The following is a 55837-nucleotide window of genomic DNA, read 5'->3' as shown; positions in this document are numbered from 1 at the left end:
AGGGATTGAGCGTGCGCACGATGCTGACCTTGCTGATCGTGGCGGCTATCGCGCTGGTCGTCGGCGACCGGGTGGCGCTCGCGTTGGCACAGAACGCGATCGGACGCCAGATCGCCGCCGAATACCAGCTCACGCGCCAGCCCGATGTCGACATCCCTGGTTTCCCGTTCCTCACCCAGGCGCTCGACGGCCGGTACCCGATCATCGACATCGCGGTAGGCGACTGGACGGGCAACGACATCACCGTGCGCGACCTCGATGTCACCCTGCGTGATGTGTCCGCACCGCTGGGTGATGTGCTCGGCAACCGGACCTCGAACCTGGTGGCGTCCACGGCGACGGCGACGGCTGTCGTTCCCTACGACGTCGTGCGAGGGTTCGCTCCCGACGATGTGGACTCCATCGAATTCGGATCGGACGGTTTGAGCGCGGCGGGCCGGTTCCCGGTGGCCGGGATCATGGTGCCCGCCACGGTCATCGTCACCGTCGCACCGACCACCGACGGCATCGAGGTGACGCCCGTGTCCGTGCGCCACGCGGCCGGGGGTCCGACGATTTCCCTAGGGCTGATCCAGCGGAGCCTGACCTTCGTCGTTCCCTTGCACAGCCTGCCGCTCGGGGCACGTATCACTGCGATCACCCCGGCCGCCGACGGTCTGCACGTCACCGCGGCGGCCGAGAATGTGCGTCTCGCCGACGGCTAGGTCAGGATCTCGACATAGCCGTCGGCGCCGTTCACCCGGATGCGCTGCCCGTCGCGGATCAGGTCGGTCGCGTGTTCCACACCGACGACGGCGGGCAGCCCGTACTCGCGGGCGATGACCGCGCCGTGGGTCATCAGGCCGCCCACTTCGGTGACCAGACCGGCGATGCCGACGAACAGCGGTGTCCAGCTGGGGTCGGTGTAGGCGGTGACGAGAATGTCGCCCGCTTCCAGATCGGCCTGACCGATGTCGAGGACCACCCGGGCCCGACCTTCGATCGTTCCCGCCGAGACCGCCATGCCCGGCAGGGCACCCTCGGGCAGGTCCTCGCGTCGATAGGCACCGGTCACCGCCTCACCGTCGGACGTGAGAACCCTTGGCGCACTGAGTGTCCGGAAGGTATCGAACGCGTCTCTGCGCTGGGCGACGAGGTCCTGGTCCGTATGGTGGACGCGCACCACCTCGCGCAATTCGTCGAACCGCAGGAAGTAGATGTCGTCGGGTGCCTGGAGTACGCCGGCCGCCACGAGTCGCTCGGCCTCACGCAGCAGGGCCTGCTTGTAGACGAAATAGCGGCTGACCATGCCGTACTTCGGGTACTCCCGGTAACCGGCGAAGGTGCGGACCCGGTCGATCATCCGCTCGGTTTCGGCGGCCTTGCTCTCCCCGTCCGGCAGCGCACGCAACTCCCGCAGAATCCGTGCCCGCTGCGCTTCGGCGTCACGCAACCCGTCCTCGAAACGCTCTGTGCCCGCGCCGGTTCCGAAGTTGCGGACATTGCCGAGGATGGTCGGCACGAGAGTGGTCGGGTCCTCGCTCCACCGTGTCCGGGTGATGTCGATTTCACCGACGCACCGCATGCCGTATCTGTCGAGGAATGCGGTGATCGCGACCCGCGCCGCCGGGCCACCCGAACGCTGCTCGAGTTCACCGAGGAAATCGTTCGTGCCGTTCTCCTCGACCGCCCGCAGATACTCGATCACCTGCGGGTGCGGGCGGATGGCATCGGCGACATCGAGCAACGCCAACCCCATTTCCGAGGTCACATTGCCCGGCACCGATTGAGTGAGCGCATCGGCGGCGTTCTTCTCGCCGAGCCATTCGCTCAGGCGGTCGTTGAGCCATTCGGTCGCCTCCATGGCGGCCGTGATGATCTGCAACCCACGCGGGGAGAACAACACTCGCCGCAATTCCGCGATGTCGGCGTGGATGAAATCGAGCAGGGCCGACCCGGACAGGGGAGCGATCTCGCGTTTCAGCACAGCGAGCGAGGCCTCGCAGTCGGCGACCAGTTCGTCGACCATCGCCGGGTCGGTGTCGATCGGGGCGGGTGCGGGCGGCATCGCCGCCGAATCAGTCTGCGGCACAACCGGAACGAAGCCGCGCTCGAGGACAGTGCGCAGTGCGTCGCCCATCAGCGGATCGGACTTCCCGAGCGCCTCGGCCAGCGCGGGACCGCCCGTCGGCGAGGCCAATCGCTCGGTGACATCGACGAACAATCGCCCGCCCGCGTCCCGCATCGCCGCGTGACTGGTGAGCTGCCACAGTGAAATCCCGAGTGGTTTCATGGCGTCGGTCATCATCTGCTGATGACCCACCGACACATACACGCGGTGGGCGTCGTCGGCCGCCTCGGGAATCGGGAACAGGGTGGTGATCGGCCTGCTCTGCACGAGCCGGATCTCGTCGTCGAGACACCACTCGATGTCCTGCGGCGAGCCGAAATGCGCCTCGATGCGCCGGCCCAATTCGGCCAGTCGCAGCACCTCGGAATCCGAGAGGACGGGTTCGTTGCGGCGATCCTCGTCGATGTCGCGCACCTCGGTGCCGCCCGAGCCCACCGGTTCGACGGCGATCTTCTTGGTGGCGATGGTCTTGCTGATCTCCCCGTCGCGCACCTTGTACACGTCGGCGTTCACCAGACCGGACACCAGTGCTTCACCGAGACCGAAACCGGCGTCGATGGAGACAACGGTCCGATCCGACGTCACCGGGTCGGCCGTCATCAGAATGCCCGACGCACGCGGAAAGACCATCCGCTGCACCACGACCGCCATTCGGATCATGCTGCTGTCGAACCCGTTTCGCAGGCGGTAGGTCACCGCCCGGTCGGTGAACAGCGACGCCCAGCACCGGCGCACATGATCGAGCATCTCCGCCGCGCCGATCACATTCAGATATGTGTCCTGCTGGCCGGCGAACGACGCGGTCGGCAGATCCTCGGCCGTGGCGCTGGAACGCACCGCGTACGCGGCGTCGGTGCCGAGCCGGGCATGCGCGGCGACGATCTCGGCCGCCACGTCCTCGGGCACCGGCAATTCCTCGATATCCCCGCGGATCGCCGCACTCGCCGCGGCGATCCCCGCCCGGTCGTCCGGGGAAAGGGCCGCCAGTTCGCCGATCCGTTCCCGGACTGCCGACGCGCCTGCCAGCGCCCGATCGAATGCCTCGGTCGTCACACAGAACCCGTCGGGCACCCGCACCCCCTCGATGCGCGCCAGCTCACCCAGGTTCGCACCCTTGCCCCCGACGATTCCCACCTGTGACCGGTCGATCTGCCCGAACTCGAGAACAACACCCATAAACCCACTCCTCACCTGCGATTTCAGCAGTACGCGAGCGATTATGGACTACTTTCCGATGTCTCATGAGCGGCCGCGATCGTGTATACAGTGAGAAGGGGAAGGGAAACACAGCGAACCGCCGCCGAGCCGGGCTCGACGACGGCGGACGCTGATTCAGGCGGCGACTGCGCGGCGACGAGGTTCGAGCGCGGCCGCGACCAGATAACTGCCACCACCGGCCAGCGCCAGCACCCAGTACGGGCTCGCACCCGTCAGGAACAGCGCCGCCGAGGACGTCAACGCCAGCCACGCACCGAGCGCGTACTGCAGCACGTCACGGTAAGCGGCACCACCGGCGAGGTACAGCAGGCCGACCACCAGACCAGACCCCGTGGGCCACAACAGCATTCGCAAGTTCTCGTCGGCCAGAGCCGAACTCAGTGCCGTGATGACGAAGAACAGTGCTCCGAAACCCACCAGCCACGACGCGGTCAGCAGATTGCCGACCACCGCCTCGGCCCCGGTGGCGCCGCGCTTGGCGCGCATCGTGACCACACTGGTCACCACCATCGCGATCAGCAGGCCACCGACCAGCAGTGCGCCCGGCACAACGGCGGGCAGTCGAACGAGCGGCGAATCACCGTGAGACACGGCGTAAGCGCCGTGCCCGAGCAGCCACGCGGCACCGAAACTGAGGTAGGACGGACGGTTGTCGAGCAGAACACGCAGAGCGGACATCGCGATTTCTCCAGGATCGGTTGGGGGATTCAGGATTCGGTGTCGGCGACCAGGACGACTTTGCCGACGACGGTGCGAGATTCGGCGAGCCGCATCGCTCGCCCCGCCTCCGACAGCGGCACGCGTGCACCGACCTGTGCGCGCAGCACACCGCGCGCGGCGAGATCGAAAACGGCCGTCAGATCCTCGGCGATGCGGGCACGGAAACGTGGCAGATCGCGCTTACCCGCCCACAGATTGAAGAAGTGCGCATTGCGCTTGTTGGGCAGCGCGTTCCACACCAGCAACCGGACCAGCAACCGCAGAACCGGAAGCCGCGAATTGCCCTCCTCGTCCTTGGTCGACGCGGTGCCATAGGACACCAGGGTGCCCCCGGGCGCGAGCAGCGCGAACGAATCCGCGATCCCCGGGCCGCCGATGTGGTCGAACACCGCGTCCACGCCGCCGGGTGCCAGCGTCCGGACCTGCTGACCCACATCGCCGCGATAGTCCACCCAGGTGGCGCCGAGCGCACGAACCGCCTCGGCATGACGCGCCGAAGACGTGCCGATGACCTGAATGCCCTCGGCGCGGGCCAGCTGCACCAGCGTCGAGCCGACGCCCCCGTTGGCGCCGTGCACCAGCACAGTCTGTCCGGTGTGCGCCTTCGCGATGCGGAACAACATCTGCCAGGCCGTGATGCCGTTGACGACAAAGGTTTCCGCCGCCTCGGCAGCGAGCCCGTCGGGCACCGCGACGAGATCGGCGGCGTCGAGCAGGGCGTGACTGCTCCACCCGCCGATCTTGGTCAGCGCGGCCACGCGCTTGCCGACCATGTCCGCGTCGACGCCGGCACCGACCGCGAGGACGGTACCGACCAGGTCGTAGCCGGGAACGAAGGGGAAGGGCGGCTGGTCGTAGTACTTGCCGCGCCGCATCTGCTGCTCGGCGAACGAGACACCGCTCGCCGCGACGGCGACCACGGCCTGGCCGGGACCGGGGGCGGGCAACGGACGCCGGGTCACGAGCAGTCCTTCGGGCTCCACCCGGTCGGGCAGGACGATTTCGGTGGCGATGACAGACATGATTCTCCTAGTGTGTGACTGGTCAATCACTCGATGGGTCGAAAAAATGCCCCACAAGGGGGCATCGGTTGGTCAGCCGGCGTCCGGGTGCCGGATGCCCGCGGTGACGATCCTCGCCCACGGGCTGTCGTCGCCGTCGAGGCCGAGAGTGGTGATGAGGTGGCAGAGCTGGCCGAAGGCGATGAATCGCTGGACGTGTTCGTCCGCGGCGCCGGAGCGGTGTTTGGCGAGTTCGGTGATCCGGGCGAGCCCGGCGCGCATCGCCGCGCCGATCTCGGGCACCTCGGCCACCGATTGGGCGTGGACCTGCAGCATGAGCAGGCTCCGGTCGCTGATCAGCTGCGCATACGCGCCGCCCATGTCGTAGAGGATCTGCTCGGGGCTGTCGCCGGCGGACTGTGCCGCACCGGTCGACATGGCCGCCGCGATCCGGTCGAAGCACCGCTCGAGCGCGGCGACGAACAGGGCGACCTTGCCGGGGAACAGCTTGAATACATAGGCCGGTGAGATCTGTGCCGTCGCCGCGACCGTGCTGATCGGGGTGCCGTGGTAGCCGGTGCGGGCGAACTCGACGATCGCGGCATCGACCACGGCATCGCGGCGGATGTCGGATCGGGAGAGTGTTGCTCCGCTCTTGCTCATGTGAGTGACTGTACACTCACTCTTTCGGGAGCGTCAAACTCGAAGAAATGTCGAGTTCTGGCCCGGCGCAGGGATTCCCGCGCCGGGCCGACTTGTCAGCTGCAGCAACTCGCGCCCGACGCCACCGCCTTCTGCTTGGCCTCGGTGCCGCAGCAGGCGCCTTCCGCCTCGGCCTCCGCTGCGGTGCCGCAGCATGCGTCGCCCTGCTCCACTTCGACGAGTTGCGGTGCGCTGCTGAAGTTTTCGCTGTCGGCCAGCACGGTGTAGACCTCCCACCGCTCGGCGTCGGGCGCGCTCACCCACACCTTGTCCTGGGTGGCGAAGCAACAGGTCGTCGCGATCTGCTCCTCGGTGAACAACCCCGCCTGCGACAGGCGCGCGATCTCGCCGTGGACCTGCTCGGACGACTCGACCTCCACGCCGAGGTGGTTGAGGCTGCCACCCTTGCCCGCGTTCTCGATCAGCACCAGCTTGAGCGGCGGGTCGGTGACGGCGAAATTGGCGTAGCCGGGCTTGCGCTTGGCCGGCTCGGTGGCGAACAGGGTCGAGTAGAAACGCACGGCCTGGTCGAGATCGTCGACATTGAGGGCCAGCTGAATTCGGGACATGATCGAACCTCCACTTGTGAGACATATGTCGAAGAACTTGCGAGCTCGAGTGTGCTCACCTTTTCGACATATGTCAATACCGAGCGTAGAGTCGTCGACATGCCCAAGGCGCTACCCGTGATCGATATGTCCGCTCCCGTCTGCTGCGCACCCGTGGCGGCGGCACCGGTCGACGATGCCGCCGCGCTGGAGGTGGCGTTGCGGCTCAAAGCCATCGCCGACCCGGTCCGGGTGAAACTGCTGTCCTTGCTGCTCACCACTCCGGCAGGGGAGAGCAATGGTGGTGACCTGGCCGCTGCCGTCGAGCTCAGTGAGTCGACCGTCTCGCATCACCTCGGGCAGTTGCGCAAGGCAGGCCTCGTCGAATCCGAGCGGCGCGGGATGAACACCTTCCATCGGGCGCGCCGCGAGGCGCTGTCGGCGCTGTGCACGGTGCTCGACCCCAACTGCTGCAGCTGAACCGGCGGCCCTGGGAATCGGTGGGCGAACGGCGGCTCGATCGTCGCGTTCGGTGTGAACCGTGCCAAAAGCGCGTGCCGTGCACCGATCGGCCCCGGTCTACCCGCATACGCTCTCGGCCATCGACGACCGATGCGAAGGACGAACCGTGATCGAAATCCGCGCCCGCGTGGGCCTGGCACTTTCCGCCGCCGTACTGGCGGGCACCGTCACCGGCGTGGCCGCGCCCGCCGCCGCCCAGGCGGCGGGCTGTGTCGACGTCCACGTCGTCGCAGCCCGCGGAACCAACGAACCCGGTGGGGTGTGGAGCCGGTACAAACTGGGCACCGTGGTCGGCAACCCGGTGTACGCGGCCATCGACGACGCCCTGGCGCGATCGACGAACGCCTATCGGGTGCAGTACCCGGCGAGCCACGAACAGCCCGCGTCCGTGCAGGCGGGCAACCGCGACCTGGTCGATCATGTGGTCGAACGGGGGGCGGCCTGCCCGGATCAGAAGTTCGTGCTCGTCGGCTACTCCCAGGGCGCCAACGTGGTGGACAACTCGATCGGGATCAGCAGCGAGGGCGCCCGGGTCGGCGGGCCGATCGTGGCCACGCTGCCCGCCGAACTGGCGCCGAGGATCGCGGCGATCCTGTTGTTCGGCAACCCTATTCGCGGGGTGGGCCGTGCGGTCACCGGCGTGTACGCCGACCGCACCTACGACGTGTGCAACGACAACGACCCGGTGTGCGACCCACAGGGCACGGACTGGAACGTCCACCTGCAGTACAAGCGGTACGCCGGCGAGGCCGCAGCCTTCGTCGCCGCCCGGGTCTGACCCATCGATCGACGGCAGGCCTGCGGGCCCGCGCCACCCCTGGAGGTCTTGTTCATGTCGTCCCGCTTGGGCACGGTCGTGCTCACCACCGCGCTCGCGCTGAGTCCCGCGGTGATCCAGCCACCGGCCGCGCACGCGCAGACCCGGTGCGTCGAGGCCGCGCCCGGTGCCGCACCCGAACGGCGCGCGGCCGCCGAGGTCGGCATGGACGACGCCGCGCTGGCCGCCGCGATCGATTTCGGCATCGGTGCGAAAGCCCACGCCATCCAGGTCTACCGGCACGGCTGCCTGGTGGCCGACCACGCGCCGACCGGTGACCTGCCGATGCCGCTGTTCAGTGCGAGCAAAGGGGTCACCGCCGTCGCGGTCGGCCGGGCGGTGACCCTCGGTCACTTCGGGCTCGACGACCCCATCGGCCGGTTCTTCCCGACGGCCGACCCCGCGCACGCGCGGATCACGGTGCGCCAGGTCCTCACCCAGACCACCGGCCTGCACTTCTCCTGGCCCGCCGACGTCGCATCGATCGCCACCAGCACCGTCGACCGAATCCTGGCCGCCCCGATCGACTACGAACCGGGCACCACCTTCCAGTACGCGCAGGCGGTGCTCGGCCTGCTCCCCCGCATCATCGAGATCACCACCGGCCTGGACTATCAGGACTTCGTGCAGCGAGAACTGATGGGCCCGTTGGGCATTCCCCGCGATCACTGGGTGTGGCTGCGTGATCGCGACGCCACGACCGCCGTCGCCGGTGGTCTGGCCATGCGCCCCGCCGACCTGGCCCGAATCGCCCGGCTCGTTCTGCAACAGGGTGAATGGGCGGGCAACCGGCTGATCGACGCCGACTACCTGCGCCAGGCAGCCACGCCGACCGAGGCCAACGGCGGGTACGGCTTCCTGCTGTGGCTGAACGCGGGGGAGACCTTCCGCGGGGTGAACGTGCCGGTGCCCGCCCACTACAACCACCGCCTGTTCCCCGGTCTCCCGCACGACGCGATCGCCTTCTCCGGTGCCCTCGGCCAGTTGGCCGTGGTGATTCCCAGTCGTGACCTGGTGATCGTCCGGCTCGGCGTGCCCGCGACCATCGACCCGAACAATCTCACCGGATTCCTCACCGGCACAAGCAATCCCGACAACCGAATGCTGTTCCACCGGATCGTCGCCGCCGTCGAGAACCAGCCGGAACCCCTCGACGACCCGAACATCGCGCCCGACCCGATCCAGCGGACCGGCGCGACACCGGAGGAACGCGCGCTGCTGCTCGACGCGCAGAACCTGTCGGCGATCCTGCTCGGCACCGGCGCCTACGCCGGCTGCGATATCGCCGTCTGCCACGGCCGAACCCTGCCCGCCGACATCTTCGGGCTGGCACTGGACGCGGCCGATCAGCTCGCCGACGCGATACCCGGAGCGCGCTGACCCTGCCGGTCCGCCGCGACGATGACCGCGCGCTGTACAGCATCGCGGGAGCCGGTCAGCCGTGCCAGCGGCGGTAGACCTCGGCGGCGCCAGGATGTAGGGGGACGGTGCCGGTGCCGATGAGGAAACGGCCGTCGAGGAATTGGGTGCCCGCGGCCTCGGCGGGGACCAGGGCATCGGCGTGCCAGAGGAGGAGTTCGACGATGGCGGCGGCTGTTTCGTCGGGCAGGGTGGCGGTGGCGAGGAGCAGGTTGGTGACACCGATCGTGTGGACGGCGGGGCTGCCCGGGTAGGCGTCGGCGGGGATGGCGACGTGGTCGTAGACGGGGCCGTACTCCGCGCGCATCGGTGCGACCAGTGCGCCGAGATCGAGCAGCCGCATCGGATCGGGCACGGTGAGGGCGGCGGTCGGTACGCCGCCTGCCCACAGCAAGGCGTCGATGTCACCGTCGGTCAATGCCCGGACGGCCTCACGCAGCGGACGATGTTCAGTCACCACATCGACGGTCGGGTCGAGGCCTGCCGTGGCCAGGAGGCGTGCACCGGTCAGTGCGGCACCCGAACCGGCCGCGCCGAGGTTGACTCGTCGGCCACGCAGGTCGGCCACCTGCTCGATTCCGCTGTCGGCGTGGACCGTCAACTGCAGGTAGTTCTCGTACACGCGGCCCAGTGCCAGTACCCGTCCGGCGAAGTCGCCCACCGAATCCGCCAGCGCCAGCGCGGTTTCGACCTCGCCATCGGCGATCATCCGCAGATTCTGTTGGGAGCCGGCGGTTTCCACCGGCTCGATCCGGACGTGGTCGGTTTCGTTCGCGGCCGTGGTGGCCAGCAGCCGGGCGAAGGCGAAATAGAAGCCGCCGTCCTCGCCGGAGGCCAAGCGCACTGTCGACCGGTCGCCCGTGCCGCAGCCGAAGAGCGCCGCCGAGGCGAGCGCGGTCAGCGCGAGCATCCGACGACGCGCCATCGGTACCGCGCCGCTCATCGGGTCACCGCCTGCATCGGACAGTGCCTGCTCAGCACGGCGCCGCTCATCGAAGCACCGCCGGTAGCCGGATTGCCACGGCGAGTCCGTGCGGCTGTACCGCCTCCACAGCCAGTTCGCCACCGTGTGCTCTGGCCAATGCCTGCGCGATCGAGAGTCCGAGTCCGGTGCCGCCCGGGACAGCTGTGGTGCCGCGAAAGAAGCGGGTGGTGAGTTTGGCGAGTTCCTCCGGTGCGACACCGATCCCGTCATCAGCGACCCGGACCGTCACCCAGCCCGGCTCGGCCTCGATGGTGACGTGGGTGTGCGCTCCGGCACCCGCGTATCGGCAGGAATTGCTCAGCGCTACATCGAGAATCTGCGCCAGCGCCGCCGAACTGATCGCCGCGGTCACCTCCCCGCCGTCAGGCGCTGAAACCCGAGCCGCGGTCGGGTTCAGCGTGCCGCTGTCGTCAGGCGGTGGAACGTGCGCTGCGGTCGAGTTGATCGCGCCGCTGTCGTCAGGCGGTGGAACGTGCGCCGCGGCCGAGCTGCTCGCGCCGCTGCCTTCCGACGACGAAGCGCGAGCAACGGCCACGTTGGTCCCACCGGACGCAGCACTCGAATCCGACGGTTGGACGGCCGACGTCCGCGGGAGGGCGGCCAATTGAATGCCCGCCTCCTGGAACGCCGACACCCAGGCATCTATGCGGTCGGCGACAACCTGTGCCGGATCGCACTGTTCTTCCTCGGACGCCGCGGTCCCGAACGACGCAGGTGTTTCCGCGACGGCGAGCTCGAGCAGGTCGTCCAGCAGCGCGGTCAACCGTTCCACTTCCGCGGTAGCACCACGAAAGGTTGCCGACGCGGTCGCGGGCACGGCGTACTCGAGTGAATCGAGCCGAATCATCAAGGCGGCCAGCGGGTTACGCATGGCATGCGCGGTGTCGGCGACGAGTTGACGTTGCGCGTCGGCGGAGTCACCGACCGCGGTGGCCATGGCGTCGACCGACTCGGCCAGCGCGCGGACCTCGGGCGGACCGCCGTAGTTCCTTGTAATCGGGGCGCGCCCACGCGGCTTGGGCAGAGTGGCGGTGAGCTCGGCGACGGCGCCCGACATCGCGGCCAGCGGTCGCAGCACCCATCGGCTGAGGACCAGCGCCAGCAGCATGAACCCGATCATCGCAGCCAACCCGCCGACCGCGATGACAGCCCAGGTCCTGGCGATCGCGGTACGCGCCGCGGCGGTCGACGCCTCGATCACGACGGCCCCGTTCACCTGGACACCGGTGCCGACGGGACGCGCGACGAGCAAGACGGGCGCGCTCCACGGCGTGAGCCGATCCTGGTGCTGGGGCCGCTGGTTGCGTCGCGCCGCCGCCAGCGCCGCGCTGATGCGCGAATCGGTCACCACCACACCGGCATTGACGATCGGCGCGCCCCGGGCGTCGACGACCAGCACGTTCTCGCCGTACAGCTCGTGGTAGCGGTTCACCTCGTCGGCGAGCGCGCGCACCCCGTCGGGAGAACCGGCTCCGTCGGCGAGGGTGGCGAAACGGTCGGCGTCGCCGGAACGGCCGAGCACCAACTGCTGGGTGCGGCTGGTGGCGGCGGTGAGTGACAGCGGCACCGCGAAGGACAGCACCGCCAGCGCGGCGAATACGGTGAGGACGATCAGCAGCCGGCGGCGCACGCGCATCCTCCGGTGATCACTGCCCCCACCGATACCCGTAGCCGCGAATGGTGGTGATCAGTCCCGGCCGGTTCAGTTTGGCGCGCAACCCGGTCATGTGGACATCGAGCGAGCGGGACACCGCGACGAACGCGTCGCCCCAGATGCGGTCCATCAGCTGCTGCCTGCTCACCGCCGCACCCGGTCGTTCCACGAGTGCCTCGACCAGCTCGAATTCCTTCTGGGTGAGCGAGACCGGCGATCCACCGACCTCGACCGTGCGGGCGCGCAGGTCGACGCGCACATCCCCGGTGACGACCTCGGTTCTGCTCTGGTTGGCGACGGCGGCTGCCCGGCGCAGCACCGTCTCGAGCCGCGCCATCAGCTCCGCGATCCGTGGTGGTTTCACCACGTAGTCGTCGGCGCCGCCGCGCAGTCCCCGCACGATGGACCGCTCGTCGCTGCGGGCGGTCAGGATCAGCACCGGCACGGCGCTCACCTCGCGCAGTTGCCGCAGCACCTGCAGTCCGTCCGCGTCCGGCAGGCCGAGGTCGAGGAGTACGGCGTCGTAGTCGCGGTGGGCGATGAGCAGGTCGGCGCCGCGGCGCATGCGCTCGGCGCGGTAGCCGCGTGCGGTGAGCGCCTCCACCAGGGCGTCGCCCACTCCGTCGTCGTCTTCGACCACCGCAAGTCGCACGCGCCGATCCTCCCACAGGGCCTGGATCGGCGCGTGTACCGCACGGTCAGCCACGCACGGCGGCCATCGCCCGTTCCGGCTCCACCGGGTCGGCGTTGACCTCGCGTTCGGCTTCGATGGTCGACTCGGCCGAGGTCTCCCGCATGAAGTAGTACGTGACCAGCGAGATCCCGATACATCCGGCGACGTAGAAGAAGTACAGCGACTCGAGGTCCGCCTTCTTCAGCGCCAACGCGATCATCTCGGCGGTGCCACCGAAGATGGCGACGGTCAGCGCGTACGGCAGGCCGACGCCGAGCGCGCGGATCTTGGTCGGGAACAGTTCGGCCTTCACGATCGAGTTGATCGAGGTGTAGCCGGTGACGATCACCAACGCGAGCATCATCAGGCCGAAGGCGGCCAGCGGGTTGGCGGTGTGGGCGAGGGCGGTCATGATCGGCACCGTCAGCAGGGTGCCCGCGACGCCGAAGAAGATGAGCAGCTTGCGGCGCCCGATGCGGTCGGACAGTCCGCCCGCGATCGGCTGCAGGACCACGAAGACCAGCAGCGCGACGAAGTTGATCCAGGCGACGGTGTCCTTGGAGATGCCCGAGGTGTTGATCATGAACTTCTGCATGTAGGTCGTGTAGGTGTAGAACGCCACGGTGCCACCCATGGTCAGGCCGACGACCAGCAGGCATTCGCGCGGGTATTGCAGCAGCACCCGCAGCGAACCGCGCGAGCTGCTCGGGGTCGCGGCGGCGGTTTTCGTCGCGGCCTCGAACGATTCGGACTCGTCCATGCCGCGGCGCAACAGCATCACCACGATGGCGCCACCCGCGCCGATCAGGAACGGAATGCGCCAGCCCCAGCTGTACATCTGCTCGGCGGAGAGCACCTGCTGCAGCACGATCTGCACACCGAGGGCGGTGAGCTGGCCCGCGACCAGGGTCACGTACTGGAAGCTGGAGTAGAAACCGCGCCGCCCCGGCGAGGCCACCTCCGACAGATACGTGGCGCTGGTGGCGTATTCGCCGCCGACGGAGAGTCCTTGCAGCAGCCGCGCCAGCAGCAGCAGTACGGGCGCCGCGATGCCGATGGTCGCGAAGCCGGGGGTCACCGCGATCATCAGCGACCCGGCGGCCATCACGGTGACCGACAGGGTCAGCGCGGCGCGTCGACCGAACCGGTCGGCGTAGCGGCCAAGCGCCCACCCGCCGATCGGGCGCATGATGAACCCGACCGCGAAAACCGCCGCCGTCGAGAGCAACTGGGCCGTCGGGTCGCCGTCGGGAAAGAACGCCTTCGCGAAGTACACGCTGAACGCGGCGTAGACGTACCAGTCGTACCACTCGACCAGATTGCCGATCGACCCGCGCAACACATTCGCGACGACCCGCTTCTCACCACCGACCTGTGTCGTTGTCACCTTGGACCTCCTCTTTCGGCGCGGCAGTGCGCCGTCGCAGACCACTGTGTCGGCTGTCACAGCCCCCACGGAAGCCACGACGGAGGTTCCTAACGTTCCCTTAGGACGATGCCGGCCGTCGGTTCAGGCGAACCGTCGCATCAGGCGCTTCCACGGTCCCCGAGTCGCCGGCTCGGCATCCGTTCCGGTTCGGGGAGGCTCGACGGGATTCCTCGGCCAGACGACGATGGCCGCTCGCCGATACCAGCGGTCCGCGGTATTCCCTTCGTTGCCGAGGAATCCCGCGCTCTCGAAGGCGTAGGCGTCGTTTCCCGGTGCGGCGAAGGCGTCGCACAGTTCGGTCTCGTCGACGTGGAAGGCCGTCTGCGCGGCGGTGGGAGGTACCTCGCCCGACCACCAGGTCAGGGTGACGTCCGTGTCGGTGGGATCTGATTGTGCGATCCGGTCGGGGTGGTCGACCGGCGTTGTCGTGAAGTCGGGATTGTCACGAAATTCCCGCGCGATGGTGTCGAGGTCCGGTTCTTCGTGTGGTTCCCAGCTTTCATCGACCACGATCCACTCGTCTCGCCGACGTTCCCAGCGCCTGCTTCGCCCGTACATCCACTCCGAGTCTTCGAATCGGCCTTCGAACGTTTCGCAGATCTCGACGAGTACCAGTGCGGTTCCACAGTCGGTGACCTCCGCCGCACTGCGCAGTACCGATACGCGTGCGGCATCAGCTCCTTTGAGCTGGTCGAAGGTCAACCCGCGCTGCGTGTACTGGTGATCCAACAGGTAGACCAACCGGCTCGGGGCGTGCACGGGCCGGCCGTTGCTCTGAAGCTCCGCCTGCGCTGGATCGGTGAAGTGCTGCCGAAGCTGGTGCGTCAACGCGTCCGGGGGAGCCGGGAGCGCGGCGGCGGATGTGTTCGTGATCAGGTTGTAAGTCAACGTGATTCGGTGCCCCGTCGTCACTGGTAACACCTCGTGTTCGCAGTCGGCGTAGAACGCGGTGAGCACGAGTTCATCCGGGGAGCCCTGTTCGGTAAAGCTCTCGCCACGATGCTCGACGACTAGCTCGCCGCCGACGTACGTGCCGGGGAGCGTGACGACCAGGGTGGCGATCATGCCATCGGCCTTCTCCGAGTCCCGGTGCCGCCGGAAGAACTGCCCCGGCTCGTAGAGCAGCATGGAGTGGAGTTCCGCTGTCAGCGGGGAGTGTGCGGGCAACCCCAGTTCGGTGCGGAGCTCATCGAGAATCGGCGTCAGGGCGCTGTTCCAGCGCTCTTCCTCGACCGTGACGAGGGCTGCGGGAATCTCCCAAGTATCGCGGACCGTCGGGTCGAGCAAGGTGAGCTCGCCCAACCCGTATCGCGCGGGCCGCGCCAACGTCCGGATCTTGGCCGCCCGCTCTGGGGTAACCGGCCATTCGAGCCCGCCGAGTCCGTGGATCGAGAGACGGAGGTGTTCTGCCGGAATGGTGCGGCGGGCGACAAAGGACTCGTTCGGTCGTGCGGATTCGACCAGTTCCGCTATCGCCCGCAAGGTCTGTTCTGACACGTTCGAGACCCTAACCGCCTTGACCGACAAGTTGTTTCGGCGCTGCTGTACAGCACGAAACGCCCCGGACCGAAGGGTTCGAGGCGTTTCGCGGGGTGTCAGGTGTCAGTGGCGGAAGGCGTCCTTGACCTTCTCGCCCGCGTCCTTGATGTTGGCCTTGGTCTGATCGGTCTTGCCCTCGTGCTCGAGGTAGCGGTCGTCGGTCGACTTGCCCGCCGCTTCCTTGGCCTTGCCGACGAGCTCTTCGGCCTTGTTCTTCGCCTTGTCCGCGAGACTCACAGTTGTTCCTTCCAGACAGATCGCTCGGTCAGCGTCGGTGACCGTGGGCCGTCCGTTGGACCCGATGGGCGCATACCCCGGTTTCGGAAAGGCAATCAGGCGCAGCCGTTTTCATTTCGTGGGGCTGGTCACTCCGTGATCGCGGGCACCTCTTCGCCGGGATGCGGTGGGGGTGGTGGGGTGCCGTCACCGAAGGGGCGTCCGCCGAGTTCCTCGCGATGATGCGCGGTGAGCCAGTTGGACAGGTCGGGGCCCTTCGGGACGACGCCGGTCGGGTTGATGTCGCGGTGCACCACGTAGTAGTGCTCCTTGATCTGGCCGAAGTCGATGGTGTCGCCGAAGCCGGGTGTCTGGAACAGGTCGCGGGCGTAGGCCCACAGCACCGGCATCTCGCTGAGCTTGGCGCGGTTGCACTTGAAGTGCCCGTGATAGACCGGATCGAAGCGGGCCAGGGTGGTGAACAGCCGCACGTCGGCTTCGGTGATGGTGTCGCCGACGAGGTAGCGCTGGGTGCGCAACCGCTCGCTCACCCGGTCGAGCGCGGCGAAGAGCCGGTCGTAGGCCGCGTCGTAGGCGTCCTGTGCGCCGGCGAAACCACAGCGGTAGACGCCGTTGTTGATCTCGGTGAACACTTCCCGGTTGATCGCGTCGATCTCCTCGCGCAGCGGTTCGGGATACAGCTGCGGCGCGCCCGGCCGGTGATAGGCGCTCCACTCGGTGGAGAAATCGAGGGTGATCTGGGCGTAGTCGTTGGTGACCACCTGCCCGGTCGCGATCTCGACCATCGCGGGCACGGTGATCCCGCGCGGATAGTCCGGGAACCGGGCCAGGTAGGCGTCACGCAGGCGATGGATGCCGAGCACCGGATCGACGCCGCCGGGGTCGAGGTCGAAGGTCCAGCTGAGTTTGTCGTGGGTGGGCCCGCACAGGCCGAGTGACAGCACCGGCTCGAGCCCGAGCAGGCGACGCACGATCAGGGTGCGGTTGGCCCACGGGCAGGCCCGGGCCGCGACCAAGCGGTAGCGGCCGGGTTCGACGGGGTAGCCGTCGCGGCCGTCGGCGGTGACGCGTGTGGTGATGTAGTTGGTGTCGCGGCGGAACTCGCCCTTCTCGACGTAGCTGCCCGCACCGGCGTCGGCATCGCTCATCGGGTCAGTGTCGCATATCGGACCGGCGAAACCGGTCACCTGCGGGCGGTGGTGGCTACCCTGGAAATCGAACCTGTTGTGGCGCACTGACGCTCGCCGGCTTGTGTGGGAAAGGGGTCGGGGACATGATGTCCTAGCGAAAATCGTTGTCAACAAACGTGGCTCGGATGGGGGCAGTGTGGAACCGGACCTGGTCTTGACGCCGCGAATCGGTGGGTCGCTTCGCGCGGTGCTCGACACGCCCGGCAAGCTCGCGGAGCTGGCCGCCGCGCTCGGATCACCACTGAATGTGGTTGTGCCACAACAACTCGAGGAGAACGCGGCGAGCTACCGCGCCGTGTACCGCGCGCACCGGCTGAGTGGGAACATCTTCTTCGCGCACAAGGCGAACCGGTCGAGCGCAATCGTGCGGGCGCTGGCGGCGGGGGCGTGCGGAATCGACGTGGCCTCGCTCGGGGAGCTGCGGCACGCGCTCGAGTGCGGATTCACCGGTGATCGCATCATGGCGACCGGCCCCAAGGACCGGGAATTCCTGTGGCTCGCCGCACGGGTCGGTGCGGTCGTCAACGCCGACTCCCGCGAGGAGCTCGCCGAGCTGGCCCGGCTGGTCACCGATTCGGGGTTGCCGCGTACGCGGGTGATGATCCGGCTGTCGGCGTTCGACTCGCCCGGGGTGACCATTGCCAGCAGACGCAGCCGTTTCGGGCTGCACATCCGCGAACTGCCCTCGACCCTCGACCTGCTCGACCGGCACCGCGACGCCCTCGACCTGCGTGGGATGGCCTACCACCTCGACACCACAGGCCTCGACGAGAAGGCCCTGGCCCTCGAAGGGTGCCTGCTGGCCATGCGGGAAGCCCAGATCAGGGGATTCACCCCTACCGCGATCGATATCGGCGGCGGTTTCGGCGTGAGCTACCTGCGTGACCGTGCCGAATGGCACCGCTACACCACCGAACTCGGCAACGCGGTGCTCGGCACACGCCCACCCATGACCTGGCACAGCCACGGTTACGGCCTGCGCGCACAGGCAGGCACCTTGCGCGGCACCCTCGGCCTCTATCCCGCCCATCGCGAACTCGCCGGTGCGGACTACCTGGACGAACTGCTGAGCCGCGAGTCGCCTTCGCTGGGCCGAACATTGGCCACCCTGCTCCTGGAAAACCTCTACGACCTGCACATCGAACCGGGTCGTTCGCTGACCGACCAATGCGGCCTCACCCTGGCCCTGGTCTCGGAGGTGCGTACCACCGAGGAGGGCGAAATCCTGGTCCGGGTGGCCGCGAATTCCCGTGACATCAGCGCCGAACACCATGCGGTGCTGATGGATCCGGTGTTGCTGCCCGAACGTCCCGGTGACCCGGTGGGGGTGTATCTCACGGGCAATCTCTGTCTCGAAGACGACTTCATCACCCGCCGCAAGGTCACCCTGGCGCGCACTCCGGTGCCGGGGGATCTGCTCGCGTTCGTGAACACGGCGGGCTACTTCATGGATTTCGCGGCCGATTCCGCGCTGATGCAACCGGTCGCCCGCACGATCGCGGTCCGCCCCGGCGAGGGCGGGTGGACGTGGTGCCTGGATGAACAGTATTGGCCCGTGGAAGGGAACCGCGCATGAAGTACGACAGCATTCTCGACGTCATCGGGGACACGCCGCTGGTCCGGATCGACCCGGCCGTGCACGGGCTCACCAATATCGACCTCTACGCGAAGATGGAGATGCTCAATCCGTTCGGTTCGGTGAAGGACCGTCCGGCCTGGAACATGGTGCGTGACGGCCTGTCCCGAGCCGTGGAACAGGGTGACGCCGTGGTCGAGTTGTCCAGCGGCAACACCGCCAAGGCGCTGGCGGTGATCGCGGCGATGCACGGACTGCCGTTCAAGAGCGTCACCAACCGCATGAAGGTGCCCGAGATCAAGGAGCTGCTGCTGTTGCTCGGCGCCCGCATCGAGGAACTGCCCGGCCAGACCGAATGCCTTGACCCGACCGACACCGAAGACCCGCTCAGCCGCATGTACCGGATGCTGTCCGAGGACGGCGGCGGCTACCTGCACACCGATCAGTACTTCAACACCCGCAACCTCGACGCGCACCGCACCGGGACCGCGCCGGAGATCATCAAGGACCTCGACGGCGCGGGCCCCGACATCTTCGTCGCCTGTATCGGCACCGCGGGATCCTCGACGGGCGTGGCAGGTGTGCTGCGTGAACACAATCCGGCGGTGTCGGTGATCGGGTTGGTCGCCGACAAGTCCGATTTCATCCCCGGCATCCGCAATATCGACGAGATCAACGAAGTCGGACTGTTCGACCCGGACAACTACGACACGATCGACGCGGTGACCTCGCAGGAGGCGATCGAGGGCATGCTCACCCTCAATCGCCGCTGCGGGATCCTCGGCGGGCCGACCGCAGGTGCCGCCTACTTCGGGGCGCTGCGTCATCTGCGGGCCGTCGACGCGGAGCTCACCGAGCGGCGCACCGCTGTGTTCATCGTGTGCGATCGGGTGGAGAGCTATCTCAGTTATGTGCGCAAGCGCAGGCCCGATCTGCTCGAGCAACCGGTGCGCCCGAATTCGGTGAGCACGGTGACCGACGCCGAGATCGCCGCCGTGGCAGCGGTCGACGTGGACCAGGCGCGTGCGTGGATCGCCCGGGACCGGCCGGTGGTCGTCGACCTGCGCGGTTCCTTCGCCTACGGCGCGGTCCACATCGAGGGCTCGATCAATATCGTCGACGAGCTGTTCGACGAACTCGTCCACGGTGGGCTGCCGTTCGGTGCGGGCACACCGGTATTGCTCGTGTGCCCGGTCGGTGAGAAGTCCGCGCGCTACGCGGCCCTGCTCACCCGGATGGGGCACCGGGACGCACGGAGTCTGCGCGGTGGTGTGGTGGCCTGGCGCGACGCGGGCGCACCGTTGGTCAGGGACTGAGCCATGACCGACGACGTTCTCGACCGGTTGGCCGACTGGCAGGCCGGACTACGCGCCCAGTTCCCGATTCTCACGCGCAATCCCGACGTGGCCTATCTCGACAGCGCGGCCACGACCCAGAAGCCGGCCGCGGTGCTCGACGCGGTCACCGATTTCCTCACCACCGGCAATGCCAATGTCGGGCGCGGCTCCTATCCGTGGGCGACCGCGACCACCAGCCGCATCGAGCGTGCCCGCGAGCGGATCCGAATTGCCTTGGGCGACAACACGACCGGCTCCTCGGTGGAGTTCGTGGGTGGCACGAGTCACGGATTGCGGGCGGTGGCGCAGGATTGGCTGGCCGATCAGCTCCTCGACGGCGACGAGATCATCGTCCCGTTCGGTGACCACGAAGCCAATCTGCGTCCCTGGCTCGATATGCGAGACGATTTGGCGCGCGGGGGTATTCGCGTGCGCATCGTCGCGATGCCGGTCGACCCGGCCTCCGGTGACTACGACCATCGGGCCCTGCCGTCGGTGGTCACCGACCGCACCCGCTTCGTCGCCGTCACCCACGTGCATCACGTCTTCGGTGTCGATATGAACGTGCACCGGGTGCGCCAGGCGGTGGGGCCCGAGGTGCCGATCTGTCTCGACGCCGCGCAGAGCGTGGGGCACCGGCCGGTGTCGGTCGCCGACCTCGATGTGGATTTCGTGGTGTTCTCCGGGCACAAGATGCTGGCCCTGCCCGGCATCGGGGCGGTGTGGGCGCGCAATCGGCGTGGCCCGCGCTTCGCGCTACGCGGGTGGGAGGGGACGCCGAACACGGCGGGCATCGTCAGCATGGCCGCCGCCTTCGACTGGCTCGATGCCGCCGGAACAGCCGAGATCGGCGCCTGGACAAGCGCTTTGACCCTACGACTCACCGACGGGTTGGCCCGGCTGCCCGGAGTACAGGTGCTCGGCTGTCAGGACAGTCTCACCGCCGAATCGACCGTGCAGCGGCGCGAGGCGCTGGTGACCTTCCGGCATCGCGCGGTGCGCTCCGACGACCTGGGCTTCGTGCTCGCCGACGAGGGAATCATGGTGCGCGCCGACGGGCACTGCCAGGCGGGTCGTGATTCCGATGACCACGCCGTACGGGTGAGCGTGCACGTCTACAACACTCCCGACGAGATCGACCGGGTGCTCGAGGTGGTGCGTCGGTGCGAGGGAATGAGCAGCTGAGCGATCTCAGGTCACGGGTGCGGCCCGGAAGTGGTACGAGGAGTGAGCAGTTGAGCGGGGTCGGACGGGTTGCGGTCGCGAAAGCAGTGGGGGAGTGAGTAGTCGAGCGGTCGGGCGGCATGCGGCCCGAAATGCGCTGCAGGGTTGACCGGGTCAGGCGGGGGTGCGGCCGCGGAAAGCGGTGCGCGCGCTGAGGAGGGCGAGGTCGTCGCGGGTGCCTAGCCAGTGCTCGTCGTGCGGGTCGAGGAGTCGCTGCCAGACCGCGGTGTCGGCGTCGTCGAGGTACGGTGCCGCCCGGCGCACCCGCGCGGCGAATTCGTCGAGTACGACCCGGCGGACGTCGGTGGGCAGGGGAGCGGGCAGGTCGACCAGTGCCGTCGAAGCGGTGACGTCGACGAGACCGGCGTCGGCGAGGATCGCCGTCCACGCGCGGCGCGGTCGCACCGCTGCCGGGCGGTCGAAGAACCAGCGCGTGAACTGCTGATCGTGCGCCTCGTCGAGCCGAATCTCCAGGCCGGGCCTGCCGATGCCGATGTCCCACGGCAGGCAGCGGGTGGGCAGACCACCCTCGGCGATGGCGAGGACGCCGCCGGGGCGGAGCAGCCGGGTGAGGGACCGCACGGCCGTGTCCCAGTCGTGCGCGTGGTGCACACACCAGGACGACCAGACCACGTCGGCCGGTTCGGGTAGTGGTGGTGCGCCGTCCTCGAGATCGTGCAGGACCGCGCGGACCCGGTCGCCGACCCCGGCCGCACGCGCGGCCTCGATGGTCAGCTCGAGCATCGCCGGATCGAGGTCTACCGCATATACACGCCCCGCCTCACCGACAGTGCGTGCCAACGCGACGGTCGACGATCCGGCTCCCGGCCCCACATCGACGACAACCTGTCCAGGCGCGACCGCCAAGGGCTCGAGCAACGCCAGCGTCGCGTCGAGGAATACAGCCTCGGCCGCAGCCGGTTCCCCGGTCGAGGTTCCGGTCCCCGCACGCCCCCCGCGGCGCTCATGAATGATCGTCATAACGCACATGCTACTGAACATCATTTTCAATTCGAACTCGGACACGCCGATCCGTAACCGGTGGTGGCAAAGACTCGCGGGTGGCGCCGGATCATCAACCCCCGCAACGGCTTACACCGAACAATTGTCGGTACCCCGCCCTACTGTGCTCGGTATGGATCTCCTGCCCGACACCCGCTTGGCCGACCTGCTCGCGCGGCTGCGCGCCGCCGATTTCCGAGACTGCACGCGCACCGACATCGAACGGGCCTGTCGTGCGATGGGCGGCACACTCGCGAGCGACGGCTCGGTCGACGTTCCCGACATGCCCGCAGGCACCCACACCTTCGGTGACGACGATCCCTACGACGAGAGCAAGCCGTGCCGACTGTTCTCGGTTCCCGTAGCGAAGATCGAGCCCGAACAGTTTCGCACCTACCTAGATCGCGCGGTGGCGGCGTGGGGTGAGCCCAGCTGGTACAGCGGCCTCTCGGAGGATCTCGACGTCGGCTGGGTCGACGGGCCGACGCTGTACACCCTCGAACTGGCGGCCGACGGAGACCTCGAGCTGGGTATCCGGTCGGTCGAGGTCGACGGGAACCGGCGATGGCGGAACTGGAAAACGCAATACCACTACCCGGAATTCCTCGACGAGGACGACTGGATTCCCGCCGACGAGCACGACCTGGAGTACACCAGCGCAGATGACTACGAGGTCGACTACACGTGGTCCGCGGGATCGTCCGGTCGCGGGGCCGAAGTGTGGAGTGTGTACACCCTCGCGCACCTGCGTGGCCTGCTCACCGATCTCGTGACCAGCCTCCATCTCGCGATGCGCGCCCTCGGCTCGGGCCCGCAGCCCCTGGTGCTCGACTTCTACGACCTCGAGCAGACCCCAGACCGTCAGGTGCGATTCACCGTGTCTCCCAACGAGATCCGCGTGTCCGCTGCGGTCACCGATGCCACGCGCCACCACCTGGCAGCCCTCGGCTTCACCGATCGCCCCGATGGCACCGCGCTGCGCTGCTGGTCCGATGTGTCCACCGATGCCCGCGCCGCCGCGACCGTCACCACGGTCCTGTTGCACCGGCTCGGCCTCGGCACCGAGTACCTCACCATGCACGAATCGGGCGACCCGCTGCCGATTCCGGGCTTCTCGGTCGATCTGGATGTGGACCTGGCCGACCCCGACGAGGACGAGGACGACGAAGAAGAGGACGACGACTCCTAGGTCACCACGGTTTTGCCTGTGCGGGTCACAGGAGTCGGCGCACTGCCTCCATGACGGCACGGCGGCGGTCGTCGATGGTCTCGGCTTCGGAAGCAGGCACACCGGCGGCATTGCCCGGATTCCAGGCGAGCGCGATGCTCAGGACCAGCGTCAGCAGTGTGCCGGGTGAGAAGCCGGAGCCGATGTTGTTCGTCTTCTGCACGGCGGCAAGCGCTTCCAGCTTCACCTCGCGCGCCGGCGTCGCGCCTGCGGGGTTCTGATCGCCGCGCTCGAGGCGGTGCCAGGTGGCGAGCCGGATGACCTCGGGATGGGCTCGGCAGTAGTCGAAGAGCCGCCCGGCGTACTCGGGGAGGTCGTCCGGGGTGAAGGGGACCGACTCGAGGCCGTGGGTGACGTGGGCATCGAAGACGGCGTCGAAGAGTTGATCTTTGCTGCAGAAATAGATGTAGATGAGGTTCTTGTTGGCTGCCGCGGCCTTGGCGATCCGGTCCACCCGTGCTCCGGCGATGCCGTATGCCGCGAACTCCTCGGTGGCCGCCTGGAGGATGCGTGCCTTGGTGGCCTCGGCGCGGGACATGGGGTCATCGTAGTTCTGTGGGTTGTCGGCGGTGTCATGCGATTCCGAAGTAGACCAGGACCGCATCCGAGGCGACCAGCAGCACGGTGCACCACACGGTGACTCCGGCCATCAACCAGCAGATGAGCCGCAGGCGAGGTATTCCCAGCGCGGCGCCGAGCAGGGCCGAGCCCCAGGTGCCGAAAAGGGCAGGCCCCAGTATTCCGAAGCCCGGGACGCCGAACCGGGCCAGGACGCGCCGTGCCCGTTGCCCTGCGGCGCCGGACAGCCGGCCCTTCGCCGCGTGATCTCGCACGTCGAGCGCGCCGATCGAAGCTGCTCCGTCGGTGCCCGCTGTCGAAATCCCCTGGAGCGCAGCTGATTTCCGGCGGGCACGCCAAGACTGCAAGATCAGCCTGGCACGCTCCACGGCGACGACCGCGAAGACGACGCAGCACCCCGCGCCCAGTAGCACCGCGAACAGGGCGATCGGACCGGACAGGGACAGCGAAAGGCCGACGGGGATCGCGGGGGTGCCCAAGGCGAACCCCGCGAGAAAGGTCCAAACGAATCGCATCACGTGGATTCCCTCCCTGTTGCCGCTCCTCGAGCGGCTCGACACCACTAAACTAACTAACTGGTTAGTATCTTGGCATGGAACACATCGACACGATGCTCGACGACCTGTCGACCGGTAAATATCTGCTGCTCACCACATTTCGCCGGGACGGCAGGCCCGTCCCCACCCCGGTCTTGGTGATGCGCGACGGAGAGACGCTGGCGGTGTGGAGCGCGGCGGACACCGGAAAGGTGAAGCGAATCCGCAACAGCGGACGGGTGACGGTCTGCTCCTGCGACTGGCGCGGCAAGCCACGCGGCGCCTCGGTGCCCGGCTTCGCCGAGGTGCTGTCTCCCGGCGCGAGTGCGCACTTCACCGGTCTGATGAAGCGCAAGTACGGGCTGGTCGCCCGGATCGGGCTGGCGGGCAGTGCGCTGCGCGGAGGCTCCGAGCGCATGGCGGGCATCCGGATCCGGCTAGCGGGGTGATCGGTGTGGATTCCGCGTATCGGCGGCCGCGACGAGGAGTTCTAGACTCGTCCCCATGTCAGGCGACACCGACCCCACGGACTCCTTCGACGCGGTGATCTCGGCGGCGGACGCGCCCGTCTGGATCGTCACCACCAGTGCGCACGGCCATCGCGCGGGCTGCCTCGTCGGGTTCGCCACGCAGGTGAGTATCGAGCCGCGCCGGTTCCTCGTCGGGTTGTCCAAGAGCAACCACACCTTCGAAACAGCGGCCACGGCAACACATCTCGCCGTACATCTGATCGGGGCGCAGCATTTCGAGGTAGCCAGGCTGTTCGCCACCACGACCGGGGACGACACCGACAAATTCGCCAGATGTGACTGGGAGACCGGCCCGCACGAGCTGCCGATCCTCACCAGCGCGGCCGGCTGGTTCGCGGGGGAGATCCTCGAACGCATCGACGTCGGCGACCACCTCGGCGTGCTGCTCGCACCCGTCGCGGCCGAAGCGCCGTCCACCGGCCACGCGATCCTGCACCTGAGCGCGGTCGCCGACCTGAAGCCGGGCCACCCCGCCTGAACACGGCGACGGCCCGGAACCATGATGGTTCCGGGCCGTCGCCGGGGATCAGCGCAGGTCGAACCGGTCGTTGTCGACCACCTTGACCCAGGCGTCGACGAAGTCCTGCACGAACTTCTCGCCCGCGTCGCTCTGGGCGTACACCTCCGACACCGCGCGCAGCACCGAATGCGAGCCGAACACGAGGTCGTTGGCCGTGGCCGTCCAGCGCTTGGCTCCGGTCTTGCGATCGAAGCCCTCGTAGACGTTCTCACCCGACTCCGCAGGCTTCCACTCCGTGTTCTGGTCCAGCAGATTCACGAAGAAGTCGGTGGACAGCACGCCCGGGCGATCGGTGAACACACCGTGTGAGCTGCCACCGTGGTTGGCGCCGAGCGCACGCAAGCCGCCGACCAGCACCGTCATCTGCGGTGCGGTCACATCGAGCATGTACGCGCGGTCGAGCAGCAGACGCTCGAGCGGCGCCTTCTCACCCGGACGCACGTAGTTGCGGAAACCGTCGGCGCGCGGCTCGAGCACGGCGAACGACTCGACGTCGGTGGACTCCTGGGTGGCGTCGGTGCGTCCCGGGTGGAACGGAACCGTCACCGTGTGACCGGCGTCCTGCGCGGCCTTCTCGACGGCCGCGGAACCCGCGAGGACGATCAGGTCGGCCAGCGAGATCTTCTTGCCACCGGTGGCCGAGGCGTTGAAGTCCTGCTGGATGCGCTCGAGCACCTCGAGCACCTTGGCCAGCTCGGCCGGCTCGTTGATCTCCCAGTCGCGCTGCGGTTCCAGCCGGATGCGGGCACCGTTGGCGCCGCCGCGCTTGTCGGTGCTGCGGAAGCTGGCCGCCGACGCCCACGCCGTCTTGACCAGCTGGGCGACGGTGAGGCCGGAGTCGAGCACGGTGCGCTTGAGCGCCGCGACGTCGTTGTCGTCGACCAGTTCGTGGTCGACGGCCGGGACCGGGTCCTGCCACAGCTGCGGCTCGGCCACCCACGGGCCGAGGTAGCGGCTCAGCGGACCCATGTCGCGGTGCAGCAGCTTGTACCAGGCCTTGGCGAAGGCCTCGGCCAGCTCCTCGGGGTGATCGAGCCAGCGGCGGGTGATCTCACCGTAGATCGGGTCCTCGCGCAGGGCCAGGTCGGTGGTGAGCATGGTCGGCGTGCGGGCCGGACCGCCGAACGGATCGGGGATGAGTCCTTCGCCCGCACCGTCTTTCGGCTTCCACTGCCACGCGCCGGCGGGGCTCTTGGTGAGTTCCCACTCGAAGCCGTACAGGTTCTTCAGGAAGCCGTTGCTCCACTGGGTGGGTGTCGCGGTCCAGACCACCTCGAGCCCACTGGTGATGGCGTCCTTGCCCTTGCCGGTGCCGAAGGAGCTCTTCCAGCCGAGACCCTGCTGTTCGATCGGGGCGGCCTCGGGCTCGGGACCAACCAGGCTCGCGTCACCCGCGCCGTGGGTCTTGCCGAAGCTGTGCCCGCCGACGATCAGCGCCGCTGTCTCCTCGTCGTTCATCGCCATCCGACCGAAGGTCTCGCGGATGTCGCGGGCCGCCGCTACCGGGTCGGGCCTGCCGTTGGGGCCTTCCGGATTCACATAGATCAGGCCCATCTGCACCGCACCGAGCGGCCCGGAGAGCTCGCGGTCACCGCTGTAGCGTTCGTCGCCGAGCCAGGTGTCTTCCGGGCCCCAGAACATCTCTTCGGGCTCCCAGATATCGGGGCGGCCGAAGCCGAAACCGAAGGTCTTGAAGCCCATCGACTCCAGTGCGACATTGCCCGTGAAAACCAGGAGGTCGGCCCAGGAGATCTTGTTGCCGTACTTCTGCTTCACCGGCCACAGCAGCCTGCGCGCCTTGTCGAGATTGGCGTTGTCGGGCCAGCTGTTGAGCGGGGCGAAACGCTGCGCGCCCTGCCCGCCGCCACCGCGGCCGTCGGCGATCCGGTAGGTGCCGGCCGAATGCCAGCTCATCCGGATGAACAGGCCGCCGTAGTTGCCGTAGTCGGCGGGCCACCAGTCCTGGGAATCGGTGAGGACCGCGGCGATGTCGGCCTTGAGCGCTTCGACGTCGAGCTTGGCGAATTCCTTGGCGTAGTCGAAGTCCTCGCCGAGCGGGTTGGACTTCGACGAGTGCGCGTGCAGGACCGAGACGTCGATCTGCTCGGGCCACCAGTCCTGATTGGTCAGCGGGCGATGCGCCTTGGGCTCGGGCGAGGGGATCGCGGGGTTCTCGCTCTCGCTGGCGCTCGAGGTTTCGGTGTCAGGAGTGGGTGGGCGGCTATCGGAGGTCACGATATTCCTTCCTGGACGGGTGGTGCGGACTACTCGTTAGGGATGGACGGTGCGTGCACGCAGTCGGGGCACAGGCCCCAGTAGATGACCTCGGCTTCATCGATGGCGAAGCCGTGGTCGTCGGCCGCGGTGAGACAGGGTGCTTCGCCGACCTGGCAGTCGACGTCGAAGATCGCCCCGCAGTCCCGGCAGATGAGGTGGTGATGGTTGTCGCCGACGCGCGACTCGTATCGAGCGACCAGACCGCGTGGCTGGATGCAGCGCAGCAGTCCGGCGCCGGTCAGGGTGCGCAGCGAGTCGTACACGGCCTGGTGGGAGACACCGGGCAGCCGTGCGCGCACCGCCCGGATCACCGAATCGGTATCGGCATGCGGATGTTCGTGGACGGCGCCGAGCACCGCGACACGCGGAGCCGTGACGCGCAGTGAAACTCCCCGCAGCATCTGCTGGAATTCCTGGTCCGTCGGCACGCCACGAAGTCTTCCCCGTTTTCTTGAATCAGTCAAGTATTAGTTCCGGGTCAGGTTCGTGAGAACACCGCGACGAGGAAGTCGGAGTCGTCGCGAAAGGGACGTAGATCCCAGGTGGAAAGTAGGAGATCGGTTGTGAGACCGGCTTTTTCGGTGTCGTCGAGGAAATCGGCGAACTCGTAACCGCGCTCGGCGCCGAAGCCGGTGATCAGGCGGCCCGCGGGTGCGAGATGGCGGGCGAACCCCTCGAGCACCGCGATCCGGGTGGACGGCGCGAGGAAGGTGAGCACATTGCCCGCGCAGACGATGGCGTCGAAATCGCGGGTGGGCAGATCCAGTTCGGCGAGGTCGCCGACGAGCCAGGTGGGGCCGGGGTGATCGGCGCGCGCGGCGTCGATGAGCACCGGGTCCACATCGACACCGACCACCGTGTGTCCCGCGTCGTGTAGGTAGCCGCCGATCCGGCCGGGTCCGCAGCCCGCGTCGAGCACGCGCGCGCCACGTCCGAGCATGGCGTCGACCAGCCGCGCCTCACCGACGATGTCGGTGCCCTCGGCCGCGAGGGTGCGGAATCGTTGCACGTACCTCGCCGAATGCGACGGGTCGGCGGCGACGATCTCCTCCCACTGACTGGGCGTGCGGTCCTTCGATGCGCTCATGATCGACTCCTCCTGCGGCCGACCCTAGCGCGATTCACGGACTAGGCGCGGAGATCTCCGGGAAATGGCCTGCTGGTGAGGCTGTGATAGAGCATGCTGAGGTCGAGGGCGTCACCGGCGGCGGTTTTGGGCTCGGCGGCTCGATCGACCTGGCGGTGCAGCGCTTCCATCTTCTCGTCGAGCTGGTTGGCCGCCTCGGCTGCCTGGGCGAGGTCGCTGCGCAGGTTCGGCGGCACCTCACCCCGGTATTTGTAGTAGATCTTGTGCTCGAGGCTGGCCCAGAAATCCATGGCGATGGTGCGGATCTGGATCTCCACCGGAACCCGCTGGGTGTGCCCGGCGCGAAACACCGGGATCGACACGATCAGGTGCAGGCTCTGGTACCCGTTGGGTTTGCGGTGGGTGATGTAGTCGCGTTCCTCGAGCACGGTGATGTCGGCCTGGCTGACCAGCAGATCCCGGATGGTGGCGATATCGGAGATGAAGCTGCACACCACCCGCACCCCGGCGATGTCGAGCACGTTCTCGCGGATGGCGGCCAGGTTCATCGCGTAGTTCTTGCGCCGCACCTTCTCGAGCACGCTCTCGGGCGACTTCAGCCGCGAGCCGACGTGCTCGATGGGGTTGTAGGCGTGGGTGTTGTTGAAGTCCTCACGCAGGATGTTGATCTTGGTGGTGACCTCGTCGATCGCGAACTTGTACCCGAGCATGAAGTCGACGAACTGGTCACGCAGCGCGCGCACGTCGTCGACATCGACCAGTTGCCCGTTGGATGCCGAGCCGGTGCCGGGTTGCCAGGGTTTCACCCCGACCATTGTGCCCGTTACGTCGCCGACGGCGCCGCGGGGGCGTCACAGCCCCGGTTCGTCCTCGTCGAGCCGATGGTGGTTGAGCTGGGCGAATCCCCACGCTGCCAGAGCGGTGAAGCAGGCGATGTAGAGCATGTAGGCGGTGAGCACGAGCACGATGCCGTAGTCGTGCATCCAGTGCCCGAGGGGGAACACCGCGAGTGCGCCGAGAGCGAGCATCACCACCGAGGTGCCGAGTGCGGGCAGTGCGAGAGGGGTGAGATCGGTGCGTTCGGGTTCCGGCGCGGGCGTGGGTTCCGGGGGAGCGATCTCGGGGCAGCGGTCGGGTTGTGCGTCGGTGATCATCGAGAATTCCTCGCGTTCGGGCTCGAAATATCAACGGGGGCAGCGGGAGTGGGGCGAGTCGGCGGCGACGCGCGAAGATCGTCACCCGGCGACGGGCGGTGATCCGTCATGTATTCGGTCCTGCGGACGGATGGGATGGGACCGATCCGCGTGTCGCAATTTTCCAGCTAAATCGTGTCGCCGAGCGTGGAAGCAGTGGTCTCATGGCATGGAGTGCTCGGTAGCGTTCGTACGCGCGACCGCTCCAGCAATGTTTTGGCACACCGGTACCGTTTGCGGCGCGGTCGGCGGGGTAGGGCCACGGCATGACCGAACCAGACGACACCTACGACCCGCCCCAGGACACCGGCGCGCCCGACTCGGTCGAAACCGATCCGGCCGCGCTCAACAGCAGTGAGGACCTCGACGAGGACCGTCTGCGCGAAGACCCGCTGGAAGCGGGCATGGACCCGCCCGAGCACTGGACCGGCGTCACGAAATACGGCATGACACCGGCCGAAGAGGCCACCCCGCGTGGGCTCGACGAACGCCTGGCCGAGGAGGAACCCGATGTGGTTCCCGGTTCCGCGCCACAGGCGGCCGGGTCGTCCTCGGTCGAACTCGATCAGGACGGCAACGAGGTCGCTCCGCGGGTCGGCTACGAAGAGGAGCTCGGCATCGCCGCCGACGTGGCCGGTGGTTCCGTGCCCGACGAGATCCGCAGGCCGGAACCGCCGGAGTGATTCGGACCGTTCAGCTGCCCGCGTATTTCGCGGCGTAGAGCGCCTGATCGGCGCGGGTGAGCAGGTGGTCGGGCCCCTGTCCCGCAAGCGTGACGAGGACCGCGCCGATGCTCACCGTCACGTCGATGCTCACGGTGTCGACGGTGACCGGGGTGCTGAGCGCCTTGTGCAGTGCGGCGACCAGCCGGTCGAGGAGGTCCTGGTCGGCCGGTGGCTCGGCCAGGACGACGAACTCGTCGCCGCCGGTACGCGCCAGTACGCACCCGTGTGCGGCGGCCGCCGACTCCAGCCTGTTCGACACGGCGGCGAGCAATTTGTCGCCGACGATGTGGCCGAACGAGTCGTTGACCTCTTTGAAGTTGTCCAGATCCAGCGCGCACACCCCGGCCCTCGCCTCCGGAGCCGACTCATCGACCACGGTATGCAGCCGGTCGAGCAGGTACCGCCGGTTCGGCAGGGCGGTGAGCGGGTCGTGCATCGCCTGCCACTGCAATTGCTCTGTGGTCGTGCGTCTTTCGGTGATGTCCTCGCCGAAGCCGAGCAGGTACCGGCGTTCGCCGTCGGCCGAGGCGCAACGGGTGACGGTCCAGGAGGTCCACACCATCGACCCGTCCTGGCGGGGGAATCGGCCTTCGATCTGGATGCTGCCGGTCGCCGAGTCGTCGAGGGCGCGCATCACCCGCTCGCGCACCTCGGTCTGCCGGTCGGCCGGGAACATGGTGAAACCGGTCGTGCTGCGCAGCTCGGCCAGATCGCGGCCGATGAGCCGTTCGAAGGCCGGGTTCGCGTCGAGGATCATGCCGTTCTCGTCGCCGATGGAGATGCCGATCGAGGAGTGGCGGAAGGCCATCTCATAGCCCTCGGCATGCGGTGGCCCGGCGCACAGGGCGCGCGCGAAACCGGTGCCGAATCCGCCGAGCAGCGCGTCGCCGAGGGCGAGATCGCGCGGTGTCGCCGATTCGGCGACCGCACGTAGTACCGGAACCGACGCGGCGATGACGGACGGGTCGGTGAGGCCGAGGTCGGCTATCGCTCGTGCGGCTCGTTCAGCCGCCTCGAACGCGGACTCGGGCGGTGCCTCGCCGAGCTCGGTGACTATGCGGCGGACCCCGTCGGCGAGCGCCTCCCGCGAGACCGGACCGAGCTCGGCCAGGCGCCGAGCCCACTCGTCTGCGTGGTCGTCGAGGTTCATAGCGAAGCCGGTTCCAGGTGTGCGGCGCCATTGCCGCGGCCGATGCGGTCGGTGGTGATCATGCCACGTCGGGCCCGGAAAGCGGCCGCTCGGCCGCACTGATCCGGTGCGGCGGCGGTCAGGTGCGCTCAGCTGTCGAAGTGAACATCCAGCAATCGCTCGCTCGCGCGCAGATGCTCGGCCATGGTGACGAGCAGGTCGATCGAGTCGCGGGACAGACCGATCGTCTGCACGAGGAACAGGCGTGGCCGGTCGAGCTGCAAGCGTGCGAGCAGAGTGCTGTCGTCGACGCTCGACCCGTTCAGGTCGCGGACGAAGAAGTAGTCAGGTTCCACCTGGAAGTAATCGGCCAGTGCGGCAACGGTTCTCCACGAAGGGTTGCTGCGGCCGCCCGACCGTAGCTGCGACAGATACGGTGCCGAAATGCGATGCCCCGCCGCCTGCAACGAGCGTGCGACCTGGCGGTTGGTGCACCGGTCCGCGACCTGCTCGGGTGGATTGCGGAAGAGCTCGTTGAGGCGGGTAGCGAAGTGCGACACGGCGATTCCTCGACATCAGGTTGGTCAGAAGACCATCTTCTGTCGCTCGCTGTGTCGCTGGCAATAGCGCCAGCTAACTTGTGGCTTCCATCACGAAATTCGGCCGGGACGTTTGTTTCACGGCGAAATGCGGTGGCCTGCCTCAGTAGGCGAGGGGTGGGCCGGCTGCCGGACCGGCCCACCCCGAGGTGGAAGAGCGACGTGACATTCGAGGCGTTGTCGCCGTGGCGGGGGTCCGCGCTGTGTCGGCGGGGTCATGACGCGCCTCCTCGCAGGGCAGCGTCCGGACAGGTCAGGCGTTGATGGCCTGGCGCTGGTGTCCGTTGGAGTGTGCGATCTCGATCTTGCGCGGCTTGGCCTTCTCGGCCACCGGGATCGTCAGGCGCAGCACACCGTCGGTGTATTCGGCGCGGACGCTGTCGGTGTCGAGGCCTTCGCCGAGGAACAGCTGGCGGCTGAATACCCCGCGCGGGCGCTCCGCGGCGATCATCTCGCGGCTCGAGTCGAGTTCGGGTCGCGACGCTCGCACGGTGACAACGTTGCGTTCGATATCCAGGTCGAGCGAGCCCGGGTCGATGCCGGGAAGGTCGAATTCGACGACGAACTCGTCGCCCTCACGCCAGGCGTCCATCGGCATCACCGTCGGCCGGGCCGCGGTGCCGAGCACCTGCTGCGTGAAACGGTCCAGATCGCGGAAAGGATCGGTACGCATCAGCATGGTCGCCACCTCCAACTCACTCCATTTCTCTCTCGTAGGTCAGGTAACCTATGCCATGTGGCATAGATTTGTTTTAGCACTCTCGGCATGAGAGTGCAAGGGAGGAGTGAGATGTCGCTGGATCCGCACGCGGGATCCCCGCTACCCGACCCGGCGCAGGCCGTGTTCGGGATCTCGGTGACAGCAGAACTGACAGGGGTCGGTGTGCAGACGCTGAGGCTCTACGAGCGGCACGGGCTGCTCACCCCGGCGCGTAGCGACGGCGGTACCCGGCGCTACAGCAGCAACGACCTGGCGCGCCTGCAGCGCATCGTCGCGCTCGCCGCCGCGGGGGTGAACATCGCCGGGATCGGTCGCATCCTCGAGCTCGAGGACGCCAACGCCGTCCTTCGTGCTCGTCTGCGCGGCGAGCTACCCCCGGACTAGCGCCTGCCCGACGGTCGATTCCTGTGGGTGAGCATGGGGTCGCGCGGGAAGTGTCGTGAATCTTCCAATGACTTCGGTTAACGGTTTTTCCAGGTGAGGGCGGGTCCTAGGTTTCAGGGCGGCTGTCCGGCCGAATTTCGCCTGCGAAAGACCGAGTGTGCGTGTGACGAGTTGGCTGCCGATCCTGCGATCGGTGCTGGTGATCGCCCTGATGACCGGGGCCGTCATCGCCCTGCGCGGTCGGGTTCCCGGGGTCGTCTCGGTGGCGGGGGAGCGGCCCTCCGCGCTGACGGTCGCGGTGATGCCGGTGCTGTTGCTCGTCTCGGTGGTGATTCTGGCGGCCGGGGTCCTGATCAGTCAGCACCGCTTGCCGTTGGCGATGCCGCAGATCGAGACTGGTGGCGGGCTGCCACGGTTGCGGGTCGGACGGCTGTCGGTCCTCCTTCCGGTCGCCGTCGGCGCCTCGGCGCTGGTGTTCGCGGGTGGGATCGTCGCCCTGTTCCTGCTGCCCGGCGCGAAAACCGAGCAGACGCCGCCCGAGGACGCGCCGATACGCGACCGTCCGACCTCGCTCGATGCCACTGCTCCCGAATCGCCTTTCAGCACACCGGATCTGAGTGGTCTCACCCTCGTGGTCGCGACCGCGCTCGCCCTGCTGCTCGTGGCGATCGCGATGGTCGGGTTGGCCGCGGCGTTCGGTTCCGCGCGCCGCGTCCCCGACCACGTCCCCCCGCCCGACACCGAACTGCCCGCGCCCGAAGTGGATTCGCTCACCCGGGCCGCCGAAATGGGTCTGGCCGCCATGATCGCCCCCGGCCAGGACACCCGCGAGGCCATCATCGCCTGCTACGCCGCCATGGAACGCGGCCTGTCCGCCGACCGCGCCGCCGCCCCCCTCATCTCCGACACCCCCAACGAGGTCCTGGCCCGCGCCTTCACCACCGGCGTCCTACAGGACTCCTCCGCCCACGAACTCGTCACCCTCTTCGAAGAAGCCAGATTCAGCCCCCACGACATGCTCGGCTGGCAACGCATCCGCGCCGAACAATCCCTGCGCGCAGTCCTCGCCGACCTCCAACGCCGCACCGCCGAACTCGTCGCCTAGCGACCGGCGAGGTGGGGACGCGCGCCGCGTCTTTGCTACGGTGGCGGTGTGTGCTGGAGCACACCTGTTCGGGTAGCAGCTGGTGGCGGGCCCGTTGGGGCGTGCCGCGGTGGTCGGTGGTGAGGTCGGTGTCCCACGACGAGAGGCCGTTCGATGCGTGCGCAGATCAGTTTGACCGTGGACGGGCATACGCGGGAGGTCGGTGTCGATACGCGGGCCACGTTGCTCGACGTCCTGCGTGAACAGCTCGGTGTGACATCTCCGAAGAAGGGGTGCGATCACGGGCAGTGCGGGTCGTGCACGGTGTTGCTCGACGGGCGTCGTGCCACGCTGTGTCTGGCGCTGGCCGTGGCGCACGACGGGGCGACCATCGTGACCGCCGACGGGCTCGCCGACGGCGACGACCTGCATCCGGTGCAGCAGGCTTTTCTCGAGCACGACGGTTTCCAGTGCGGTTACTGCACACCGGGCCAGATCTGCTCGGCTGTCGGCATGCTCGAGGAGGTGAAGGCGGGCGCCCCCAGCCATGTCACCGCCGACCTCACCGGTCCGGTCGAACTCACCGACGACGAGATCCGGGAGCGGATGAGCGGCAACCTGTGCCGGTGCGGTGCGTACCCGCATATCGTCGCCGCGATCACGGAGGCCGCCCGATGAGGGACTTCGGCTACGAACGGGCGATCGGGCCCGAGCAGGCGGTGGCGACGATGCTCGCCGAGCCGGACGCCGTATTCCTCGGCGCCGGAACCAATCTCGTCGATCACCTCAAGCTCGGCATCACCGCGCCCGGCCTGCTGGTCGACGTGAGCAGGCTGCCGTTCGACGACATCACCGAACGCCCGGACGGTGGCGTGCGGGTCGGGGCGACGGTGCGCAATGCCGACCTCGCGGCCCACCCGATCATCCGCGCCCGCTACCCGATGCTCTCGGCCGCGCTGCTCGCAGGCGCGTCACCCCAGCTGCGCAATCTGGCGACCACAGCGGGAAACCTGCTGCAACGCACCCGCTGCCCGTACTTCCAGGACGTGACGACGCCGTGCAACAAACGCACGCCCGGCAGCGGTTGTTCGGCGATCGGCGGATACGATCGCGACCAAGCCGTGCTCGGTGCCTCGGACCAGTGCATCGCCACCCACCCCTCCGACATGGCGGTGGCCATGACCGCGCTGGACGCGACGGTCCGGGTACTCGGCGCCGACGGTGAACGCGAGATCCCGCTGGTCGACCTGCACCGACTGCCCGGTGCCGAGCCCGAACGCGACACCGTGCTCGCCCACGGAGACCTCATCACCGCCGTCGACCTGCCCGCCCTGGATTGGGCGGCCAACTCCACCTACCGCAAGGTGCGCGATCGGGCGTCGTACGCCTTCGCACTGGTTTCCGTAGCCGCGGCCGTCGATATCGCCGACGGGCAGGTTCGCGATTGCCGCATCGCGTTCGGCGGTGTCGCGCACAAACCCTGGCGCGCCCACGCCGCCGAAGCCGCGCTGCGCGGTCGCCCCGCCACCGAGACGAGCTTCGCCGAGGCCGCCGACGCCGAACTCGCGGCCGCACGTCCACAACGGCACAACGCCTTCAAGATCCCACTGGCACGCAAAGTCCTCGTCGCGACCTTGCGTGACCTGACCGAGCAGGGGGCGCGATGACATCCGCGATCGGCAGTTCCCCGACCCGTGTCGACGGACCGGCCAAACTGCGCGGCCGGGCGCCGTATGCGATGGAACATCCACTCCGGGATGCCTTGCACGCCTTCCCGATTCAGGCCACCATCGCATGCGGCCGGATCGGCGCGATCGATACCCGCGAGGCCGAGACGATGGACGGTGTCGTCGCGGTGCTCACCCATCTCAACGCCCCACGGCTGGCCGACGACGACAACGAACTGTTCATCCTGCAGAACGACGAGGTCGCCTTCCGTGGTCAGCTGATCGGGGTGGTTGTCGCCACCAGCCCCGAGGTCGCGCGCGAGGCGGCCACACGGGTACGGGTGAGCTACGACGAGAGCCTCGCCGACGTGGTCTTCGACGCCGACCGCGACGACCTGTACGCACCCGAGGACGTGAGCGGCGGCTTCGCCACCGACACCACGATCGGCGATGTCGAGCATGCGCTCGAGCTGGCCCCGGTGACGGTCGACCACACCTACACCACCGCGATGGTGCACAACAATCCGATGGAACCGCACGCCACCATCGCGCACTGGACCGAGGACGGGCTGGTCCTCTACGACTCCACCCAGGGCCCGCACGTGGTGCGCTCCACGCTGGCGCCGCTGTTCGGGCTGGAACCCGAACAGGTGCATGTCATCGCACCGTATGTGGGCGGTGGATTCGGGTCGAAGGGCGAACCGCACGCCAATATCGTGCTTGCGGCCATGGCTGCGCGGTTCACCGGCGGCAAACCCTTGAAACTGGCACTCACCCGCCAGCAGTTGTTCTCCCTCGCCGGGTACCGCACTCCGAGCGTGCAGCGGATCCGGCTCGGCGCCCATCACGACGGGACCTTGACGGCACTGAGTCACGATGTGGTCCAACAGGTTTCGAAGGTCAAGGAATTCGCCGAACAGACCGCGATCGTGTCGCGGGTGATGTACGCGGCCGGTACCCGTGCCACCACCCACCGGTTCGCGGCGCTGGACGTGCCGGTGTCGTCGTGGATGCGGGCGCCGGGACACTGCCCCGGGATGTACGCGGCCGAAACGGCGATGGACGAGCTGGCCGTCGCGCTCGGCATGGACCCGATCGCGCTGCGGATCCACAACGAACCCGAGGTCGACCCGGAATCGGGGCGCCCGTTCTCCAGTCGTGGGCTGGTCGAGTGCCTTCAGGTGGGGGCGCGGCGATTCGGGTGGGCCGACCGCGATCCGGCGCCGAGAGCGCAGCGGGACGGACGTTGGCTGGTCGGTTCGGGCGTCGCGGCGGCCACCTATCCGGCCGATGTGAATCCGGGCAACAGCGCCCGGGTGCGTTTCACCGGCGGACGTTACGAGGTGGCCATCGACGCCATGGACATCGGCACCGGCACCTGGACGACACTCGGCCAGATCGCCGCCGATGCCCTCGGTGTCACCGTCGACCGCATCGACCTGCGCATCGGCGATTCCCGGCTGCCCGCCGGAACCGTCGCGGGTGGTTCGAGCGGCATGGCGTCGTGGGGATCGGCGGTGGTCGCCGCTGCCGAGGACTTCCGCCGCCGCTACGGCGACGACCCGGCCGACGGTGCAGAGACGACGGTGGAAACGTCGAAAGACCCGGCGCGCGAAAACTTCTCGACCCACGCGTTCGGCGCGCATTTCGTCGAGGTGCGGGTCGATACCGACACCGCCGAGATCCGGGTGCCCCGGGTGGTGAGTGTGTTCGGCGCGGGCCGCATCATCAACCCGCGCATGGCCCGCTCGCAGTTCATCGGTGGCATCACCATGGGCATCGGCATGGCCCTGCACGAGGAGAGTGTCTTCGACACCCGTTTCGGCGAGGTCGTCAACCACGACTTCGCCGGCTACCACATTCCGGTCAACGCCGACATCGGCGAGATCGACGTCAGCTGGATCGACGAACACGACCCGCACGTGAATCCCATGGGCAGCAAGGGAATCGGGGAGATCGGCATCGTCGGGTCGGCGGCGGCCGTCGGCAACGCGATCTACCACGCCACCGGAGTCCGCGTCCGCCATGTTCCCATCCATCTCGAGGACCTCCTCGACGCCGTCTGAGCCCATCGCCTAGATTCGCCGGATGACCTCCACCGCCCTGTACTGCGGCACGCGCTGGGACGAGCAGGGGCGATGGTGCTACGAATTGCTGCGCGCGGACGGCACCGTCGACCTGCTGCCCGGCCTCGGCACCCGGCTCGCGTTCCGGGTCACCGAAGGCCGCTACTGCCTCGGCTACCGTGCGTTCGGCGGCGAACCCGGGCGCCGGACCTGCCCGTACGAGGCGCGGATCGACACCGGCCACCAGTGCGAACGGTGCCGGATCCGGGAGGGATGGTCGGTGGTGCACAGTCATCGCGGTCCGCTCGCCACCCTGCCCGAACAGGTGCGCGATTACATGGCCCGCCCGCACCACCTCTACATCGCGTACTTCGGTGACGGGATGGCCAAGGTCGGGACGGCCTCGGCGGTGCGCAGGCACCGTCGCCTGTTCGAACAGGGCGCGCTGGCCGCCCGCTTCATCACCGATTCGCCCGACGGGTTGCGTGTGCGCGAACTCGAGCGGGTGGTGACCGAGCGGGCCGGGCTCCGGCAATCGGTGCCGGGCGTGACCAAGACACGGATCCTCGCCCGCCCCCTGCGGCCGTGGGCGGCGGTGGAAGAAGGGGTGGCCGAGGCTGCCGCGCACGCGGCGAGCGCCCTGCCCGACGACATCGTCCGCACCGATATCGCCTGGTCCGGTGGCCGCGACTTCTACACGACCATCCAGGCCAGCGGACGATTCCCCGATCCGATCGAAATCACCACCGCGGCAGGTGAATACGTATTCGACGCGGTGGCCGCCCACGGCCACACCCTCGCCTGCCGCGATCCGGCGGGCGCCGCTGAACTGGTGTTGGTCAACGACTCCCGCCTCGTCGGGCGCCGGATCGAACTCGATCCGGCGATCAGCGTCACCCCGGAACCGGCGCAGACCAGCCTGTTCTGAGGTGCCGGATCAGGCGGTGACGGGGGTCCACTGCTCGGCCGGCGGCCGGCCGGGCAGCGGCTTGCCGATGAGAGCGAGCGGGACGAAGAAGTTCACCTGCCCGACCGCCATGGCGAGTGTGGCCAGCGCCGTCTCGTCGTAATGCTTCGCGGCGGCGGTGTAGAGCTCGTCGGTGACCCGTTCGCCGTGCGTACCCGGGATCAGGACGGCCTCGGTGAGCGCGAGTGCGGCCCGTTCGGGTTCGGTGAACGACGGTGCGTCACGCCAGGTGGCAACGGCGGTGATGCGGTCCTCGGATTCCCGTGCGGCGCGCAGGTTTCCGGTGTGCAGGGCCGTCAGATACGTGCTGCCGACGATCTGGCCCGCGCGCAACTGGATCAGGCTGATGGTCGAGCGGGGCACAGCCCCGTTGCCGACGGCTTTGAACAGTGCGGCGCCGACCTCGGCGAGGGCGGGGACGAGCTGCTGGGGGTTGGGCAGGCGGGAACGGTCGGACATGATGGTTTCCTTTCCGGTGGGTGTGATTCTCAGGCGATGCGGGTTCGGGAGCCGGTGAGGGAGCGCAGGGCCGCGGTGGTGGATCCACCGGTGGGCAGCCAGGCGCGGGCGGCGAAGGTGGCGGCGGTGAAGAACAGGGGCATGGCCCATTTGTCGGGTCCGTCGCCGACGGCCAGGTGCGAGGCCGCCGCACCGCCGTAGACGAAGACCAGTCCGGCATAGGCCCATTCCTTCGTGCGCGGGTGGCCGGGCGTGAGGATGGTGGCCAGCGCGGCCGTTTTCGCGACACCGAGGACGGTGGCGAAGTACATCGGGTAGCCGAGATGGTCGAAGGATTCGCGCACGTAGGAGATCCGGGCGAGATCCCAGTACGCGCCGACGGCGGTTTCGGCGAGGACTGCGGCAACGGGCACCCAGCGTGCGAATTTCGCGATGCGGGTCAGGCGAGTGGTCATGAGTGGGTTCTCCTGTGTGGGAAGGTCGATCGGTCAGGCTGCGGCCGCGACGTGGGTCGCGGCCCGGTGGAGGACGGCGGCGAGCCGGGCGTTCTCGGGGGCGTTGAAGGCGAAGGCGGCGCGACGGCGGGTGTAGCCGTAGGTCAAGCCGCTGTGCGGGTCGGCGAACCCGTCCGATCCGGCGGAACCGGTGTGCCCGATGGCGTAGGCGCCGAGGAACGGAGTGAGCAGGCTCTTGGCTTCGAAACCGAGCGCGTACGGTGCGCTGTCACCGCGCACCAGGTCGCGACCGCCGGAGTGGATGGTGGACACCGTCGCGATGGTCTCCAGCGACAGCAGTGGTTCGCGTCCGTCGATCCCGGTGGTGGCCGCCGCGTACATCGCCGCGATACCCGCCGCGCTGCCGACCCCGCCCGCCGAGGCCTGTCCGAGCCTGCGCACGGCGCTGTCGTTGGGCAGCGCCATCACATCGGCGGCGGTGAAGCCGTGGGCATTGAGGTTGTAGGCGATGCCCGCGATGCTGTGCGGCGCAGGCGAATTCGCGGCGAAGGCCGCCTCGGCCTCCGGTGTGGTGCGCCAGGGCAGAATCGGCAGGTAGCGGTGCTCCAGTTCGACGGGCAGACCGAGATGGAGGTCGAGGTCGAAGGGTGCGCGGATGCGCTGCTCGAACAGTTCCCGCACCGTGGCGCCGGTGATGGCACGCACCACCTCGCCGACGACGGCGTAGGTGACGAACCCACCGTATCCGTGCACGGTGCCCGGCTCGAAGTAGGGTCGCTGCCCGACGAGCCGTTCGGCGATCACCCGGTCGTCGGCCAGTTCCGCGACGGTGAAGCCACCGTCGACCCCGACCACGCCCGAGCGGTGAACCAGCATGTCGCGCACCGTGATCCGCTCCTTGCCCGACCGGGCGAACCGCGGCCAGTAGTCGGCGACGGGCCGGTCGACATCGAGCACACCGTCCTGGATCAGCAGCGCGATCACCAGGGCGGCGGCGCCCTTGCTGGTGGAATGCAACCCGGTCAGCGTTGTACCGGACACCTCGGACCCGGACCAGAGGTCGACCACCCGGCGACCACGCACGAACGCTGCCAACTGTGCGCCCGGGTCACCCTCCTCGGCCACCACGGCGGCGAATTCGGCCCGCACCTGTTCGTATCCTTCGGCGACGAAGCCGTGCACCTCGACCATGACGTTCTCCTTTCGGCCGCAGCTTCCTGCCGCGGCGGATCGTGTTCTGACGCACTGACGTAAGCCACGGGCAGAACGTGACCCGGTCGTGGAAAAACGCTGGTCACGGCACTACGGTCACACTCGGCGTCCCGCTTTCGTCATAGCGGTGGGACGACATCGAGGAGGACCCGTGCAGAACGCACAGTTGCTGGCCGAACAGTTCGAGGACAACCGCGCCCACCTGCGGGCGGTCGCCTACCGGATGCTCGGCTCGCTCACCGAGGCCGACGACGCGGTGCAGGAGGCCTGGCTGCGCCTGGCCCGCACCGACACCGCCGAGGTGGACAACCTCGGTGGCTGGCTCACCACCGTCGTCGGACGGGTCTGCCTCGACATGCTGCGCTCACGGAAGAGTCGCGGCGAAGAACCGCTCGACAACGATCACCTGCCCGATCCGGTGATCACGAGCGAGACCGCCGCCGACCCGGAACAGGAAGTGGTGCTCGCCGATTCGATCGGCATGGCCCTGCTGGTCGTACTCGAATCACTGCGTCCCGCCGAACGGCTCGCCTTCGTACTGCACGACATGTTCGCCATGCCCTACGACCAGATCGCTCCCATCGTCGACCGCACGCCACAGACGGTGAAGAAACTGGCCAGCCAGGCGCGCCGCCGAGTACAGGGCGCAACGCCGGGCCCCGACCCGGATGTCGCGCGCAGGCGCCGCGTCGTCGACGCCTTCCTCACCGCCGCGCGTGGTGGCGATTTCGACGAACTGCTCCGCCTGCTCGACCCCGAGGTGGTGTTGCGGGCCGACGCGGGCGAAGCGATGCGGGTGATCCGGGGTGCCGCCGCGGTCGCGGGCCAGGCCGAGACGTTCCGGCGCATGGCCACCCTGTGCACCGTGTACCCGGCCCTGGTCGACGGCCGCTGCGGGCTGGTGAACACCGTGGACGGCGATCCGTTCTCGGTCATCGGCTTCACCGTTGTCGACGACCGGATCACCGCAATCGACATCCTGTCCGACCGGCAGCGGCTGGCCGGTCTCGATCTGTCGCCCGTTCTCGGATAGCTCCGTTCAGGCCGTGGCCAGCTGGGCGCGCAGGGTGTCCAACCCCATGCCGCCCAGCTTCAGGGCACGGGTGTGGAAGTGCTTCAGGTCGAATTCCGCGCCCGCGCGGCGCCGGGCGTCGTCGCGGGCCGCGAGCCAGGCTTGTTCGCCGAGTTTGTAGGCGGCGGCTTGGCCGGGCCAGCCCAGGTAGCGGTCGATCTCGTCGCGGGCGGTTGCGGCGTCTTTGAGAGTTCTCGTGAGCAGGAATTCCCGGCCGAGGTCCGGGGTCCAGCGTCGGCCGTCGTGGAAACCGGTGCCCGGCGGGATCGGCAGCTCGAGGTGCATGCCGATGTCGAGGACGACACGGGCCGCGCGGAAGAGCTGTTCGGAGAGCATGCCGAACAAGGCGCCGTCGTCGTCGAGAAAGCCCAATTCCTGCATGAGACGCTCGGCGTAGAGCGCCCATCCTTCGCCGTGCCCGTCCACGAACGACATGAGGCGCTGGAACCTGTTGAGCGACTTCGCCTCCCGCACGGCAGTGGCGACCTGGAGGTGATGACCCGGCGCACCCTCGTGGTAGACGGTGCTGATCTCCCGCCAGGTGCTGAACCGCTCCCGGCCCGCTTCCACCGACCACCACATACGGCCGGGCCTGCTGAAATCCTCGCTCGGGCCGAGGTAGTAGGCACCGACTCCGCCACCCGGCGGCGCGATCCGGCAGTCCAGGGCCATCAGTTCGTCGGGAATCTCGAAGTGTTCGCCGCGCAACGCGTTCAGTGCCCCATCGGATGTTTCCTGCAACCAGCCGGCCAGGGCGGCGTGCCCGTGCAGGTGGTACCGGGGGTCGGCGTCGAGGACCGCGGCAGCTTCGGCGAGGGAGGCGCCCGGTGCGATCCGGTCGGCCACGGTCGTCATCTCGTCATGGATGCGCCCGAATTCCGCCCATTCCCCAGGCGTATGCCGCATGCGGGTCGATCTCGGCGCCGGTGAAGTGCCGCGACCACAGCCGGTAGGTGTCCGCGCCCACCGCGTCGGCCCGGGGAGCGTGTGGGGCGAGTTCGGTCCGCAGGAACCCGGCGAGCTCACCCGATGCCCGGTCGGCGGCCGCGGCGACACCGGACAGATCCGGGGCGCCCGGCACGTGGGCGGCGGGCGCGGCGAAGGCGGTGAAGAACCCGGCTGCCCACGTCTCGACCTGTCCGGCCGTGCCGAGGACCTGCCGCAGCGCCGCGCCACGACCCTGCTGCTGTGCGGTGAGCAGGGAATCACGCATGCCTGCCACACACTCCGGAACCCCGGCGAGGCGATCACCGATCACGGCCCAGTCCTCGGCGGTGGCGTCGGCCATCACGTCGAACGCCATGCGCAGATCCTGGACCGGCGAGGCGATGACATTCAGGGCGCCGAGCCGCAGCCCCGCATCGTGCAGTTCGACCTCGAGGCCGATGCGTTCGGCGAACACCTCCGCCGCCCCCCGCTCGTCGTCGGCGGGCGTGGTCGAGGCAATGGCATGTGCGGCCCGGCGGGCGAGTTCGGCGCGGGCTTCGTACCCGGCGGGGGAGTAGTCGGTGAGCCGATCGTCGTGGCCGGTGATGCCGAGCAGGGTCGCTGTCACCGGGTCCGCGGCGGCGAAATCGTCCACATACCGGTCGCAGATCGGGTGCACCCGGGAATCGGCGCGCACGCTGTCAGCTGTCGATGGGACGGTTGTCGAGCGCCTCGCGCAGATCGGCGTTGATCCGATGGGCTTCGGCGAGCTGGTCTTCGAGAATCACGATGCGACAGGACGATTCGAGGGTGTTGCCGGCGTCGACGAGTTCGCGTACTCGCGCGGCGATGCGCAGCTGATACCGGGAGTAGCGGCGATGGCCGCCCGCGGAGCGCTGTGGAGTCAGCAGTTCGGCGGCGTCGAGGGCGCGCAGGAACGATTGGGTGACGCCGAGGATTTCGGCAGCTCGACCCATGCTGTAGGCGGGGTAGTCGTCGTCTTCGAGTCGGTCGGCGGCACTGATGCCGTCGTGGGTGTTCACGTGCTGCACTGCGCCTCTCGGTCGATACCGGCAGGCCCGGCGCGTTGGGCGCCGGGCCTGGGATCTACAAACGAGGGATTGACTTCACATTCACTCCGCACCCCGACACTCTCCGGGACGCGGGACTGGTAAGTGACTGCTCAGTGACCACCACCTCCTGTGACTGCCGGTTATGTCGAAGCTCGTGTACATCAGCGACTGTACAACTGCTCCCCCAAAATGTCTACAGTCATCACTACAGATTTCTTCTACCGGTGACCGGTCAGTTCAAGATCGGCATCGGCGCGGTTTCCGGGAATGTGACAGGCAGCGCCGTCAGCGCCCGGTGGAAGGGACCGGGGCGCCACGTCAGCTCCGACTCGGGCACCGCGAGTTTCATCTCGGGCAGCGCATCGAGCAGTTGATCGATGGCCTCCTGGACGATCAGATAGGCGGGGGATTTGGCGGGGCAGCCGTGCGGGCCGGTGCTCCAGGCCAGGTGGGCGCGGTTGTCGAGGAACTCGCCCGTGCCGATGGCCGGATCGGTGTTGCAGGCCGCCATGCTGATGAGCACCGGCTGATGCGCGGGCAGCCACACCCCTTCGACCAGAATCGGCTGACGCGGATAGGTGATGCAGTGGTTCGCCATCGGCGGATCGGTGTAGAGCACCTCGTCGAGCGCGTCGCGCGTCGACAGGCTGCCACCGAGGATGCTGCCGGCGAAGCGCTGATCGGTGAGGATCAGCCGCACCGTGTTGAGGATCAGGTTCAACATCGGTTCGATACCCGCGCCGTACATGGTGAGCAGCTGGTTCATCAGCTCCTCGTCGTTGAGCCGGGCCGGGTGCTGCACCAGGCGGGTGGTGACATCGTCACCGGGGTCGAGCTGTTTGTGCCGGATCTGTTCGTACAGCGCGTCCTCGAGCATCTGACCGCCCTGCGCCGCGCTCGCGCCGCCCTCGAAGATCGCCGCCATACCCGCGGCCGCCCGGGCGCCGATGTCCTCGGGGACACCGAGCATCGAGTTCAGAGCCGCGAAGGCGAGCGGGAAGGCGTACTGACTCAGCAGTTCCGCACTGCCGTCGCCGCAGAACGTGTTGATCAGGGGGATCGCGAACTGCTCGACGGTGCGCTGCAACCGGTACAGGTCGACCCCGGCCAGGCTGGCCACGGTGGCCTGCCGGTAGCGGGCGTGCTCGGCGCCCGCGGTGCGCAGGGCATTGGGGCGGTAGCGCATCATCGGCAGCACCGGGCAGTCTTCGGGCACGGTGCGTTCCCACATGCGGGCGTCGGCGGGGAAGTGGTCGGGATCGTTGAGGATCTGGACGGCGGTGCGATAGCCGATCACCAGGGTCGCGGGCACGCCGGGCACCAGATCGACCGGGACCAGCGAGCCGAAGCGGCGCCGCATGTCGCGGTAGGTGCTCTGCGGGTCGGCCGCGAACTCCTCCGAGTACAACGCCACCCTGGCCTGCCCGCTGTTCGAGTCGGGGGAGATCGGGGTGAGGCCGAAGGAGGTCTCGAGCGTCACAGCGACGTCTCCGATCGACGGAACTCGTCGCGCCGGGGCGCGGCACCCAGCTCGCGGCCGACCCGTTCGGCCAGATCGTTCATCCGGTGCGCGACGAGTCCGAGATCGACATCCGCCGTCGTCGCGACACCGAGCAGGGTGCCTGCCCCGGCGGCGGTGATCAGGATCATCCCCTCGTCGTATTCGGTCATGTTCTGGCGCACCGTATTCGCGAAACCGCCGCAGAACTCGCCGAGCGCCTTGCCGAGCGAGCGCAACCCGGAGGCCGCGGCGGCGAACCGTTCGGCCTCGTCCTTGCTGATACCGGGCGAGTGGGCCACCCGTAGACCGTCGTCGGATAACAGGACCGCGAACCGCACGCCGTCGAGCTCCAGATCGTCCAACAGCCAAGCCAGGCGGTTGGTGCTGTCGGTGAGGGAAGTGCTCATCAGCTGTCCTGTCCGTCGATGGAACGTTCGGCCGCGGCGCGACCGTGCCGGGATCCGCTGTGCCAGGCGGTGACCAGTTCCGGCCTGCCGGGCGATTCCCCGCCCCCGGCCCGGCCGGTGGCGGGGGCAACGACTCGTCGCGTGCGTTTGGGTAAACCGCCGGGGGTCGTGTCGGGTGCCGTGTGTTCGGGTGGGGCCGCCACAGCCACCGTCTCGACTTCCCGTGGCTCGGAAACATCCTCTCGCACAACGGGTTCCGGTGTGGCATCGGCCTGCTCGAGTTCGTTCGAGCGGGTTTCGGACTTGTCGACGAGCAGCGCGGAGGGGATGAAGACCATCGCGCGGGTGCCGCCGTAGACGTTGGGACCGTCGACGTAGGCCGCGAAGCCGTAGCGTCGTGCCAGCGCCGCCACACCGGGAAAGCCGATCTTCGGTGACGGTCCGAGTGCGTTGATGTCGATCACGCGCTCGCCCGACAGGATCTGGCGCGCCTCCTCCATCTGTTCCTGGCTCATCCGCACGCCCGCGTCGTCGATGATCAGGGTGACGCCGTGGTGCCCCTGCTGGAAGGCGACATCGACGAACGACGAAGGCGGCGAGTAGCGCAGGGCGTTGTCGAGCAGGGTGGCCACGGTGTGCACCAGTGGCTCGACGGCGCGGCTGATGACCACCCGGTCGCAATGTCCCGCCCGCACCCGCAGGTAGTCGCGGACCCGGCTGGTCGCGCCCGCGACCACATCGTCGACGGTCTGTTGCGGCCAGCGCCTGCCGGGCAGGCCGCCGGAGACGAGCACGTAGGACTGCGCCTGCCGGATCATCTGCTGCACGGTGTGGTCGATGCGGCTCAGGGTGCCGTACACCTCGTCGTTGCGGTTCTCGCGCAGCGCGTTGCTGACCACCTGGCCCACATCGGCACCCAGGCTCACCACGGTGGTGCCGAAGGCGCGCACCGCGTTGCCCGTCGCGGCCCGGGCTTCCGCGGCGACCTGCGCGCGGGTCTCCGCGCGGACGGCCTCCACCCGGTCGTCGGCGCGTTCCTGCGCCTCGTGTTCCACGGTGAGGCGGGTTTCCTCGCGCACCAGGGCGAGATCGTCGGCGTGCTCGGCCGCGATCCGGGCGATCTTGTGCGCGAACGGCGAGTCCCGCAGCTGGGCGGGGACCTCGGCGGTGACGTCGGGTTCGTCGTGGCGGCGGATCGCTTCGGTGATCCTCGGCAGGGTCGCCTCGATCAGGCGTGTCATCGCCTCGTCGTGCGCGTAGAGCTCGCGTTCGGCCGAGGACAGCCGGGCGCGGACGTGACGCTCGTTGCGCAGCGCGACCAGAGCCACCGCGACAGCGCCGAGCAACACCAATGTTGCGATACCGAACAAGAACACCGCGATTGTCGGGGTCATCGGTTCCTTTGTCGTCTCACCGGCCGAAGAGCCTGGTGGCCGGAACCTCGCCGGTCCCTCCGGCGAGACTGTTGCCGGTGGTGCAACCGTGCGAGTGCGGCCTGTCCCCGTCCCGCTGTGCTGCGCTTCCGGCGAATCCGCACACACCTTATCAGTGCGTATTTCGCGGTCGGAAAGTGTTGGTACCGAAAGTGATTCGCCCCTATTCCGCATCCGGTGACGGCGCGCCAAGGTATATGTGACACGAAGTTCCATTTACACTTGAATGGAACCGCCGGTACCACTAAACTGAGCAGTGGAACCACCGCTAGGAGACACCGATGACGTTGTCCACTTACCACGATATTCTGCAGGGCTTGTCCGAGGGATCGGTGAGCAAGCACTTCGATCCCTATGTCGACATCGATTGGGACGCACCGGAAATGGCGGTGCATTCCGACGACCCCCGCTGGATCATGCCCACCGAGGACCCGCTGGGTCGCCACCCCTGGTACCGGGCCCAGCCCGAGGAACTCCAGATCGCCATGGGTATGTGGCGGCAGGCGGGCATCGCCAAGGTCGGTATCGACTTCGAACAGCTGCTCATCCGTGGCCTCATGCAGTACCTGATCTCGGTACCGAACGGTGATCCGGAATTCCGGTACGTCACACACGAGGCTGCCGAAGAGTGCAACCACACGATGATGTTCCAGGAGATGATCAACCGCATCGGCTACCGCGATGTGATCGGCATGGGCCCGATCGACCGGAAGCTGACGATGGTCATCTGGCCCGCGGTGAAGTATTTCCCCGAGTTGTTCTTCACCCTGGTGCTCGGCGGTGAGGAGCCGATCGATCACCTGCAGAAGTCGTTGCTGCGCGGGGGTTTCGACCTGCATCCGATGGTGCACCGGGTGATGCAGATCCATGTCGCGGAGGAGGCCCGCCACATCTCCTTCGCGCACGAGTATCTGCGCAAGAACGTGCCTGCGATGCATCCGGCCACCCGGTCGCTGCTCTCTGTGCTGTTCCCCGTCGTGATGCGGGTGATGCTGTCGATGATCGCCACCCCGCCGAAGGAATTCGTGGAAAAGTTCCACATTCCGGGCGAGGTGATGCGCGAGGCGTACTGGGGTAGCACCGAATCCCGGCACACCAAGCGTGACGTGTTCACCGACGTGCGCGCGCTGGCCACCGACATCGGCCTGATGAACCCCGTCGCCAAACTGGTGTGGCGGGCGCTCGGCATCGACGGCCCTGTCTCGCGCTATCGCAGCGAACCGGCCCGCCGGGTCACCGCGTGATCCCGGAGAGCTGGGCTGCCCCCACCGAGGTGCTGCTGCCCGACGCCGATCCGTTCTATGTGCCACGCGACGGATTCGACAGATCGGCGCCGGGCACGCTGTTGCGCTGGCGTCCGGTGGAATTGGCGGCGTTCGGGCTGATTCCGCTGCGGGCGCGGGCCTGGCAGCTGCTGTATCGCAGCAACGATCTCAACGGTGTACCCGAGGCCGCCGTCACCACGGTGATCGCCCCGGCCGACGGTGTCGCCGACGGCGCGCCGCTCGTGTCGTTCCAGTGCGCGATCGACGCCATCGCGCCGCGCGCCTTTCCGTCCTACTCGCTGCGTCGTGGCTCGCGGGCGATCGGCACCTGTGCCCACATCGAACTGCTGCTCTTCGCCGACGCGTTGTCCCGGGGCTGGGCGGTGTCGGTGCCCGACCACGAGGGCATGCTCGGCGCGTGGGGTGCGCCACGCGAGCCGGGCTACCGCGCCCTCGACGGCATCCGCGCGGCCCTGGCCTTCGAACCGGGCGGTCTCGCACCCGACGCCCAGGTGGGCTTGTGGGGCTACTCGGGAGGTGGCCTCGCCTCGGCGTGGGCCGCCGAGATGGCGCCCACGTACGCGCCCGAACTCGATATCGCAGGCGCGGTACTCGGCTCACCGGTCGGTGACCTCGTCTCCACCTTCCACCGGCTCAACGGCGGCTTGCACGCTGGCTTGCCGACATTGGTGGTCGCGGCGCTGCGGCGGGTGTATCCGGCGTTCGCCGAACTGGTCGACACCTATTTCTCCGACGAGGGTCGCGCGGTGCTCGACAAGGCGGCGGAGTCGACGACGGTGGGTGCGGTGCTGCGGCTGGCCAGGTACAGCATCGACCGGCACTCCGGTGCGCCCATGACCGAACTGCTCGCCCTCGAGGCGATGCTCGAGATGTTCGCCGACCTCACCCTGGGCGACCGGGCGCCCGCGGCGCCGCTGCTGGTGACCCAAGCGGTGCACGACCAGATCATCGCGGTCGACGACATCGACGCGCTCGTGCAGCGTTACCGGGCCAACGGCGCGCACGTGACCTACCTACGCGACCGGCTCAGCGAGCACCTGAGCCTGCTGGCCGGCTCGGCCCCGCTGAGCTTGAACTGGCTGGCCGACCGCTTCGCCGGGCTGCCGGTAACCCCCTCGCAGACCAGGACCGTGCTGAGCGTTCTCGGTCTCCCTGCGGGTCGCCACGGCCTGGCCGACCTGGTCAGGGCTGTGGTGCGGGTCCTGTTCGCGCGCCCGATCACCAAGTCGGTGACCGGGCGCGAGCTCGCGAGCCCGGCGAAGCGGGACCAGCGCGCCGCCTGACCGAACCCTGAACTTACTCACTGGTAAGATACTGGCCCGTAGGGACTGCCGACGGCAGCCGGTGAGATAAGGGGTTATCGGTGGGGATTGTGACCGATGTACCGCGCGCGGTACGGAATGTGTGGGCCGTCTCGTTCGGCGGTGGGCTCGAATCGGGCGAGCCCACCCCGTCGACGACGGTGTACGAGCGACCGCACCGCCATCTGAAGCGGTACGAGGCCGGCCACGCCGGGGGAAATCCGGTGCTGCTCGTGCCGCCGCTGGCGGTGACCCCGGCGTGCTTCGATCTGCGACCCGGTCAGAGCCTGGTCCGCCACCTGATCGAGCAGGGGCGACAGCCGTACGTGATCGATTACGGCCAATTCGGTTACGCCGACCGGAACCTCGGCCTCGAGGACTGGATCGACGACATCCTGCCCGAGGCCGTCGCACGGGTCGCCGCCGAACACGACCGGCCGGTAGACCTCATCGGCTGGTCGCTGGGCGGGGTCTTCTCGCTGCTCACCGCCGCCGCCAACGCCGACCTGCCGATCGCGTCCATCACCGCGCTCGCGGCCCCCATCGACCAGCGCCGCACCCCGCTGCTGGCGCCGATGCGCCTGGCCGCCAAGGTGACCGGTGGCAAGGAGATGGCCCTGGCCACCCGGATCATGGGTGGCATCCCGCAGGAATTCGTGCGTCTGGGCTTCCGGCTGCAGGCACTGGACCGCGAGATCACCAAGCCCGCCTACCTGATCCGCAACGCGCTCGACACCGAGGCGCTGGCCCGGCTCGAGGCGACCGAGCGGTTCATGTCCTCGATGCCGGGTTACCCGGGGCGTTCCTACTGGCAGATCCACCGCAGCCTGGTGCTGCGCAACGAACTCGCCGAGGGCTATATCCGGCTGCGCTCGGATCTGGTGATCGAACTGGCCAAGGTCACCTGCCCCGTGCTGCTGCTCGGCAGCCGCGGCGACGCGGTGGTGCCGGCGTCGTCGGTGCGGCGCGGCCTGGACGTGCTGCCGAACGCGGAGGTGGAATTCGTCGAGGTACGCGGCGGTCACCTGGGATTGCTCGCCAGCGCGACCGCCGCGCAGATCACCTGGCCGGCGATCGACGAGTTCCTCAGCCGCTGACCGCCTGGGCCGAACCGTGCCGGGCCCGCAGTTCGTGCTTGACGACCTTGCCGCCCGCATTGCGCGGCAGGGCGTCGATCACCACAAGCGCCTTGGGGTGCTTGTAGCGGGCCAGGTGCGCGTCGAGGTGGTCGGCGAGCTCGGCGAGGGTGATGTCGCCGTCGTCCTCGGTGACCACGACGGCGACGGGCACCTCGCCCCACTTGTCGTCGGCCCGGCCGATCACCGCCGCCTCCCGGATGCGGGGATGGGCGAACAGCACGTTCTCCACCTCGGCGCAGTAGATGTTCTCGCCACCGGAGATGATCATGTCCTTCTTGCGGTCGACGACGTAGACGAAGCCCTCCTCGTCGCGGCGCACCAGATCGCCCGAGTGGAACCAGCCGCCGGCGAACGCGTCGGCGGTCGCCCGCGGGTTGTTCCAGTACTCGCGCATCAAGGTCGGTCCGCGATAGACGATTTCGCCCACCTCGCCGGGGCCGACATCGTTCATCTCGTCGTCGACGATGCGGGTGGCGATGGTCGGGATCGGCTTGCCGACCGAACCGAGTTTGCGGATCGCGTCCTCGCCGTCGAGCACACAGGTGATCGGTGACATCTCCGTCTGTCCGAACACCGCGACGTTCAGTGCATTCGGGAACGTCTCGGCCATCGCGCGCAGCACGGTGTCGGAGGCGGGGGCGGCGCCCCAGCTGATCACGCGCAAACGCAGATCCCGTTGAGCCACGGTGGGATCGGCGCACACGATCTGCCACTGGGCGGGCACGAGGAACACCGAGGTGGCCCGTTCGCGCTCCCAGGCGTCGAGCACCTCGGTGGCGTCGAAGGCCTTGAGCGGGTGGATCACGGTGAGCGCGCCGAGCACGAAACACGCGGCGACACTGCCCAATCCGGCGATGTGGAACAGTGGTGAGGCGCAGAAGGCGATGTCGTCGGCGCGGTACTGCATGGCCCGGATACAGGTGAGGGCCTGGGAGTTCATGTTCAGGTGGGTCAGCACCGCGCCCTTGGGATTACCGGTGGTGCCCGAGGTGTACATGATCAGCGCGGCACTGTCTTCGGGGACATCGAGCGGCTCGTGCGGGTCGCCCTGTTCGGCCAGCAGGTCGTCGTAGCCGAGGACACCGTCACCGGTGGTGCCGCCGACCACGATCCGGGTGGCAAGCGCGTCGGTCTGCGCGGCGACGGCGCCGACCAGCGGGGCGAGCACCGCATCGGTGATGATCGTGCGCGCACCGCTGTCGGTGACCTGGTAGACGATCTCGGGCGGGGTGAGGCGGAAGTTCACCGGCACCGCGATGGCGCCGAGAGTGTTGATCGCGAACACCGACTCGATGTACTCGGCGTTGTTGAGCATCAGGATCATCACCCGGTCGCCCTGGCCGACACCTCGGCGTGCGAGCGCGTCGGCCAGGCGTTGCACCCGGTCGTGCAGTTCGCCCCAGGTGGTCGTCTTACCGAGGAACCGCAGCGCGGGCGAATCGGGAATCGTGGTGGCGTGGATCGCGATCTGGTTCATCCAGTGATTGCGTCGCGAGCGCATCGGTTCGGTAGCGGTTGACATCTCGTCTCCTGCGGAACGCCGGACTCAGGCCGGATCGGTGATGGGGTGGACGGCGCCGTCGAATCGTGGCGCCCGGCGGGTGAGCATCGCGGTCATTCCCTCGAGGAAATCGGCGGAGGTGAGCAGTTCGGACTGGCCCGTCTTCTCCCTGGACAGGGCGGCATCCAGTCCGGCGAGGGTGGCCGCGTTGAGCGCGGCCTTGGTGAGTTGCAGCGCCCGCCGCGGTCCGGCGGCGAGCTTGGCGGCGACGGTTTCGACGTGTGCGCCGAGCTCTTCCGACGGAATCGCGCGGGTGATGAGGCCCGCGGTGGCGGCCTCGGTAGCGGGCAACCGGGCGCCGAGCAGGGCGAATTCGGCGGCGCGGGCGCGGCCCATGGACGCGGCGACCACGGCCGTCGCGCCACCGTCGGGCATCAGCCCGATCGAGGTGAACGGCAGCAGCAGATAGGCCTCCTCGGCGGCGTAGATCAGGTCGGCGGCCAAGGCGATGGACGTGCCGACACCGGCGGCGGGACCGTTGACCTGCGCGATCACCGGCAGCGGCGAATCGACGATGGCCCGAATCAAGTCGTTGGCGCGATCCATCACCACCTCCGGGGACGCCTCGTTGCCACCCGCCGCGCTGGCCGCGGCCAGATCCGCACCGGTGCAGAACGCCGCCCCCGCCCCCGTCAGCACGATGACCCGCACCGACGGCGTCGTCGCGGCCGCGGTGACCAGGTCGCACAGCTCGGTCATGGTCGCCAGATCGATGGCGTTCATCCGCGCCTGGCGGTCGATCGTGATCCGCAGGACGCCGTGTTCCTCGGTGCTGAGAACGCTCGCGCTCATCGGGCCACCGCCTCGACGATCGAGCCGGCCAGGCGGTCCGCGATCAGTTCCTCGGCCTCACGCACCATCCGGTCGATCAGATCGGCGCAGGTGGGGATGTCGTGGATGAGACCCTGGCATTGTCCGACGCTCCAGATGCCCGCGTCGAGGTCGCCCTCCTCGTAGACCTTGCGCCCGCGCGCACCGGCGACCAGATCACGCACATCGGCGAAAGTGCCGCCACCACGCTCGATCTCGACCACCTGGCGGCTGACGGCGTTGTCGGCCACCCGGGCGGTGTTGTGCATGGTGCGGAAGATCAGCTTCGTGTCGAGCTCGGTGTTGGCCACGATCTTCTCCTTCACGGCGTGCGCGATCGGTGACTCCACGGTGCACAAGAACCTCGTGCCCATGTTCACACCGTCGGCGCCGAGCGCCATGGCCGCGACCAGGCCGCGCGCGTCGGCGATCCCGCCGGAGGCGATCATCGGGATCTCGAGCTCACGAGCCGCGGCCGGGATGAGGACCAGGCCGGGGGTGTCGTTCTCGCCGGGGTGACCGGCGCATTCGAAGCCGTCGATGCTCACACCGTCGACGCCGACCTGCTGTGCCTTGAGGGCGTGCTTGACGCTGGTGCACTTGTGCAGCACCTTGATGCCCGCGTCTTTGAGGAACGGCAGGTGGGTGGCCGGATTGCCGCCGGCGATCTCGACGATCTTCACCCCGCCGTCGATGATCGCCTGGCGGTACTCCTCGTAGGGCGGCGGAGTGATGGACGGCAGGATCGTCAGGTTCACCCCGAACGGCTTGTCGGTGAGATCCCTGGTGCGGGCGATCTCTTCGCGCAATGCCTGCGGGGTGGGCTGGGTGAGGCCGGTGATGATGCCGAGACCACCCGCTTCGGACACGGCGGCGGCGAGTTCGGCGCGGCCGACCCACATCATCCCGCCCTGCACGATCGGGTGCTCGACACCGAATGCCTCGGTGAATCGGGTGCGCAGCATCGCGCTCTCCCTCCGGATTCAGACGTTCCCGCCGGTCGCGGGCAGAACCAGGACGGCTCTGGGCAACCGGACAGAATCATGATTAACTTAGCGAGAATTGTGATTAACTTAATGGCGGCCGACGCGGCCTGTCAACACCTCGTGCGGCGAGTTGCCCGCCCAGTGGAACCGCGCACCGCCACACCGCGAACGAGTGACCTGAAGGAAGGTCGACAATGACCGAAACCCCCACCGCAACACCGATTTCTGCGACAATGATCGCCACCGCGAGCCCGGCCACCGGCGAGCCCGTCGGCAGCTGGCCGGTCGACGACGCCGAGCGGGTCGCCGCCGTTGTCGCCCGGGCTCGCGTGGCCGCACAGTCATGGCGCGAACTCGGGTTCACCGAGCGGAAGCGGGCGTTACAACGCTGGGCGTCCCAGCTGGTGCTGCGCGCGGACGAGTTCTGCGCGCTGATCCACGCGGAGAACGGCAAGCCGCTCGACGACGCCTACCTCGAGGTCGTCACCGCGGTCGAACACCTCAACTGGGCCGCCGAGAACGCGCAGCGCGTCCTGAAGCCCAAGAAGGTCTGGCCGGGGCTGATGATGGCCAACCACGAAGCGGTGATCGAGCAACGCCCGCACGGTGTGGTCGGTGTGATCGGCCCCTGGAACTACCCGGTGTACACCCCGAACGGGTCCATCGCCTACGCCCTAGCCGCCGGCAACACCGTCGTGTTCAAGCCGAGCGAGCTCACCGTCGGCATCGGGCACTGGTACGTGAACGCCTTCGCCGAGGCCAACCCCGGCCTGCCCGAGGGAATCCTGAGTGTGCTGACCGGGCCGGGGGAGACCGGCCGTGCGCTGGTGGAGTCCGGTGTCGACATGATCGCCTTCACCGGCTCGACCGCCACCGGCAAGCGGATCATGGCGGCGGCCGCCGAACGGCTCACCCCGGTCGTGCTCGAATGCGGTGGCAAGGACGCGGCCATCGTCGCCGAAGACGCCGACGTGGCGGCGGCCGCCGACGCGATCGTGTGGTCGGCCATGGCCAATTCCG

57 protein-coding genes (1 of these 57 only partly in view) are annotated in these 55837 nt (G+C 68.2%); 22 read left to right on the top strand and 35 right to left on the bottom strand.

Annotated elements, in window-relative coordinates; genetic code table 11:
- Window positions 1-20: 20 nt before the first annotated feature.
- Window positions 21-704 carry a DUF2993 domain-containing protein gene (locus tag AB0F86_RS10345; protein ID WP_220139195.1) on the top strand — a complete coding sequence of 228 codons (684 nt, stop codon included), beginning with the start codon at window positions 21-23 and terminating at the stop codon, window positions 702-704.
- Here the strand turns inward: AB0F86_RS10345 and rph are convergent.
- The 5 genes from rph to AB0F86_RS10320 form a co-directional block, all read right to left on the bottom strand.
- Entirely contained in the window at window positions 701-3286 is a 2586-nt protein-coding gene (rph, locus tag AB0F86_RS10340; RefSeq protein ID WP_356983395.1) for a rifamycin-inactivating phosphotransferase, read from the bottom strand. The genes AB0F86_RS10345 and rph overlap by 4 nt on opposite strands.
- Window positions 3287-3442: 156 nt before the next feature.
- Window positions 3443-4006, bottom strand: coding sequence for an ABC transporter permease (locus AB0F86_RS10335; RefSeq protein ID WP_356983393.1), 564 nt, complete (start codon window positions 4004-4006; stop codon window positions 3443-3445).
- Window positions 4007-4035: 29 nt separating this feature from the next.
- Window positions 4036-5070, bottom strand: coding sequence for a medium chain dehydrogenase/reductase family protein (locus tag AB0F86_RS10330; protein ID WP_356983392.1), 1035 nt, complete (start codon window positions 5068-5070; stop codon window positions 4036-4038).
- 72 nt (window positions 5071-5142) lie between these two features.
- Entirely contained in the window at window positions 5143-5712 is a 570-nt protein-coding gene (locus AB0F86_RS10325) for a TetR/AcrR family transcriptional regulator (protein ID WP_356983390.1), read from the bottom strand.
- Window positions 5713-5807: 95 nt separating this feature from the next.
- On the bottom strand, window positions 5808-6320 hold the full coding sequence (locus tag AB0F86_RS10320; protein ID WP_356983388.1) for an ArsI/CadI family heavy metal resistance metalloenzyme: 513 nt from the start codon (window positions 6318-6320) through the stop codon (window positions 5808-5810).
- Window positions 6321-6419: 99 nt separating this feature from the next.
- On the opposite strand from AB0F86_RS10320, the gene AB0F86_RS10315 reads away from it, so the two are divergent.
- The 3 genes from AB0F86_RS10315 to AB0F86_RS10305 all read left to right on the top strand — a co-directional run bounded on the left by AB0F86_RS10315 (window position 6420) and on the right by AB0F86_RS10305 (window position 9018).
- Window positions 6420-6779, top strand: a complete 360-nt coding sequence (locus AB0F86_RS10315; RefSeq protein ID WP_181697306.1) for an Rv2640c family ArsR-like transcriptional regulator — start codon at window positions 6420-6422, stop codon at window positions 6777-6779.
- Window positions 6780-6927: 148 nt separating this feature from the next.
- A complete protein-coding gene (locus AB0F86_RS10310; protein WP_356983386.1) occupies window positions 6928-7599 on the top strand; it encodes a cutinase family protein in 672 nt (223 codons plus the stop codon).
- A gap of 54 nt (window positions 7600-7653) precedes the next feature.
- Window positions 7654-9018, top strand: coding sequence for a serine hydrolase domain-containing protein (locus AB0F86_RS10305; protein ID WP_356983385.1), 1365 nt, complete (start codon window positions 7654-7656; stop codon window positions 9016-9018).
- A gap of 55 nt (window positions 9019-9073) precedes the next feature.
- Here AB0F86_RS10305 and AB0F86_RS10300 read toward each other — a convergent pair whose 3' ends face one another.
- From AB0F86_RS10300 to AB0F86_RS10270, 7 genes are all read right to left on the bottom strand, one after another.
- The gene (locus tag AB0F86_RS10300; RefSeq protein WP_356983384.1) at window positions 9074-10000 is read right to left on the bottom strand and encodes a TAXI family TRAP transporter solute-binding subunit; all 927 of its coding nucleotides are present in this window, start codon (window positions 9998-10000) and stop codon (window positions 9074-9076) included.
- A gap of 46 nt (window positions 10001-10046) precedes the next feature.
- Window positions 10047-11678 (bottom strand): sensor histidine kinase, encoded by a 1632-nt coding sequence (locus AB0F86_RS10295; RefSeq protein WP_356983382.1) that lies wholly within the window; start codon window positions 11676-11678, stop codon window positions 10047-10049.
- A gap of 10 nt (window positions 11679-11688) precedes the next feature.
- On the bottom strand, window positions 11689-12348 hold the full coding sequence (locus tag AB0F86_RS10290) for a response regulator transcription factor (RefSeq protein WP_356983380.1): 660 nt from the start codon (window positions 12346-12348) through the stop codon (window positions 11689-11691).
- A 46-nt stretch (window positions 12349-12394) separates the two neighbouring features.
- Complete coding sequence (locus AB0F86_RS10285; RefSeq protein WP_356983379.1) at window positions 12395-13756, bottom strand: MFS transporter; 1362 nt, start codon at window positions 13754-13756, stop codon at window positions 12395-12397.
- 123 nt (window positions 13757-13879) lie between these two features.
- Window positions 13880-15295, bottom strand: a complete 1416-nt coding sequence (locus AB0F86_RS10280; protein ID WP_356983378.1) for a 2OG-Fe(II) oxygenase — start codon at window positions 15293-15295, stop codon at window positions 13880-13882.
- A gap of 105 nt (window positions 15296-15400) precedes the next feature.
- Window positions 15401-15574 carry a CsbD family protein gene (locus tag AB0F86_RS10275; RefSeq protein WP_181697322.1) on the bottom strand — a complete coding sequence of 58 codons (174 nt, stop codon included), beginning with the start codon at window positions 15572-15574 and terminating at the stop codon, window positions 15401-15403.
- A gap of 128 nt (window positions 15575-15702) precedes the next feature.
- The gene (locus AB0F86_RS10270; protein ID WP_356983376.1) at window positions 15703-16722 is read right to left on the bottom strand and encodes a glutathione S-transferase C-terminal domain-containing protein; all 1020 of its coding nucleotides are present in this window, start codon (window positions 16720-16722) and stop codon (window positions 15703-15705) included.
- A gap of 196 nt (window positions 16723-16918) precedes the next feature.
- Between AB0F86_RS10270 and AB0F86_RS10265 the strand changes: the two genes are divergently transcribed.
- From AB0F86_RS10265 to AB0F86_RS10255, 3 genes are read left to right on the top strand one after another with little or no spacing between them, the layout of a single operon-like run.
- Entirely contained in the window at window positions 16919-18340 is a 1422-nt protein-coding gene (locus AB0F86_RS10265; RefSeq protein WP_357171643.1) for a Y4yA family PLP-dependent enzyme, read from the top strand.
- Window positions 18337-19656 carry a pyridoxal-phosphate dependent enzyme gene (locus AB0F86_RS10260; RefSeq protein ID WP_356983373.1) on the top strand — a complete coding sequence of 440 codons (1320 nt, stop codon included), beginning with the start codon at window positions 18337-18339 and terminating at the stop codon, window positions 19654-19656. Before AB0F86_RS10265 ends, AB0F86_RS10260 begins: the two co-directional genes overlap by 4 nt.
- Window positions 19657-19659: 3 nt before the next feature.
- Window positions 19660-20862, top strand: coding sequence for an aminotransferase class V-fold PLP-dependent enzyme (locus AB0F86_RS10255; RefSeq protein WP_356983371.1), 1203 nt, complete (start codon window positions 19660-19662; stop codon window positions 20860-20862).
- A gap of 153 nt (window positions 20863-21015) precedes the next feature.
- On the opposite strand, the gene AB0F86_RS10250 is transcribed toward AB0F86_RS10255, so the two are convergent.
- Window positions 21016-21882 carry a methyltransferase domain-containing protein gene (locus AB0F86_RS10250; RefSeq protein WP_356983369.1) on the bottom strand — a complete coding sequence of 289 codons (867 nt, stop codon included), beginning with the start codon at window positions 21880-21882 and terminating at the stop codon, window positions 21016-21018.
- Window positions 21883-22036: 154 nt separating this feature from the next.
- Between AB0F86_RS10250 and AB0F86_RS10245 the strand changes: the two genes are divergently transcribed.
- Window positions 22037-23092 carry a hypothetical protein gene (locus tag AB0F86_RS10245; protein WP_356983368.1) on the top strand — a complete coding sequence of 352 codons (1056 nt, stop codon included), beginning with the start codon at window positions 22037-22039 and terminating at the stop codon, window positions 23090-23092.
- A 25-nt stretch (window positions 23093-23117) separates the two neighbouring features.
- On the opposite strand, the gene AB0F86_RS10240 is transcribed toward AB0F86_RS10245, so the two are convergent.
- Window positions 23118-23669 (bottom strand): TetR family transcriptional regulator, encoded by a 552-nt coding sequence (locus AB0F86_RS10240; RefSeq protein WP_356983366.1) that lies wholly within the window; start codon window positions 23667-23669, stop codon window positions 23118-23120.
- 34 nt (window positions 23670-23703) lie between these two features.
- Complete coding sequence (locus tag AB0F86_RS10235; RefSeq protein ID WP_356983364.1) at window positions 23704-24225, bottom strand: hypothetical protein; 522 nt, start codon at window positions 24223-24225, stop codon at window positions 23704-23706.
- A 77-nt stretch (window positions 24226-24302) separates the two neighbouring features.
- Here AB0F86_RS10235 and AB0F86_RS10230 point away from each other — a divergent pair, with 77 nt between their 5' ends.
- Window positions 24303-24695, top strand: a complete 393-nt coding sequence (locus tag AB0F86_RS10230) for a PPOX class F420-dependent oxidoreductase (RefSeq protein ID WP_356983363.1) — start codon at window positions 24303-24305, stop codon at window positions 24693-24695.
- 55 nt (window positions 24696-24750) lie between these two features.
- Window positions 24751-25254: a flavin reductase family protein gene (locus AB0F86_RS10225; protein ID WP_356983361.1), complete on the top strand. Its 504-nt coding sequence runs from the start codon at window positions 24751-24753 to the stop codon at window positions 25252-25254.
- 48 nt (window positions 25255-25302) lie between these two features.
- Here AB0F86_RS10225 and katG read toward each other — a convergent pair whose 3' ends face one another.
- The 5 genes from katG to AB0F86_RS10200 are packed head-to-tail and all read right to left on the bottom strand — an operon-like array spanning window position 25303 to window position 29814.
- Window positions 25303-27531, bottom strand: a complete 2229-nt coding sequence (gene katG, locus AB0F86_RS10220; protein WP_181697333.1) for a catalase/peroxidase HPI — start codon at window positions 27529-27531, stop codon at window positions 25303-25305.
- 29 nt (window positions 27532-27560) lie between these two features.
- Window positions 27561-28001 (bottom strand): Fur family transcriptional regulator, encoded by a 441-nt coding sequence (locus tag AB0F86_RS10215; RefSeq protein WP_356983359.1) that lies wholly within the window; start codon window positions 27999-28001, stop codon window positions 27561-27563.
- Window positions 28002-28051: 50 nt separating this feature from the next.
- Window positions 28052-28660, bottom strand: coding sequence for a methyltransferase domain-containing protein (locus AB0F86_RS10210; protein ID WP_356983358.1), 609 nt, complete (start codon window positions 28658-28660; stop codon window positions 28052-28054).
- Between the two features lie 41 nt (window positions 28661-28701).
- Window positions 28702-29475, bottom strand: a complete 774-nt coding sequence (locus AB0F86_RS10205; protein ID WP_181697335.1) for a GTP pyrophosphokinase family protein — start codon at window positions 29473-29475, stop codon at window positions 28702-28704.
- 36 nt (window positions 29476-29511) lie between these two features.
- Window positions 29512-29814 carry a hypothetical protein gene (locus tag AB0F86_RS10200; protein WP_181697336.1) on the bottom strand — a complete coding sequence of 101 codons (303 nt, stop codon included), beginning with the start codon at window positions 29812-29814 and terminating at the stop codon, window positions 29512-29514.
- A gap of 305 nt (window positions 29815-30119) precedes the next feature.
- On the opposite strand from AB0F86_RS10200, the gene AB0F86_RS10195 reads away from it, so the two are divergent.
- Complete coding sequence (locus AB0F86_RS10195; protein ID WP_181697337.1) at window positions 30120-30536, top strand: hypothetical protein; 417 nt, start codon at window positions 30120-30122, stop codon at window positions 30534-30536.
- Window positions 30537-30546: 10 nt separating this feature from the next.
- Here the strand turns inward: AB0F86_RS10195 and AB0F86_RS10190 are convergent, their stop codons facing one another.
- The 3 genes from AB0F86_RS10190 to AB0F86_RS10180 all read right to left on the bottom strand — a co-directional run bounded on the left by AB0F86_RS10190 (window position 30547) and on the right by AB0F86_RS10180 (window position 32985).
- Window positions 30547-31728, bottom strand: coding sequence for a sensor domain-containing diguanylate cyclase (locus AB0F86_RS10190; RefSeq protein ID WP_356983356.1), 1182 nt, complete (start codon window positions 31726-31728; stop codon window positions 30547-30549).
- A gap of 128 nt (window positions 31729-31856) precedes the next feature.
- Window positions 31857-32267 carry a helix-turn-helix domain-containing protein gene (locus AB0F86_RS10185; RefSeq protein ID WP_181697339.1) on the bottom strand — a complete coding sequence of 137 codons (411 nt, stop codon included), beginning with the start codon at window positions 32265-32267 and terminating at the stop codon, window positions 31857-31859.
- 292 nt (window positions 32268-32559) lie between these two features.
- Window positions 32560-32985: an HSP20 family small heat-shock protein gene (locus AB0F86_RS10180; protein WP_181697340.1), complete on the bottom strand. Its 426-nt coding sequence runs from the start codon at window positions 32983-32985 to the stop codon at window positions 32560-32562.
- Window positions 32986-33096: 111 nt separating this feature from the next.
- Here AB0F86_RS10180 and AB0F86_RS10175 point away from each other — a divergent pair, with 111 nt between their 5' ends.
- From AB0F86_RS10175 to AB0F86_RS10150, 6 genes are all read left to right on the top strand, one after another.
- Window positions 33097-33411 carry a MerR family transcriptional regulator gene (locus AB0F86_RS10175; protein ID WP_181697341.1) on the top strand — a complete coding sequence of 105 codons (315 nt, stop codon included), beginning with the start codon at window positions 33097-33099 and terminating at the stop codon, window positions 33409-33411.
- Between the two features lie 157 nt (window positions 33412-33568).
- Window positions 33569-34516: a DUF4129 domain-containing protein gene (locus tag AB0F86_RS10170; protein ID WP_225279493.1), complete on the top strand. Its 948-nt coding sequence runs from the start codon at window positions 33569-33571 to the stop codon at window positions 34514-34516.
- Window positions 34517-34669: 153 nt separating this feature from the next.
- On the top strand, window positions 34670-35173 hold the full coding sequence (locus AB0F86_RS10165; RefSeq protein WP_181697344.1) for a 2Fe-2S iron-sulfur cluster-binding protein: 504 nt from the start codon (window positions 34670-34672) through the stop codon (window positions 35171-35173).
- Window positions 35170-36162 (top strand): xanthine dehydrogenase family protein subunit M, encoded by a 993-nt coding sequence (locus AB0F86_RS10160; protein ID WP_356983354.1) that lies wholly within the window; start codon window positions 35170-35172, stop codon window positions 36160-36162. The genes AB0F86_RS10165 and AB0F86_RS10160 overlap by 4 nt, the downstream gene beginning before the upstream one ends.
- Window positions 36159-38228, top strand: a complete 2070-nt coding sequence (locus tag AB0F86_RS10155; protein ID WP_356983352.1) for a xanthine dehydrogenase family protein molybdopterin-binding subunit — start codon at window positions 36159-36161, stop codon at window positions 38226-38228. Before AB0F86_RS10160 ends, AB0F86_RS10155 begins: the two co-directional genes overlap by 4 nt.
- A 22-nt stretch (window positions 38229-38250) precedes the next feature.
- Window positions 38251-39156: a hypothetical protein gene (locus AB0F86_RS10150; protein ID WP_356983350.1), complete on the top strand. Its 906-nt coding sequence runs from the start codon at window positions 38251-38253 to the stop codon at window positions 39154-39156.
- 9 nt (window positions 39157-39165) lie between these two features.
- Here AB0F86_RS10150 and AB0F86_RS10145 read toward each other — a convergent pair whose 3' ends face one another.
- Genes AB0F86_RS10145 through AB0F86_RS10135 form a run of 3 tightly spaced genes read right to left on the bottom strand, consistent with a single transcriptional unit; the run spans window position 39166 to window position 41300 of the window.
- Complete coding sequence (locus AB0F86_RS10145) at window positions 39166-39654, bottom strand: carboxymuconolactone decarboxylase family protein (protein ID WP_356983349.1); 489 nt, start codon at window positions 39652-39654, stop codon at window positions 39166-39168.
- 29 nt (window positions 39655-39683) lie between these two features.
- The gene (locus AB0F86_RS10140) at window positions 39684-40109 is read right to left on the bottom strand and encodes a DoxX family protein (protein WP_225279498.1); all 426 of its coding nucleotides are present in this window, start codon (window positions 40107-40109) and stop codon (window positions 39684-39686) included.
- Between the two features lie 33 nt (window positions 40110-40142).
- Window positions 40143-41300: a serine hydrolase domain-containing protein gene (locus tag AB0F86_RS10135; RefSeq protein WP_356983346.1), complete on the bottom strand. Its 1158-nt coding sequence runs from the start codon at window positions 41298-41300 to the stop codon at window positions 40143-40145.
- 172 nt (window positions 41301-41472) lie between these two features.
- Between AB0F86_RS10135 and AB0F86_RS10130 the strand changes: the two genes are divergently transcribed.
- Complete coding sequence (locus AB0F86_RS10130; protein ID WP_356983345.1) at window positions 41473-42354, top strand: sigma-70 family RNA polymerase sigma factor; 882 nt, start codon at window positions 41473-41475, stop codon at window positions 42352-42354.
- A 6-nt stretch (window positions 42355-42360) separates the two neighbouring features.
- Here the strand turns inward: AB0F86_RS10130 and AB0F86_RS10125 are convergent, their stop codons facing one another.
- From AB0F86_RS10125 to AB0F86_RS10100, 6 genes are all read right to left on the bottom strand, one after another.
- On the bottom strand, window positions 42361-43248 hold the full coding sequence (locus tag AB0F86_RS10125) for a DUF885 domain-containing protein (RefSeq protein ID WP_356983343.1): 888 nt from the start codon (window positions 43246-43248) through the stop codon (window positions 42361-42363).
- Between the two features lie 4 nt (window positions 43249-43252).
- Window positions 43253-44017: a DUF885 family protein gene (locus tag AB0F86_RS10120; protein ID WP_356983341.1), complete on the bottom strand. Its 765-nt coding sequence runs from the start codon at window positions 44015-44017 to the stop codon at window positions 43253-43255.
- 4 nt (window positions 44018-44021) lie between these two features.
- Complete coding sequence (locus AB0F86_RS10115; protein ID WP_225280319.1) at window positions 44022-44297, bottom strand: MerR family transcriptional regulator; 276 nt, start codon at window positions 44295-44297, stop codon at window positions 44022-44024.
- Between the two features lie 328 nt (window positions 44298-44625).
- Entirely contained in the window at window positions 44626-45840 is a 1215-nt protein-coding gene (locus AB0F86_RS10110; protein WP_181697460.1) for a cytochrome P450, read from the bottom strand.
- A 29-nt stretch (window positions 45841-45869) separates the two neighbouring features.
- Window positions 45870-46301 (bottom strand): roadblock/LC7 domain-containing protein, encoded by a 432-nt coding sequence (locus AB0F86_RS10105; RefSeq protein WP_181697353.1) that lies wholly within the window; start codon window positions 46299-46301, stop codon window positions 45870-45872.
- Window positions 46301-47695 carry a sensor histidine kinase gene (locus tag AB0F86_RS10100; RefSeq protein WP_356983339.1) on the bottom strand — a complete coding sequence of 465 codons (1395 nt, stop codon included), beginning with the start codon at window positions 47693-47695 and terminating at the stop codon, window positions 46301-46303. Before AB0F86_RS10100 ends, AB0F86_RS10105 begins: the two co-directional genes overlap by 1 nt.
- Window positions 47696-48015: 320 nt before the next feature.
- Here AB0F86_RS10100 and AB0F86_RS10095 point away from each other — a divergent pair, with 320 nt between their 5' ends.
- From AB0F86_RS10095 to AB0F86_RS10085, 3 genes are all read left to right on the top strand, one after another.
- Window positions 48016-48978: a diiron oxygenase gene (locus tag AB0F86_RS10095; RefSeq protein ID WP_356983337.1), complete on the top strand. Its 963-nt coding sequence runs from the start codon at window positions 48016-48018 to the stop codon at window positions 48976-48978.
- Window positions 48975-50303 carry a lipase family protein gene (locus AB0F86_RS10090; protein WP_356983336.1) on the top strand — a complete coding sequence of 443 codons (1329 nt, stop codon included), beginning with the start codon at window positions 48975-48977 and terminating at the stop codon, window positions 50301-50303. Before AB0F86_RS10095 ends, AB0F86_RS10090 begins: the two co-directional genes overlap by 4 nt.
- An 80-nt stretch (window positions 50304-50383) precedes the next feature.
- On the top strand, window positions 50384-51418 hold the full coding sequence (locus AB0F86_RS10085) for an alpha/beta fold hydrolase (protein ID WP_225279505.1): 1035 nt from the start codon (window positions 50384-50386) through the stop codon (window positions 51416-51418).
- Here the strand turns inward: AB0F86_RS10085 and fadD5 are convergent.
- Genes fadD5 through AB0F86_RS10070 form a run of 3 tightly spaced genes read right to left on the bottom strand, consistent with a single transcriptional unit; the run spans window position 51408 to window position 54796 of the window.
- Window positions 51408-52982: a fatty-acid--CoA ligase FadD5 gene (gene fadD5, locus AB0F86_RS10080; protein WP_356983334.1), complete on the bottom strand. Its 1575-nt coding sequence runs from the start codon at window positions 52980-52982 to the stop codon at window positions 51408-51410. The two genes, AB0F86_RS10085 and fadD5, sit on opposite strands and share 11 nt — an antisense overlap.
- 24 nt (window positions 52983-53006) lie before the next feature.
- Entirely contained in the window at window positions 53007-53813 is an 807-nt protein-coding gene (locus AB0F86_RS10075; RefSeq protein WP_225279507.1) for an enoyl-CoA hydratase, read from the bottom strand.
- The gene (locus AB0F86_RS10070) at window positions 53810-54796 is read right to left on the bottom strand and encodes a nitronate monooxygenase family protein (RefSeq protein WP_356983333.1); all 987 of its coding nucleotides are present in this window, start codon (window positions 54794-54796) and stop codon (window positions 53810-53812) included. Before AB0F86_RS10070 ends, AB0F86_RS10075 begins: the two co-directional genes overlap by 4 nt.
- Window positions 54797-55011: 215 nt before the next feature.
- On the opposite strand from AB0F86_RS10070, the gene AB0F86_RS10065 reads away from it, so the two are divergent.
- A protein-coding gene (locus tag AB0F86_RS10065; protein ID WP_356983331.1) for an aldehyde dehydrogenase family protein crosses the window boundary here: on the top strand, window positions 55012-55837 show its 5' portion. Its footprint extends 683 nt past the window's final position; only the first 826 of its 1509 coding nucleotides appear in the window; it begins with the start codon at window positions 55012-55014; its stop codon lies beyond the right edge, outside the window.

Origin of the sequence: Nocardia sp. NPDC023733 (assembly GCF_040639775.1) — a bacterium.
GTDB lineage: Bacteria > Actinomycetota > Actinomycetes > Mycobacteriales > Mycobacteriaceae > Nocardia > Nocardia rosealba.
This window is presented reverse-complemented; position numbering and strand designations above follow the sequence as displayed.

Coding starts and splice junctions, on each gene's coding strand:
- fadD5 (WP_356983334.1), bottom strand. CDS start 52,982: ATGTCAACCGCTACCGAACCGATGCGCTCGCGACGCAATCACTGGATG.
- AB0F86_RS10075 (WP_225279507.1), bottom strand. CDS start 53,813: ATGAGCGCGAGCGTTCTCAGCACCGAGGAACACGGCGTCCTGCGGATC.
- AB0F86_RS10205 (WP_181697335.1), bottom strand. CDS start 29,475: ATGGTCGGGGTGAAACCCTGGCAACCCGGCACCGGCTCGGCATCCAAC.
- rph (WP_356983395.1), bottom strand. CDS start 3,286: ATGGGTGTTGTTCTCGAGTTCGGGCAGATCGACCGGTCACAGGTGGGA.
- AB0F86_RS10155 (WP_356983352.1), top strand. CDS start 36,159: ATGACATCCGCGATCGGCAGTTCCCCGACCCGTGTCGACGGACCGGCC.
- AB0F86_RS10160 (WP_356983354.1), top strand. CDS start 35,170: ATGAGGGACTTCGGCTACGAACGGGCGATCGGGCCCGAGCAGGCGGTG.
- AB0F86_RS10240 (WP_356983366.1), bottom strand. CDS start 23,669: ATGTCCCGCGCCGAGGCCACCAAGGCACGCATCCTCCAGGCGGCCACC.
- AB0F86_RS10295 (WP_356983382.1), bottom strand. CDS start 11,678: ATGCGCGTGCGCCGCCGGCTGCTGATCGTCCTCACCGTATTCGCCGCG.
- AB0F86_RS10200 (WP_181697336.1), bottom strand. CDS start 29,814: ATGATCACCGACGCACAACCCGACCGCTGCCCCGAGATCGCTCCCCCG.
- AB0F86_RS10115 (WP_225280319.1), bottom strand. CDS start 44,297: ATGGGTCGAGCTGCCGAAATCCTCGGCGTCACCCAATCGTTCCTGCGC.
- AB0F86_RS10315 (WP_181697306.1), top strand. CDS start 6,420: ATGCCCAAGGCGCTACCCGTGATCGATATGTCCGCTCCCGTCTGCTGC.
- AB0F86_RS10270 (WP_356983376.1), bottom strand. CDS start 16,722: ATGAGCGATGCCGACGCCGGTGCGGGCAGCTACGTCGAGAAGGGCGAG.
- AB0F86_RS10255 (WP_356983371.1), top strand. CDS start 19,660: ATGACCGACGACGTTCTCGACCGGTTGGCCGACTGGCAGGCCGGACTA.
- AB0F86_RS10245 (WP_356983368.1), top strand. CDS start 22,037: ATGGATCTCCTGCCCGACACCCGCTTGGCCGACCTGCTCGCGCGGCTG.
- AB0F86_RS10335 (WP_356983393.1), bottom strand. CDS start 4,006: ATGTCCGCTCTGCGTGTTCTGCTCGACAACCGTCCGTCCTACCTCAGT.
- AB0F86_RS10235 (WP_356983364.1), bottom strand. CDS start 24,225: ATGCGATTCGTTTGGACCTTTCTCGCGGGGTTCGCCTTGGGCACCCCC.
- AB0F86_RS10140 (WP_225279498.1), bottom strand. CDS start 40,109: ATGACCACTCGCCTGACCCGCATCGCGAAATTCGCACGCTGGGTGCCC.
- AB0F86_RS10135 (WP_356983346.1), bottom strand. CDS start 41,300: ATGGTCGAGGTGCACGGCTTCGTCGCCGAAGGATACGAACAGGTGCGG.
- AB0F86_RS10100 (WP_356983339.1), bottom strand. CDS start 47,695: ATGACCCCGACAATCGCGGTGTTCTTGTTCGGTATCGCAACATTGGTG.
- AB0F86_RS10165 (WP_181697344.1), top strand. CDS start 34,670: ATGCGTGCGCAGATCAGTTTGACCGTGGACGGGCATACGCGGGAGGTC.
- AB0F86_RS10225 (WP_356983361.1), top strand. CDS start 24,751: ATGTCAGGCGACACCGACCCCACGGACTCCTTCGACGCGGTGATCTCG.
- AB0F86_RS10230 (WP_356983363.1), top strand. CDS start 24,303: ATGGAACACATCGACACGATGCTCGACGACCTGTCGACCGGTAAATAT.
- AB0F86_RS10345 (WP_220139195.1), top strand. CDS start 21: ATGCTGACCTTGCTGATCGTGGCGGCTATCGCGCTGGTCGTCGGCGAC.
- AB0F86_RS10210 (WP_356983358.1), bottom strand. CDS start 28,660: ATGAGCGCATCGAAGGACCGCACGCCCAGTCAGTGGGAGGAGATCGTC.
- AB0F86_RS10190 (WP_356983356.1), bottom strand. CDS start 31,728: ATGAACCTCGACGACCACGCAGACGAGTGGGCTCGGCGCCTGGCCGAG.
- AB0F86_RS10195 (WP_181697337.1), top strand. CDS start 30,120: ATGACCGAACCAGACGACACCTACGACCCGCCCCAGGACACCGGCGCG.
- AB0F86_RS10125 (WP_356983343.1), bottom strand. CDS start 43,248: ATGACGACCGTGGCCGACCGGATCGCACCGGGCGCCTCCCTCGCCGAA.
- AB0F86_RS10180 (WP_181697340.1), bottom strand. CDS start 32,985: ATGCTGATGCGTACCGATCCTTTCCGCGATCTGGACCGTTTCACGCAG.
- AB0F86_RS10070 (WP_356983333.1), bottom strand. CDS start 54,796: ATGCTGCGCACCCGATTCACCGAGGCATTCGGTGTCGAGCACCCGATC.
- AB0F86_RS10260 (WP_356983373.1), top strand. CDS start 18,337: ATGAAGTACGACAGCATTCTCGACGTCATCGGGGACACGCCGCTGGTC.
- AB0F86_RS10250 (WP_356983369.1), bottom strand. CDS start 21,882: ATGACGATCATTCATGAGCGCCGCGGGGGGCGTGCGGGGACCGGAACC.
- AB0F86_RS10320 (WP_356983388.1), bottom strand. CDS start 6,320: ATGTCCCGAATTCAGCTGGCCCTCAATGTCGACGATCTCGACCAGGCC.
- AB0F86_RS10305 (WP_356983385.1), top strand. CDS start 7,654: ATGTCGTCCCGCTTGGGCACGGTCGTGCTCACCACCGCGCTCGCGCTG.
- AB0F86_RS10175 (WP_181697341.1), top strand. CDS start 33,097: ATGTCGCTGGATCCGCACGCGGGATCCCCGCTACCCGACCCGGCGCAG.
- AB0F86_RS10300 (WP_356983384.1), bottom strand. CDS start 10,000: ATGAGCGGCGCGGTACCGATGGCGCGTCGTCGGATGCTCGCGCTGACC.
- AB0F86_RS10095 (WP_356983337.1), top strand. CDS start 48,016: ATGACGTTGTCCACTTACCACGATATTCTGCAGGGCTTGTCCGAGGGA.
- AB0F86_RS10325 (WP_356983390.1), bottom strand. CDS start 5,712: ATGAGCAAGAGCGGAGCAACACTCTCCCGATCCGACATCCGCCGCGAT.
- AB0F86_RS10150 (WP_356983350.1), top strand. CDS start 38,251: ATGACCTCCACCGCCCTGTACTGCGGCACGCGCTGGGACGAGCAGGGG.
- AB0F86_RS10330 (WP_356983392.1), bottom strand. CDS start 5,070: ATGTCTGTCATCGCCACCGAAATCGTCCTGCCCGACCGGGTGGAGCCC.
- AB0F86_RS10145 (WP_356983349.1), bottom strand. CDS start 39,654: ATGTCCGACCGTTCCCGCCTGCCCAACCCCCAGCAGCTCGTCCCCGCC.
- AB0F86_RS10105 (WP_181697353.1), bottom strand. CDS start 46,301: ATGAGCACTTCCCTCACCGACAGCACCAACCGCCTGGCTTGGCTGTTG.